Source organism: Jannaschia seosinensis (assembly GCF_001408515.1).
GTDB classification, from domain to species: Bacteria; Pseudomonadota; Alphaproteobacteria; order Rhodobacterales; family Rhodobacteraceae; genus Jannaschia; species Jannaschia seosinensis.
Genome location: NZ_CYPR01000199.1, coordinates 1 through 53,140 on the forward strand (window position 1 = coordinate 1; position 53,140 = coordinate 53,140).

General features: G+C 64.6%; 49 protein-coding genes. 21 read left to right on the forward strand and 28 right to left on the reverse strand.

The annotated features are described in order from the left end of the window. The 16 genes from JSE7799_RS14735 to JSE7799_RS14810 all read right to left on the reverse strand — a co-directional run. A partial coding sequence (locus JSE7799_RS14735; protein ID WP_503089890.1) for a transposase family protein occupies positions 1 to 364 on the reverse strand: 364 nt, incomplete at its 3' end. 93 nt (positions 365 to 457) lie between these two features. Beyond that, on the reverse strand, positions 458 to 820 hold the full coding sequence (locus JSE7799_RS14740) for a Na+/H+ antiporter subunit G (RefSeq protein ID WP_055664284.1): 363 nt from the start codon (positions 818 to 820) through the stop codon (positions 458 to 460). 9 nt (positions 821 to 829) lie between these two features. Continuing rightward, entirely contained in the window at positions 830 to 1,099 is a 270-nt protein-coding gene (locus JSE7799_RS14745; RefSeq protein WP_055664285.1) for a K+/H+ antiporter subunit F, read from the reverse strand. Beyond that, on the reverse strand, positions 1,096 to 1,587 hold the full coding sequence (locus JSE7799_RS14750) for a Na+/H+ antiporter subunit E (protein WP_055664286.1): 492 nt from the start codon (positions 1,585 to 1,587) through the stop codon (positions 1,096 to 1,098). The genes JSE7799_RS14745 and JSE7799_RS14750 overlap by 4 nt, the downstream gene beginning before the upstream one ends. A gap of 3 nt (positions 1,588 to 1,590) precedes the next feature. Beyond that, positions 1,591 to 3,138 carry a monovalent cation/H+ antiporter subunit D gene (locus JSE7799_RS14755; protein ID WP_055664287.1) on the reverse strand — a complete coding sequence of 516 codons (1,548 nt, stop codon included), beginning with the start codon at positions 3,136 to 3,138 and terminating at the stop codon, positions 1,591 to 1,593. After that, the gene (locus tag JSE7799_RS14760; protein WP_055664288.1) at positions 3,135 to 3,500 is read right to left on the reverse strand and encodes a Na+/H+ antiporter subunit C; all 366 of its coding nucleotides are present in this window, start codon (positions 3,498 to 3,500) and stop codon (positions 3,135 to 3,137) included. The genes JSE7799_RS14755 and JSE7799_RS14760 overlap by 4 nt, the downstream gene beginning before the upstream one ends. A gap of 1 nt (position 3,501) precedes the next feature. Further along, a complete protein-coding gene (locus JSE7799_RS14765; RefSeq protein WP_055664289.1) occupies positions 3,502 to 6,363 on the reverse strand; it encodes a monovalent cation/H+ antiporter subunit A in 2,862 nt (953 codons plus the stop codon). Positions 6,364 to 6,988: 625 nt separating this feature from the next. Then, the gene (locus JSE7799_RS14770; protein WP_055664290.1) at positions 6,989 to 7,672 is read right to left on the reverse strand and encodes a FadR/GntR family transcriptional regulator; all 684 of its coding nucleotides are present in this window, start codon (positions 7,670 to 7,672) and stop codon (positions 6,989 to 6,991) included. A gap of 2 nt (positions 7,673 to 7,674) precedes the next feature. Further along, positions 7,675 to 8,508: a sulfite exporter TauE/SafE family protein gene (locus JSE7799_RS14775; RefSeq protein ID WP_245624905.1), complete on the reverse strand. Its 834-nt coding sequence runs from the start codon at positions 8,506 to 8,508 to the stop codon at positions 7,675 to 7,677. A 1-nt stretch (position 8,509) separates the two neighbouring features. Next, positions 8,510 to 9,265, reverse strand: coding sequence for a DUF1028 domain-containing protein (locus JSE7799_RS14780; protein ID WP_055664291.1), 756 nt, complete (start codon positions 9,263 to 9,265; stop codon positions 8,510 to 8,512). Between the two features lie 2 nt (positions 9,266 to 9,267). Then, positions 9,268 to 11,058 carry a gamma-glutamyltransferase family protein gene (locus JSE7799_RS14785; RefSeq protein WP_055664292.1) on the reverse strand — a complete coding sequence of 597 codons (1,791 nt, stop codon included), beginning with the start codon at positions 11,056 to 11,058 and terminating at the stop codon, positions 9,268 to 9,270. A 15-nt stretch (positions 11,059 to 11,073) separates the two neighbouring features. Then, complete coding sequence (locus tag JSE7799_RS14790; RefSeq protein WP_083480613.1) at positions 11,074 to 11,973, reverse strand: ABC transporter permease; 900 nt, start codon at positions 11,971 to 11,973, stop codon at positions 11,074 to 11,076. Then, positions 11,973 to 12,917: an ABC transporter permease gene (locus JSE7799_RS14795; RefSeq protein WP_055664293.1), complete on the reverse strand. Its 945-nt coding sequence runs from the start codon at positions 12,915 to 12,917 to the stop codon at positions 11,973 to 11,975. The genes JSE7799_RS14790 and JSE7799_RS14795 overlap by 1 nt, the downstream gene beginning before the upstream one ends. Positions 12,918 to 12,976: 59 nt before the next feature. Next, positions 12,977 to 14,491 carry an ABC transporter substrate-binding protein gene (locus JSE7799_RS14800; protein ID WP_055664294.1) on the reverse strand — a complete coding sequence of 505 codons (1,515 nt, stop codon included), beginning with the start codon at positions 14,489 to 14,491 and terminating at the stop codon, positions 12,977 to 12,979. 56 nt (positions 14,492 to 14,547) lie between these two features. Beyond that, positions 14,548 to 15,651 (reverse strand): ABC transporter ATP-binding protein, encoded by a 1,104-nt coding sequence (locus JSE7799_RS14805; protein WP_055664295.1) that lies wholly within the window; start codon positions 15,649 to 15,651, stop codon positions 14,548 to 14,550. Continuing rightward, positions 15,648 to 16,613 (reverse strand): ABC transporter ATP-binding protein, encoded by a 966-nt coding sequence (locus JSE7799_RS14810; RefSeq protein WP_245624906.1) that lies wholly within the window; start codon positions 16,611 to 16,613, stop codon positions 15,648 to 15,650. The genes JSE7799_RS14805 and JSE7799_RS14810 overlap by 4 nt, the downstream gene beginning before the upstream one ends. 419 nt (positions 16,614 to 17,032) lie before the next feature. On the opposite strand from JSE7799_RS14810, the gene JSE7799_RS14815 reads away from it, so the two are divergent. From JSE7799_RS14815 to JSE7799_RS14845, 7 genes are read left to right on the forward strand one after another with little or no spacing between them, the layout of a single operon-like run. Further along, positions 17,033 to 17,761, forward strand: a complete 729-nt coding sequence (locus JSE7799_RS14815) for a FadR/GntR family transcriptional regulator (RefSeq protein WP_055664297.1) — start codon at positions 17,033 to 17,035, stop codon at positions 17,759 to 17,761. After that, positions 17,751 to 18,932 (forward strand): aminotransferase class I/II-fold pyridoxal phosphate-dependent enzyme, encoded by a 1,182-nt coding sequence (locus tag JSE7799_RS14820; RefSeq protein ID WP_055664298.1) that lies wholly within the window; start codon positions 17,751 to 17,753, stop codon positions 18,930 to 18,932. The genes JSE7799_RS14815 and JSE7799_RS14820 overlap by 11 nt, the downstream gene beginning before the upstream one ends. Before the next feature lie 37 nt (positions 18,933 to 18,969). Then, the gene (locus JSE7799_RS14825; RefSeq protein WP_083480614.1) at positions 18,970 to 20,232 is read left to right on the forward strand and encodes an ABC transporter substrate-binding protein; all 1,263 of its coding nucleotides are present in this window, start codon (positions 18,970 to 18,972) and stop codon (positions 20,230 to 20,232) included. Then, positions 20,229 to 21,158 carry a carbohydrate ABC transporter permease gene (locus JSE7799_RS14830; protein WP_055664300.1) on the forward strand — a complete coding sequence of 310 codons (930 nt, stop codon included), beginning with the start codon at positions 20,229 to 20,231 and terminating at the stop codon, positions 21,156 to 21,158. Before JSE7799_RS14825 ends, JSE7799_RS14830 begins: the two co-directional genes overlap by 4 nt. Then, complete coding sequence (locus JSE7799_RS14835; RefSeq protein WP_055664301.1) at positions 21,155 to 21,979, forward strand: carbohydrate ABC transporter permease; 825 nt, start codon at positions 21,155 to 21,157, stop codon at positions 21,977 to 21,979. The genes JSE7799_RS14830 and JSE7799_RS14835 overlap by 4 nt, the downstream gene beginning before the upstream one ends. Before the next feature lie 11 nt (positions 21,980 to 21,990). Next, positions 21,991 to 23,112: an ABC transporter ATP-binding protein gene (locus tag JSE7799_RS14840; protein ID WP_055664302.1), complete on the forward strand. Its 1,122-nt coding sequence runs from the start codon at positions 21,991 to 21,993 to the stop codon at positions 23,110 to 23,112. 10 nt (positions 23,113 to 23,122) lie between these two features. After that, positions 23,123 to 25,483: a thiamine pyrophosphate-binding protein gene (locus JSE7799_RS14845; RefSeq protein WP_055664303.1), complete on the forward strand. Its 2,361-nt coding sequence runs from the start codon at positions 23,123 to 23,125 to the stop codon at positions 25,481 to 25,483. Positions 25,484 to 25,618: 135 nt separating this feature from the next. Here JSE7799_RS14845 and JSE7799_RS14850 read toward each other — a convergent pair whose 3' ends face one another. Then, complete coding sequence (locus tag JSE7799_RS14850; RefSeq protein WP_055664327.1) at positions 25,619 to 27,268, reverse strand: chloride channel protein; 1,650 nt, start codon at positions 27,266 to 27,268, stop codon at positions 25,619 to 25,621. Positions 27,269 to 27,392: 124 nt separating this feature from the next. Between JSE7799_RS14850 and JSE7799_RS14855 the strand changes: the two genes are divergently transcribed. Then, a complete protein-coding gene (locus JSE7799_RS14855) occupies positions 27,393 to 28,766 on the forward strand; it encodes an FAD-binding oxidoreductase (protein ID WP_055664304.1) in 1,374 nt (457 codons plus the stop codon). Between the two features lie 52 nt (positions 28,767 to 28,818). Here JSE7799_RS14855 and JSE7799_RS14860 read toward each other — a convergent pair whose 3' ends face one another. The 3 genes from JSE7799_RS14860 to cobT all read right to left on the reverse strand — a co-directional run bounded on the left by JSE7799_RS14860 (position 28,819) and on the right by cobT (position 33,000). Then, positions 28,819 to 29,160 carry a DUF427 domain-containing protein gene (locus JSE7799_RS14860; protein ID WP_055664305.1) on the reverse strand — a complete coding sequence of 114 codons (342 nt, stop codon included), beginning with the start codon at positions 29,158 to 29,160 and terminating at the stop codon, positions 28,819 to 28,821. Between the two features lie 64 nt (positions 29,161 to 29,224). After that, the gene (locus tag JSE7799_RS14865) at positions 29,225 to 31,003 is read right to left on the reverse strand and encodes an aminopeptidase P family protein (RefSeq protein ID WP_055664306.1); all 1,779 of its coding nucleotides are present in this window, start codon (positions 31,001 to 31,003) and stop codon (positions 29,225 to 29,227) included. Between the two features lie 128 nt (positions 31,004 to 31,131). Then, a complete protein-coding gene (gene cobT / locus JSE7799_RS14870; protein WP_055664307.1) occupies positions 31,132 to 33,000 on the reverse strand; it encodes a cobaltochelatase subunit CobT in 1,869 nt (622 codons plus the stop codon). Positions 33,001 to 33,139: 139 nt separating this feature from the next. Here cobT and JSE7799_RS14875 point away from each other — a divergent pair, with 139 nt between their 5' ends. Continuing rightward, complete coding sequence (locus tag JSE7799_RS14875; protein WP_055664308.1) at positions 33,140 to 33,988, forward strand: hypothetical protein; 849 nt, start codon at positions 33,140 to 33,142, stop codon at positions 33,986 to 33,988. A gap of 340 nt (positions 33,989 to 34,328) precedes the next feature. Here the strand turns inward: JSE7799_RS14875 and cobS are convergent, their stop codons facing one another. Next, positions 34,329 to 35,318, reverse strand: a complete 990-nt coding sequence (cobS, locus tag JSE7799_RS14880; protein ID WP_055664309.1) for a cobaltochelatase subunit CobS — start codon at positions 35,316 to 35,318, stop codon at positions 34,329 to 34,331. Between the two features lie 103 nt (positions 35,319 to 35,421). Here cobS and JSE7799_RS14885 point away from each other — a divergent pair, with 103 nt between their 5' ends. Further along, positions 35,422 to 36,636, forward strand: a complete 1,215-nt coding sequence (locus tag JSE7799_RS14885; protein ID WP_055664310.1) for a T6SS phospholipase effector Tle1-like catalytic domain-containing protein — start codon at positions 35,422 to 35,424, stop codon at positions 36,634 to 36,636. Here JSE7799_RS14885 and JSE7799_RS14890 read toward each other — a convergent pair. Further along, on the reverse strand, positions 36,629 to 37,240 hold the full coding sequence (locus JSE7799_RS14890) for a J domain-containing protein (RefSeq protein WP_055664311.1): 612 nt from the start codon (positions 37,238 to 37,240) through the stop codon (positions 36,629 to 36,631). The genes JSE7799_RS14885 and JSE7799_RS14890 overlap by 8 nt on opposite strands. 110 nt (positions 37,241 to 37,350) lie before the next feature. Here JSE7799_RS14890 and JSE7799_RS14895 point away from each other — a divergent pair, with 110 nt between their 5' ends. Then, positions 37,351 to 37,608, forward strand: coding sequence for a BolA family protein (locus JSE7799_RS14895; RefSeq protein WP_055664312.1), 258 nt, complete (start codon positions 37,351 to 37,353; stop codon positions 37,606 to 37,608). Positions 37,609 to 37,834: 226 nt separating this feature from the next. On the opposite strand, the gene gatB is transcribed toward JSE7799_RS14895, so the two are convergent. Next, entirely contained in the window at positions 37,835 to 39,355 is a 1,521-nt protein-coding gene (gene gatB, locus JSE7799_RS14900; protein WP_055664313.1) for an Asp-tRNA(Asn)/Glu-tRNA(Gln) amidotransferase subunit GatB, read from the reverse strand. Positions 39,356 to 39,618: 263 nt separating this feature from the next. Between gatB and JSE7799_RS14905 the strand changes: the two genes are divergently transcribed. Further along, on the forward strand, positions 39,619 to 40,494 hold the full coding sequence (locus JSE7799_RS14905; RefSeq protein ID WP_083480615.1) for a transglycosylase SLT domain-containing protein: 876 nt from the start codon (positions 39,619 to 39,621) through the stop codon (positions 40,492 to 40,494). Positions 40,495 to 40,517: 23 nt separating this feature from the next. On the opposite strand, the gene JSE7799_RS14910 is transcribed toward JSE7799_RS14905, so the two are convergent. The 3 genes from JSE7799_RS14910 to JSE7799_RS14920 form a co-directional block, all read right to left on the reverse strand. Then, on the reverse strand, positions 40,518 to 41,444 hold the full coding sequence (locus JSE7799_RS14910) for an AEC family transporter (protein WP_055664314.1): 927 nt from the start codon (positions 41,442 to 41,444) through the stop codon (positions 40,518 to 40,520). A 19-nt stretch (positions 41,445 to 41,463) separates the two neighbouring features. Next, positions 41,464 to 42,261, reverse strand: coding sequence for an MBL fold metallo-hydrolase (locus JSE7799_RS14915; protein WP_055664315.1), 798 nt, complete (start codon positions 42,259 to 42,261; stop codon positions 41,464 to 41,466). A 130-nt stretch (positions 42,262 to 42,391) separates the two neighbouring features. Continuing rightward, positions 42,392 to 44,182 carry an SLC13 family permease gene (locus JSE7799_RS14920; protein ID WP_055664316.1) on the reverse strand — a complete coding sequence of 597 codons (1,791 nt, stop codon included), beginning with the start codon at positions 44,180 to 44,182 and terminating at the stop codon, positions 42,392 to 42,394. A 163-nt stretch (positions 44,183 to 44,345) separates the two neighbouring features. On the opposite strand from JSE7799_RS14920, the gene JSE7799_RS14925 reads away from it, so the two are divergent. The 5 genes from JSE7799_RS14925 to JSE7799_RS14945 all read left to right on the forward strand — a co-directional run bounded on the left by JSE7799_RS14925 (position 44,346) and on the right by JSE7799_RS14945 (position 48,116). Continuing rightward, positions 44,346 to 45,086: a YebC/PmpR family DNA-binding transcriptional regulator gene (locus JSE7799_RS14925; protein WP_055664317.1), complete on the forward strand. Its 741-nt coding sequence runs from the start codon at positions 44,346 to 44,348 to the stop codon at positions 45,084 to 45,086. A gap of 49 nt (positions 45,087 to 45,135) precedes the next feature. Beyond that, entirely contained in the window at positions 45,136 to 45,813 is a 678-nt protein-coding gene (locus tag JSE7799_RS14930) for a DUF998 domain-containing protein (protein ID WP_055664318.1), read from the forward strand. A gap of 40 nt (positions 45,814 to 45,853) precedes the next feature. Continuing rightward, positions 45,854 to 46,483 carry a LysE/ArgO family amino acid transporter gene (locus tag JSE7799_RS14935; RefSeq protein ID WP_055664319.1) on the forward strand — a complete coding sequence of 210 codons (630 nt, stop codon included), beginning with the start codon at positions 45,854 to 45,856 and terminating at the stop codon, positions 46,481 to 46,483. A gap of 10 nt (positions 46,484 to 46,493) precedes the next feature. Further along, positions 46,494 to 47,396, forward strand: coding sequence for a DMT family transporter (locus JSE7799_RS14940; RefSeq protein ID WP_055664320.1), 903 nt, complete (start codon positions 46,494 to 46,496; stop codon positions 47,394 to 47,396). 90 nt (positions 47,397 to 47,486) lie between these two features. Continuing rightward, entirely contained in the window at positions 47,487 to 48,116 is a 630-nt protein-coding gene (locus JSE7799_RS14945) for a thermonuclease family protein (RefSeq protein ID WP_245624907.1), read from the forward strand. Here JSE7799_RS14945 and JSE7799_RS14950 read toward each other — a convergent pair. Further along, positions 48,109 to 48,579 carry an SRPBCC family protein gene (locus tag JSE7799_RS14950; protein ID WP_055664322.1) on the reverse strand — a complete coding sequence of 157 codons (471 nt, stop codon included), beginning with the start codon at positions 48,577 to 48,579 and terminating at the stop codon, positions 48,109 to 48,111. The genes JSE7799_RS14945 and JSE7799_RS14950 overlap by 8 nt on opposite strands. 60 nt (positions 48,580 to 48,639) lie before the next feature. Continuing rightward, on the reverse strand, positions 48,640 to 49,860 hold the full coding sequence (locus JSE7799_RS14955; protein ID WP_055664328.1) for a multidrug effflux MFS transporter: 1,221 nt from the start codon (positions 49,858 to 49,860) through the stop codon (positions 48,640 to 48,642). Between the two features lie 149 nt (positions 49,861 to 50,009). On the opposite strand from JSE7799_RS14955, the gene JSE7799_RS14960 reads away from it, so the two are divergent. From JSE7799_RS14960 to JSE7799_RS14970, 4 genes are all read left to right on the forward strand, one after another. After that, complete coding sequence (locus JSE7799_RS14960; protein WP_055664323.1) at positions 50,010 to 51,542, forward strand: acyl-CoA carboxylase subunit beta; 1,533 nt, start codon at positions 50,010 to 50,012, stop codon at positions 51,540 to 51,542. Positions 51,543 to 51,605: 63 nt separating this feature from the next. Beyond that, positions 51,606 to 51,869 (forward strand): DUF7218 family protein, encoded by a 264-nt coding sequence (locus JSE7799_RS14965; protein ID WP_055664324.1) that lies wholly within the window; start codon positions 51,606 to 51,608, stop codon positions 51,867 to 51,869. Between the two features lie 327 nt (positions 51,870 to 52,196). Then, positions 52,197 to 52,334, forward strand: a complete 138-nt coding sequence (locus JSE7799_RS21150; protein WP_186201971.1) for a hypothetical protein — start codon at positions 52,197 to 52,199, stop codon at positions 52,332 to 52,334. A gap of 312 nt (positions 52,335 to 52,646) precedes the next feature. Beyond that, positions 52,647 to 53,140, forward strand: a 494-nt coding sequence (locus JSE7799_RS14970; RefSeq protein ID WP_503089891.1) for a transposase family protein, incomplete at its 3' end; no start/stop codon positions are given.

The following is a 53,140-nucleotide window of genomic DNA, read 5'->3' on the forward strand; positions in this document are numbered from 1 at the left end:
CCGCCTTGGCCTTCAGGTCGCGCAGGTTTCCCACGCCATGCCGGCGCAGGCAGCGATCCAGCCCCGAGCGCGAGGCGTTCGGGTTCAGGAACTCCCGCACAACCGCCAGCAGATCATCCAGCGACACCAGCAGCGCCTTTCGCAGGGCCACCGCGACGGCCTCTTGCGGTGGTGTCAGCGTCGTCTGGAGCCTGTGCGGCGTGTGGCTGCGATCCGCGACGCTGTCGCGCTTGCGCCACTTGTAAACGGTCTGCTCCGTTATGCCGAAGCGCTCGGCCAGCACCGGAGCAGGCTCCGTGCTCGCCTGGATCGCCGCCCGCACCTTCGGCGTGGTCGTGGCCTGCTTGTGAAGATGTATCAGCATGGTCGTGCCCCGTCTCGAAGGTCCCTCAGAACCGATCTTGCCATGAAGAGCGCGGATCGTCGCGGGGAAAGGTGATCATCCGGGACGGAACAATTAGGTATCTGGGCAGTCGTCATAAATTGACCAGCCGTACTTGCCATTAGTTTCAGGCAACTCTCTTTTGCTTACGTTGCGAGCCATGTAAGTTTTTGCGATGAAGCTTGCGGTGACCGGCGCTGTAAGAAAAAGAAAGAGCGTGATCAGCAACTCATGCACCGACAGGTGACCGTTCTTTGCATAGAAAAAAATCATGGATGCCACCAAGATGCCGCCAACGCCAAGCGTCGTCGCTTTGGTGGGCGCATGGAGCCTTTGCACGGTCGATGTCAGCTTTACCAGCCCGAAGGATCCGACGAATCCGAAGATGCCGCTGATGACGAGAGAAACGGCAATTAGAAGTTCTGCGACAAAATTCATTCTCTCACCTCATTCGATAATGTCGCCGCGCAGCAGGAAACGGCAATAGGCCACGGTCGAGACAAAGCCGACCATGGCGACAAGCATAGCCGCCTCGAAGTAGATGGCCGTTCCGCGCCAAATTCCATAAAGTACAAGAAGTGCGATCACGTTTATGACCATCGTGTCGAGTGCGAGGATTCGGTCGGCCGCGTCGGGCCCTGACGCAATACGCCAGAGGTTTAGCAGGAGTGCCACGCCATAGCACGTCGTGGTGAACAAGAGCGCTGCTTCGATCATTGGAATATCTCCTTTAACCGACGTTCGTAGCGCGACTTGATGGTGTCGCGCACTTCGTCCGGGTCATCGGTGTGAAGACAATGCACCAGGATGCTCGTTCCGTCCGCCGAAAGCATTGTGGACACGGTTCCAGGGGTCATCGTGATCGTTCCCGCGAGGACCGTGATTGCCTCGGCCGAGGTAAGATCAAGGGGCACAGGAATCCACTTCGAACGGATGTTCTGGGTGCGGCGAAACAGCAGGATGGCCGCGACCTGAAAATTTGCGACGACGATGTCCCAAAGAACGATCAGTACATATTCCACCACGCGCAGAGGTTTGCCGATCTTCGGTCGTTCGGGCCAATAAGCTGCCGTGAGCATCGGGACGATGAGACCGATCACGGCGCCGAGGATAACACTGCCCAATGTGAGCGTGTTCACGAGGCCCAGCCAGACCAGCAGCAAGGTGACGCTCAGCAGGGGATGCGGGATAAGTCGCGTCAGCATCGGTCAGTTCTCCTCCACCGGATTCAGAACCGCTGAAACGTAGCCGGTGCGATTGAAAAGTTGAGCCGATGTTGCATCGAGATAAGCCGAGACTGGTCCGGCAAAGATGGACAATGCGGCAAGCGTCGCCAGCGCTGCGATTGACGGCGCAACTTCGGCCGGCGTGACGCTGGTGGCGGGGCGAACGACTTCCCCGGGGACCACCACCGTACCGGAAGCGTTCGCCACCACCGCCGAAGGCTTCCAAAACAGGGTGCTGCCCGCGCGGGCAAAGCCGACGATGGTCAAGAGCGATCCCGCGAGAACCGCAGTCCAGGCCCATCCCATCAGTCCCGGCACCCGCAGGGCATCGAGTACGAGGAGCTTGCCAAGGAACCCGCTCAATGGCGGCAGCCCGGCCATGCCGATGGCGGCGGCAAAGAACAGCGCAGCGAACAATCCGTTCTGGGCGATCGGAGGCATCGTTGTCAGCCGGTCTTCCGTCCGCCTTGCGATCACGAGATCGGCGATCAGGAACAGGCATGCGGCGGCGAATGTCGAGTGGACGATGTAGTAGAGTGCTGCAGTCGTGGCATCGGGCGAAAAGACAGCGACGGCAATGAAGAGCGTACCCATGGAGCCCACGACCGAAAACGCGATGAGAGGCATCAACCGGCGCGCGCCCAGTACTCCGAAAGCCCCGATGGCGATGGTGACGATGGCCGCCGGAAAGAGCCAGGCACCTGCCATTCCTTCCGTCGCCGGAAGGCCGGGGCCGAAGGCTGTCGTGTGCAAGCGAAGGATCGCATAGGCACCCACCTTGGTCATGATCGCAAAAAGCGCCGCGACCGGGGCAGGGGCGTTCGAGTAGGTTGCGGGCAGCCAGAACTGAACCGGAAAAAGCGCGGCCTTTACCGCAAAGACGACCATCAGCAGCATTGCCGCAACCCGCACCAGCGCGGCTTCCTCAACAGGTATTTGTGAGATGCGAACGGCAAGATCGGCAATATTCAAGGTGCCGGTGCTTGCGTAGAGCGTGCCGAGCGCGAACAGGAACAGCGTTGAGCCCGCAAGGTTCATCACCACGTATTGCACGCCGGCGCGCATACGCTCGCGACCACCCGAGTGGATCATCAGCCCGTAGGACGCGATCAGGAGCACTTCGAAGAATACGAAGAGATTGAAGGCGTCCCCCGTCAGAAAGGCGCCGCAGATGCCCATGAGCTGGAATTGAAACAGTGCGTGGAAATGCCGGCCACGCGCGTCCCACCCCGTGGCAACGGCATGGATCAGCACGATCAGGGCAAGGATCGCGGTCAGCAGGACCATCAGCGCCGAGAGACGGTCGAGCACCAGCACGATGCCGAAGGGCGCCGGCCAATCCCCCAGCCGATAGACGTTCGTCTCTCCGCCGGCCGCAAGGATCGTGAGCCCGATGGCTATGGCCAGCAGAAGGACGGTGCCCAAGATCGAGGTCACCCGAGCGAGGGTGATGTCGTGGCGCATGACGAAAGCGATGATGGGTGCAAGCAGCGCCGGAAGAATGACGGGCGCGATGATCCAATGTATCATTGCGCGGCATCCTTGTTCTGGTCGCTGTCGCTTTCGCCTCGGTCCATATCAATGCGGTCGCTTTCTGCTTCGAGGAAGGCGCCGAGCCCGATCAGCACGAGAACGGCCGTCATGCCAAACGAAATCACGATTGCCGTCAGGACCAGCGCCTGGGGCAGGGGGTCCGTGTAGCTCGGATCGCCATATTTCGACAGGATCGGTGCCATGTCGATGGCCAGCCTGCCACTGGCGAACAGGAAGACGTTGACGGCATATGACAGCAGCGCGAGCCCGAGAATGACGGGGAAGGTCCGCAGCCGGAGGATGAGGTAGGTGCCGCCGGCCGTCAGGACGCCGATCGCGCTTGCGATGATGAATTCCATATCAGCTTTCCGCCCCGCTCTGGGTGCTTCGTTCGGCGGGATCGTAATCCATCGGTTCGGTATTCACCGTCTCACCACTATGCCGCGCAATTCGCGACAGGCTGTAGAGCATCAGCATGACTGCGCCCAGAACGGTCAGGAACACGCCCAGATCGAAGATCATGGCCGTTGCCAACTCGAACTCCTCGATCGGAGGCAAGTTGATGTACGTGTAGGCACTCGTGAGGAAGGGGCGCCCCGCCAGCCAGGAACCCGCGCCGGTCAGTCCCGCCACAACGATCCCCACGCCGATCATGGTGTGGTACTCGATGCGCTGTCTGGCCTCGGTCCAGGCAAAACCGGATGCCATGTATTGCATGAGGATCGCAATCGCGACCACCAGTCCCGCGACGAAGCCGCCACCCGGTTGGTTGTGCCCGCGCAGGAAGATGTAAATTCCCACCACCGCCGCAATCGGCAGCAGGACGCGCGTCGCCACTACCATCATCATCGGATGCCGGTCCCGTGAGCGGTTATGGGTATAGTCGCTGTTCTTCAGTCGCCGCGCCGCCGGCCCGTCCAGCAGGGCATGCATCAGCGCGTAGATGACCAGACCTGCGATACCGAGGACGATGATCTCACCGTACGTGTCGTAACCCCTGAAATCCACCAGGATGACGTTGACCACGTTCGTCCCGCCCCCGCCTTCATAGGCGTTGGCGAGGTGGTAATCCGAGATCGTGTCGATGTCCCGGAACAGAAACGCGTAGGCCAGCGCACCGACACCACCGCCTGCAGCGAGTGCGATGAGGCCGTCGCGGATCTTCATGCCCAACGGGCTCTCTTTGGGGGTCGTCTTGGGGAGGTAGTGCAGCGCAAGCAGCAGAAGCATGATCGTGACCGTCTCGACCGAGATTTGCGTCAAGGCGAGGTCGGGCGCGGAGAGATAAACGAAGCCTGCCGAAATCGACAGCCCGATGATACCGACCAGAACCAATGCGCGGAACCGTTGGTGGTGCATCGTGACGACCGCAACTGTGGCGACGATCAACATGAGCCAGCCCACGGCCACCACCGCAGGGACGGGCAGAAGTTGACGCGTCGGCTCCGACAGCCCGCTACCGGAAAAGGCGACGGCGCCGAGCGCCACCGATGCGGTCACGAAGATCGCGAGGTAGCGGCTGATCGCGCCATTATGTGTGCCTTCGGCGACCCGCCGCGACAGCGCCGCTGCCCCCGTCACGATCCCATCGAATATCGGTTTTGCTTCGGGCCGCGGCGCAGAGATCCAGATCCGGTCGAGCGGGCGATGAAGCAGCAGCAGGACGGCGCCACCGATCACGGCAATGATCGACATCCAGAGCGCGGGGGTGAATCCGTGCCAGATCTTGAGGTACGGCTGCAGGTCGGTGCCCGTGACCGCGCTTGCGGCAGCAGTGACGATCCCCTCGGCCAAGAATGGCATCACGCCGATCAGAACAACCAGAACGGCCAGGAGCGCGGGCGCCGCCCACATCCCGAACGGCGGATCGTGCGGCTTGTGCGGATAATCGTCGCGCACAGGTCCGAGGAATACGTGCCCGATGAAGCGAAGGGAGTACGCGACCGACAGGAGTGCGCCGAGCGTCGCCAGCACCGGGACGGCATAGGCGCTGCCGGCCCAACCGGTGTGGGATGCCTCCTCCAACATCATTTCCTTGGAGAGGAAGCCGTTGAAGAACGGAATTCCGGCCATCGACAGCGCCGCCACCGTCCCGATCGCGAACGTGACGGGCATCAGGTGGCGCAATCCGCCCAGACGCTTGATGTCACGGGTGTGGGTCTCGTGGTCGATGATGCCGGCGGTCATGAAGAGCGCGGCTTTGAAGGTCAGGTGATTGATAATGTGGAACACAGCCGCCACCGCCGCGGCCTGTGTCCCGAAGCCGAGAAGCATCGTCAGCAGACCGAGATGACTGACCGTGGAGAAGGCGAGGAGCGCCTTGAGATCGTCCTTGAACAGCGCGATCAGCGCGCCGAGAACCATGGTCACTAAGCCAGTCGTGGCCACGATGTAGAACCACGCGTCGGTCCCCGCCAGAACCGGCCACAGCCGGGCCATCAGGAAGACGCCAGCCTTCACCATCGTGGCCGAGTGCAGGTAGGCCGAAACCGGCGTCGGCGCGGCCATCGCATGCGGTAGCCAGAAGTGGAACGGGAACTGTGCGGACTTGGTGAAGGCGCCGAGCAGGATCAGGATCAGCGCAGGCAGATACCAATCCGACGCCCGGATCGCTTCGCCCTGCTGCAGGATTTCAGTCAGGCTGTAGCTACCTGCAATGTCGCCGAGGATCAGCATGCCGCCGATCAGGGCAAGCCCGCCTCCGCCCGTCACGGCAAGCGCCATGCGCGCGCCTTGCCGGCCCTCGGGCAGGTGCTTCCAATAACCTATCAGAAGGAAGGACGCGAGCGATGTCAGCTCCCAAAAAATGAGCATCAACAGGATGTTGTCCGAGATGACGATGCCCAGCATCGCGCCCTGAAACAGCAGCAGATACGTATAGAACTGCCCCATCGGGTCCGCGCTCGAGAGGTAGAACCGTGCGTAAAGCGTGATCAACAGACCGACGCCGAGGATCATGCATGCGAACAGAAGTCCTAGCCCGTCGACAAAGAACGACAGTGACAGGCCCAGCTGTGGCAACCACTCGACTTCCGCCTGGACAACTTCCCCGCGCAACACTGCCGGAGCGAGGGTCAGCAGCATGACGAGCGCCAGCGCCGTGGGCACGGCCGTGAAACTCGCACAGGCCGTGCGTCCAGCGCGAATCATCAATCCCGGTAAGAGAGCGCCGATGAAAGGGAGCAGCGCGATGAAAAAAAGGACCTGATGGCCTTCGGTCATTTAAATGTCCTTATCTTCCATCCCACACCATCACACACTTTTCGCAGGGCCGCCTTCTTTTTGGCAAGGTCGATCCTGCGCAAAGTCCCGGACGGGGATACGGATCCTGTCCCCTGTTCACAAGCACACGACACCCAACAAACTTTGTTCTGCAGTCCAAGAGCATCTTGCCGACCTGCATCTTGAGCCACGGTGCCTTTTCTGGGGGAGATCAACGGAAAGGTGACCTCGGTGCCCCGACGGCTGGCAGTAAGCGGCTGAAACGTTATTGACCGGAATATGAACGTTGGTCGGCCTTCGAGCGTCTATAATCGACGGGCTGCAGTTATTGCTTCTGTCGAAGTTCCCGATAAGGTCTCGTCGAGACTGGTGCGCCTTTAAGCCGCACTGTGATCGACCAGATTCCCACGGCGTCCAGATACTCGACGCCAAGCAGCACTTTTCATCATCCACTGACTGAGGTGCAGGTAGGTTATGTCAGACAGTCTGCTATTGCTCCTTGCGGGAGCAGCCGGTCAGAGCTCCACAAGAACTCAGACCTCAATCCGAACCTCCCGGCTGGAGTGGCGCCACGCGAACGCCAAAGGCTGCGCGTTGTGGGCGCGACGGTCACGCGCCGAAAAAGCTATGCGCCGGAATGCCTGACCCCTCGCAGAACCATATGGTTCACGTCGCGCAAATGCTCCTCCATCAGGCGCGCAGCTTTGGGGCCATCGCGGGAGGAGATCGCGGCGAAGAGGGCCCGATGTTGTTCACCGAACTTAGCCATGACCTCCGGCGTGTGGCTCTCACGGCGAATGTTTCCCCAAGCGGCAAGCTTTCGAACTGTGCGAATGGAATCGTAGATCTCGAGAAAGAGCGGGTTCCGCGCGAGCACCGCAATGTTGTAATGAAAAATGTCGTCGGCGGTCTCGTAGGTCGCCCGCTCCGCCAGATCGATGGTCGCCAGCATGAGCTGTTCAAGCCGCGCGAGATCGCCGTTCCTTGCCCGTGTGGCGGCATGGGCGGCAAGAGCGGGTTCAATCTCCAACCGAACTTCCATGACGTCCTGCGGCGTCGCTTCGCGGGCAAGGCGGCAGAGTGCCGTCGATCCGTGCGAGACAGGCGGTGCGGCGAAGGTTCCGCGGCCCTGACGCCGGTAGATCGTGCCCTCCTTCTCAAGGCGATCAAGCGCCAGCCGGAGCTTTGCGCGGCTGACGCTGAAGCGTTCGGCAAGATCGCGTTCGGCGGGCAGGCGACCGTCGACGGGCACCTCGCCGGATGCGAGCAACTCGCTCAGTCTTTCAACAAGCCCCCCCTCGTCGGCCATGATCAGATCGCCCTGTAAAGGTCGATGAACATACGGATCGACGTGGCCAGCAGGAACAGCCCGAAAGTCAGCCGCAGGGCGCGGCGTGGTATCCTATGGGCGATCGCGACGCCGACGCGGGCGAAGACCATTGTGAGCGGGATGATGATGAGTGCAGCGGCAATGTTTACGTACCCGAGCGAGAGCGGCGGTAGGTTTTCCTGCCCGAACCCGGTGAGGATGTAGGTGATCGCGCCGGGCAGGCCGATGATGAAGCCGATCGCGGCAGAAGTGCCCACAGCGCGGCGGATCTCGTAGCCGAGAAAGCTCAGGAGCGGCACGCATACAGTGCCGCCGCCAATGCCCATCATGGCCGAGATCATGCCCGCAACGACCCCGAAGAAACCCCAGACGGGTTTCGAGAAGCTGCGCGGGCTGTCGATGTCACCGCCGCCTCGCAACATCATGTCGAGCGCGACGAGAAGGGCTACGATCGCAAAGACCGCGATCAGGGCGAGGCCCGATACGACGCCGCCCAAGATGCCGCCGAGAACGACGCCCACGAGGATCGACGGGCCCCAGAGCTTCAGAAGATCGAAATCGATCGCGCCACGCTGGTAGTGGCCCCAGGAGGAGCTGAGCGAGGTGAAGATGATCGTGGCCAGCGATGTGCCGACCGAGAGCTGCATGACCTGACCCGCATCCATGCCTGTCAACGAAAGCGCAAAATAAAGAGCGGGGACGATGACGATTCCGCCGCCCACGCCGAGGAGGCCCGCGAGAATGCCGCCGAAGATCCCGGCGGCAATGGCAGGCAGGGCGATTGTCGAAACGAGAGCTCCCAGTTGGTCTTCCACGTCAGGCGCCTTGTGTGTCTGTCGCTTGCGAGCGGCTTGGGATGCCGGACTCCCTGCGTCGGTCTTCTTCGGCGGTTATGGCCGCATCGATCGGCGCACGGTCCATGCTGCCGGCGAAATTGTCCGATGTTGCAAAGACTTGCGCGACGTGCACGTAACGCTCCCGCGAGACGTCGAGAAGGCGGTCGAGTTCGGAGAGAGGATCGGCGTGGTCGTCGGCGCGCAAGTCGAGGATGGCATAGGTTTCGCCGCGGTGGATCTTCAATCCCGCCGCCTGACGCCCGCGCCTGTCGCCGCCCGCCGCTTCCCCGGCGCGCATGGCATGAAGAAGCCGTTCCGGCAGCGGCAGGTTCGGGGCCTCGGCATAGGCATCGAAGGTGGCGCGGACCACCGCCTCGCCCGTCAGCATGTTGCCCGCGACCGAATGGGTCTCACCAGTCAGGTGTCCGCACCAATCGACGCAGTCGGCTCCGGTATGGGCCGAGAATTTTCCCGCCGCGTCGAGCATGTGGCACTGGCGGATATGTTGTCCCCCGTCGCGGTCGACGAAATCGGCGAGAACGGCTTCTGCCGGCTCTCCACGCTCAAGACGGGACAGGCCTTCGGTCCCCCACATCGGGTTCACAAACGACTGCGTCGCGACGGCGGAGCGGGTGCCGATGTGCGGAACGATGGCGCCGCAGGCGAAGAACCGGGAGGCCACGGCAATGCCGATCTCACCGGTTTCCGGCAGGCGTGCGATGATCGAGTATGTCATTTTCAGCGACCCACCGCATACGCCTGCATCAACCGGGGCGTCGCGGCGGCTGTGAGGGTCCCGTCTGCACGCCGAAGTGCCGCCGTAAGCCGTCCGACCGTCCATGGTGCCGCCACGGTGACGTGATGCCCGCGTGCGCGAAGGGAGGCGATGCAGTCTTCGCCGACATTGGGCTCGATCATCATCTCGGCCGGTTTCACGGCGCGCGGAAAGAAGGATCCCTGGAAGTGCATCGTGTGGAACAGGGGGGCGTCCATCCCCTCCTGCAGGCCCAAGCCGTGATGAACGAAGCGCAGGAACCAGACAAGCTGCCACTGGTCCTGCTGATCGCCGCCGGGGGTCCCGAAGACAAGGCGGTTGCCGTTTTCGTGTTCGGCCAAGGTCGGCGTCAAGGTGGTGCGTGGACGGCGACCGGGCGCGAGGGAGGTCGGCAGGCCCTCTTCGAGCCAGAACATCTGCGCGCGCGAATTGAGCGGGAAGCCGAGGCCCGGTACCACCGGGTTCGACTGCAGCCAGCCGCCCGACGGGGTGGCGGCCACGCAATTGCCCCACCGGTCGATGACATCGAGGTGTACGGTGTCGCCCTTCTTGTCTGTCAGGTGCGCCATGGTCGGTTCCTGGGCCGAAACGCCGCTGACGCCGAAGTCACGGGCGGCGCGGGCGATATAGGCATCCGCCTGATGCTCGAGTCCCGGCACGCGGCCCGGACGCTGTTCGGCCGACGCGTCGGACCCGATCAACGCGGCACGCTCGGCGTTGTAGGCGTCGGACAGAAGATGCTCCATCGGCACCTCGCTGTGCTTCGGGTCGCCGTAATAGGCTTCGCGGTCGGCATAGGAGAGCTTCATTGCCTCGACGACCGTGTGAATGAAATCCGCGCCCATCGGATCCATCGATGCGAGGTCGAAATGTTTCAGGATCGCCAGCGTCTGGAGGAGCACGGGGCCCTGACCCCAAGGGCCGGTCTTGTGCAGCGTCCAGCCATTATACGCGTAGGCGAGCGGCGCCTCTATCTCGGCCCGCCAATCGGCCATATCCGCGGGGGCCAGAACGGCGCGGTTCTTTCGCTCCGAGACGTCGTGAACCTCCGCATCCTTCAGGTATTCGAAGATGGCGTCGGCGACAAAGCCTTCGGCCCATTCGGTCCGAGCGGCGTCGATCTGTTCCACACGGTCGTCGCCCGCCGCCTCCGCCGTCTCGACGAGACGTTCATAGGTGCGGGCGAGGTCGGGATTGCGAAACAGCGCGTGGGGCGCCGGCACTTGACCATCGGGTGTCCAGGTTTCGGCCGAGCTGGGCCATTCCGAAGCGAAATACTCGGCCAGCCCGGTAATCGTATCGGCCACGCGGGGCAGCATCGGATGGCCGTCGCGGGCATAGAAGATCGCAGGCTCCATCACCTCCCGGATCGTCATCGTGCCTTGGTCGCGCAGCATCAACATCCAGCCGTCGAAGGCGCCCGGGACCACGGTGGAAAGAAGACCCGAGCCCGGGATCAACTCGATCCCCTGCGCCTTGTAGTGCGCGATCGTGGCAGCCTTGGGCGCAGGGCCCTGAGCCGCGACGACCCCGTTGCCGGTCTGCACGCTGTGGAAGATGACCGGCAGGTCGCCCGCGGGGCCATTCAGATGCGGCTCGACCACCTGCAGGACCAGGCCCGTGGCGACGGCGGCATCGAAGGCATTGCCGCCTTTTTCGAGGATCGACATTCCTACGGCCGAAGCGATCCAATGCGTCGAAGTGACGACGCCGAAGGTGCCGCGGATGTCGGGGCGGGTGGTGAAATCGTTCATGGGGCCTCTGGTTCGTTATTGTTCCCGGGGGTCGAGCGCGTCACGCAGCCCGTCACCCAGCAGGTTGAAGCCGAGCACCACGAGAAAGATCGCGATGCCGGGCCAGAGCGCCATCCACGGCGCCTGATTGAGGAAGTTCTTCGCCGTGTTCAGCATGGAGCCCCACGAGGGCGCGGGAGGCTGCTGGCCGAGGCCCAGAAACGACAGTGACGCCTCGGCGATGATGGCGGTCGCCACGGTCAGCGTCGCCTGCACCAGAACGGGCGGCAGGATGTTGGGCAGGATGTAGCGCGCGAGGATCTTGTGTGTCGGGAGGCCGATCGCCCGCGCGCTGTCGACGTAATCCTCGGTCGCGACGGAGAGCACCTGCCCGCGGGTGAGGCGCACGAAGAGGGGCGTGGCCGAGATGCCGATGGCGATCATCGCGTTGGTGAGCGACGGCCCGAGAAAAGCCGCGAGCGCGATGGCGAGGATCAGGAACGGCGCGGCCAGAAGCGCCTCGGTGCAACGCGAGATCACCGCGTCGATCCAGCCGCCGAAATAGCCGGCGGCGATGCCAAGCGGCACGCCCATCAGGACCGCGATCAGGACCGAAACGACACCCGCGAGAAGCGAGGCCTGCGCGCCCCAGATCATGCGCGAGAGCACGTCGCGGCCGATTTCGTCGGTGCCAAACGGATGGGTGACCGAAGGAGCCTGACGCACCGCGCCCCAGTCGGTCGCGACGGGATCGGGGATCGGCAGGACGGGGGCAAGCATCGCGACGGCCACGAAGAACGTGACGAGGATGCCGCCCAGCATGGCCGAGCGGTGGGTGCGGAACTTCCTCCAGACGCGGTTCTCGGGCTTCCGATCGAGGACGGGATCGTTCGCGCTTTCGGCGTCAACCGTGATCGGGGTAGCGACCTGTGCCATCACTGCTTCCTCAGGCGCGGATTGAGAAGGACGTAGGCGACATCCGCCAGGAGGTTCATGGCGATGAAGCCCACGGCGGTGACGAGGACGATTCCCTGCACGACGGCGTAGTCGCGGTTGAAGACCGCATCGACCACCAGTTTGCCGAAGCCCGGCACGGTGAAGATCTGCTCGGTCAGGACGGCGCCGGCGATGAGTTCACCAAAGAGCAGCGCCGAGAGCGTCACAATGGGCGTCAGCGCGTTGCGGAACGCGTGCTTCAGGATCACCCGCCGCTCCGATAGACCCTTGGCGCGGGCGGTGCGGACGTAATCCGACGTCAGCACGGTCAGCATCGCGGAGCGTGTATGGCGCATCAGCGTGGCGGCGAGCGCCGTCCCGAGGACGAAGGCCGGCATGATCATCACCTTTATCGACCGCACCGGGTCCTCGTCGAACGGGACGTATCCGGAGGCAGGCAGGAGCTGCCATTTCACCGAGACCAGCAGGATCAGCATGATGCCGAGCCAGAAGTTCGGGATCGACAGGCCCGATAGCGCCACGACATTCGCGACGTAATCGGTGACGGTGCCCTTGCGGACCGCCGACAGGATGCCCGCCGGGATACCGATCGCAAGCGCGAAGATCATCGCCATCGTGGCAAGCTGGATCGTGACGGGAAGCTTCTCGCCGATCAATTCCAGCACGGGCTGGTTGGTCCGCAGCGATATGCCAAGATCACCGGTCAGCGCGTTGCCGACCCAGGTCAGGTACTGCACCGGGATCGGGTCGTTCAGCCGGTACTTCTCGCGAAGATATTCGATCGTTGCCGGGTCGCGCTCCTCGCCCGCCATCGCGAGGACAGGGTCGCCCGGCAACAGCTTCTGCAACGCGAAGACGAAGACCGAGATCAGAATGATCGTCGGGATCGCAATCAGCAGGCGGCGGAGGATGAAGGACAGCATCGGCGGCACTCTGGCTTCGGGGGCGGCCCCGCGCGCAGTGCACGGGGCCGGTGGAGGGATCAGCCCTCGGTCTTGGTGACGCCTTCGAGGCGGATCATGCCGTCCGGGTAGGGGACGAAGCCCTCGATGTCGTCGTCGAGTGCCCAGATCCAGGTCTGGTGGTAGAGATACACGATCGGCGCATCCTCGTTCAGGATGTCGCGTGCCTGATCGTAGAACTCCTTCCGCTCGGCCTCGTCGGTCGTGGTGCGGGCGTCGTCGAGAAGCCGGTCGACCTCTTCGTTCGAGTAACCGGAATCGTTGAGTCCGCCTTCGGTGGTGACGAACTGGTGGATGTTGCCATCGGGATCGACACGGCCCGACCAGCCGATCTGGCTGGCGGTGAAATCGCCTGCGGACTGGTCCTCCAGAAGCGTGGCGAACTCCTTCGATGTAATCTCGATATTGATGCCGGCTTCGGAGGCCATCGACTGGACCACCTGCATCAGCTGGAGCGGAACGGTTGTATTCGGAACCTGCACCTCGAGGGTGATGCCGTCGCCGTATCCGGCCTCCTCCAGAAGCGCCCGCGCGGCCTCAACGTCACGCTCGGGGATCGGGTGGTCCTCGTCGTACCACGGCGAGTTCGGCGGGAAGGGCTGATTGCCGGCCGCGAAAGCGCCTTCGAAGACGACCTGGTTGATGATGTCGCGGCCGACGGCGAGGCTGAGCGCGCGCCGCAGGCGAGCATCGTTGCCCCACGGATTGTCGCCGCGTTCCCCGTTGTCGACGTTGAAGGTGATGCCCTGATAGCCGAGTGAAACGGCGCTTTCGACATTGATGCCGGCATCGTTCCGCGCCTGTTCCAGGTCGGTCGCGGCCAGACGTTCGAGGATGTCGATGTCGCCGGATTGAAGGTTTGCCAGACGCACGGTCGTGTCCGGGATCGGCAGGAATGTGACGCTGTCGAAGTTGATCTCGTCGGCGTTCCAGTAGCCGTCGAACTTCGTCAGGACGATCCGATCCTGAGCCACCCGCTCATCGAAGGCGAAGGGACCCGAGCAGACGGGGTTCAGCCCGAAATCGGCGCCCGCCTCGTCGAATGCGTCGGGCGACATCATCATGCCTGCGCGGTCGGCAAGTTGAGCGAGAAGCGTTGCATCCGGACCGGCGAGGTCGATGCGGATCTCGTATTCACCAAGGACCTCGGTGCCCGTGACCGAAGTCAGTTCGGACTTGCGCCGGCTTTCTTCGAGCGTCTGGCTGCGCGCGATGTTGCGCGCGACGGCCTCGGCGTCGAACGCTGTGCCGTCGTGGAAGGTCACGTTCTCGCGCAGGGTGAAGGTGATGGAGCTGTTGTCGTCGGACCATTCCCAGCCGGTGGCGAGTTGCGGGATGATCTCGAGGTCGGGCGTGATGTCCACGAGCTTGTCGCAAAGCGATGCGTAGACGATCCGTCCGACGAAGGTGCGCGACTGGTCAGGATCGAGCACATCGGCATCCGATTGCAGCGCGATCCTGAGATCCTGCGCCTGTGCGCCGAGGGCCGTCGCCCCCAGAAGCGCGGCGGCGAGTGTCATGCGTGTAAGGGTCATTTCTGGTCTTCTCCTTGCTGAGGGTCTGCCGCCTCTTGCGGGCGGTTCTTCGTGTGTCAGGTCGTTTCCCGGGGACGGGTCCCGGTGCCGGCGATCGCCTCGGCATAGAGCGCGAAACGCGCGCGGGCGGCATCGGTGCGGTTGCTGTCTTGCGGGGCGGATGGCGGCGGGGCTTCGGCTGCGATCTCCTCGAAGAAGTGGCAGGCGGCGCGGTGGCCCGGAGCGGTGCCGGTATCGCGCAGGGGCGGGGCGGCCGTTTTGCAATCAGTGCGCGCGAAGGGGCATCGGGTGTGGAAACGGCAGCCGGATGGCGGGTCGATCGGGCTGGGCATTTCTCCGGTCAGGGGGATCCGTTGCCGGGTGTGGCCATGCTCGGCTACGGGAATCGCCGAGAGAAGCGCCATTGTGTAGGGGTGGCGCGGATTGGTGAAGATCTCGTCGGTCGGGCCTTCCTCGATAACCGCACCCAGGTACATCACTGCCACGCGATCGCTCATATGACGGATCACGGCGAGGTCGTGAGCGATGACCACCAGCGTCAGGCCGAGACGGTCGCGCAGATCGGCAAGCAGGTTGATGACCTGTGCCTGCACGCTGACATCTAGCGCCGAAACAGGCTCGTCGCCGATGATGAGCTTTGGTCCGGAGGCGAGCGCACGGGCGATGCCGATGCGCTGGCGCTGTCCGCCGGAGAATTCGTGCGGATAACGGTCGGCATGTTCGGCACGCAGCCCGACCTGCGCCAGAAGCTCTGCCACCTTCGACCTGCGGGCCTTCGCCGGAAGCTCGGGGGCATGCGTCTCAAGCGGCTCACCGACGAGGCGCCCCACACTCATGCGCGGGTTCAGCGAACTGAACGGGTCCTGAAAGATGAACTGCATGTCGCGCCGCAATTCCCGCAGGGTACGACCCTCGGCACGGTCGATCTGGCGGCCTTCGAACTCCATCTCCCCGGAGGTCGGCGCGATCAGCCGCATGAGCATTCGGGCCAGCGTGGACTTCCCGCAGCCGGATTCGCCCACGATCGCCAGCGTCTCTCCCCGCTGAACCGACAGGGAAACGTCGTCGACGGCCCGGAGGATCTTCGGCTTCGCGAACAGAGAGCCGCCGACCTTGAAGTCCCGGGTCAGGTTCGCGGCCTTCAGGATGATGTCGCTCATGCGCTTCGCTCCAGCCGGTCATCGAGCGGGGCGAAATGGCAAAGCGCGCGGTGGCCTCTGCCGAATTCGCGCTGGGGCGGGGTCTCGGCGCAGACGGGCTGCGCGAAGGGGCAGCGCGTGGAGAAGCGGCAGCCTGCGGGCATCGTCTCGACCGTCGGCACGGTGCCGGGAACGGTCGTCAGGCGTTCGCGCGGTCCGGTCAGGCGCGGCATCGAGGACATGAGCCCGATCGTGTAGGGGTGCTGCGGATCGTTGAAGATGGCGTCGGCGGGACCTGCCTCGACAATGGTGCCGGCGTACATGACCGCGACATTGTCGGCGATTTCGGCCACGACACCCAGATCGTGCGTGATCATGATGGTCCCCATTCCCGTCTCGGCCTGGAGATCGCGGATCAGGTCGAGGATCTGGGACTGGATCGTCACATCGAGCGCGGTAGTCGGTTCGTCGGCGATCAGCAGGGCCGGGTCGTTGGCGAGCGCCATGGCGATCATCACGCGCTGGCGCATGCCGCCGGAAAGTTGGTGGGGATATTCGTTCATCCGCGCCTCGGGGGCGGGAATGCGGACGCGGCGAAGCATTTCCACGGCGCGGTCCCGGGCCTGCGCCTCGGACACGTCGTTATGCGCGGTGACGGCCTCGGCGATCTGGTCACCCACCTTGAACGCGGGGTTGAGCGAGGTCATCGGCTCCTGAAATATCATCGCGATGTCGGCGCCGCGATGACGGCGCAGGGCTGCCATATCATTCAGGTCGTACCGCTCCCCGCGAAAGCGGATGTCGGCTTCGTGGATGTGCGCGGCCCCCTGAGGCAGAAGGCCCATAATGGCGAGGGAACTCACGCTCTTGCCGCAGCCGGATTCCCCGACGATGCAGAGCGTCTCGCCCGCTTCGACGGAATAGCGGACGCCATCGAGCAATCTCGTCTTGGAGGTGCCGAAGCCGAGACTCAGGGCCCGCACGTCAAGCAAAGGAGCCGCGGAAGGGGAGGGGGCGCTCTGAACCAATGTCAAAACCATTCGTTGATTGGTTGCAGCCTACAGGTCCGCTTCTGTCCGTCAACCGCGATTCTTGCGGGCCGGCACCACAGGCGCAGCACCCTTTCTCGTCAGCTTCGATCTCGGCGGTGAAACCTTTGACTGTCAGCCTTCAACCTCGCTGTGAGAACGGCTTCCGGCAGAACAGGCGCGGCGTGATCTCGGCGCCGTGTCGCAAGCGTGGCAAGAGCCGTTATGCGTCTGCTTCGCATCGACCGACACGAGCGACCAAAGGATCTGCGATGGTGCCAAATAAATAGCCGGGCCAATCCGCTCATCCCGCCTGTTGACATCACGTCACCCAGTCGAAAAGGTGAGGTGGTCAGACCAATATTAGGCAAGCCATGGCCAGCGATTCGCAGCAGTCTCAGATTTCCCTTCGTCCGCTGGAGCGGGACGGCTTTGCCACACGCATTCTCAAATCGCTTACCGCGTATATTCAGGCCGCCGAATTGAAGGCCGGGGACCGGCTGCCGACAGAACGGGCGCTGGCGGCGCAGCTTGGCGTTGGCCGTTCGACCGTCCGCGAGGCGCTGCAGACGTGGCAGGCGATGGGATTGGTGCAAATCCGCAAGGGCAGCGGCACCTATCTGGCGCAGGACATCCGCGCGACCTCGCTTCACGTGCCGGTGACGATCAATCTGGAGCGCGAGGCCGTGCTGAACTCCCTCGAGTTGCGCCGCGCGATCGAGACCGACGCCGCGCGGCTTGCCGCCCGTCGGGGGCGGGCGGAGGACGTCGAGCGGATACGCGCTGCGTTGGAGGAGATGGAAGCCGCCTATGCGGCCCATGGATTTGCCATACGGCAGGACCGGACATTCCATGAGGCGATGTTCACGGCCAGCGGCAACCCGCTTTACCTGCAGATCTTCCAGCAAATTATCACCCGTATCTCCGACGCCTTCAACGGCTCGCGCGAAAATCCCTTCGTGACCGAACCCTACGCGGATGAGAGCCAGCCGGATCACCGCCGGCTCTACGAAGCCGTGGCAGAGGGGGACGAGGCCGGGGCCGTCGCCGCCGTGATGCGCATCATCGACTTCGTGGAGGCCGCCCTGCGCCATGACCAGTGACCCCGATATTCCCGCCGATTTCGCCACGATCCTGACGGAGGACAGCGACACCGGCGGCGCCGCCGTCCCCCCGATCACGCAGACGAGCCTCTTCACCTTCGACAGCGTCGACGCGATGGAGGCCGCCTTTCGCGCCCCCGAGCGCAACCCGATCTACACCCGCGGCATGAACCCGACGGTGCGGGCGTTCGAGAAGAAGCTCGCAGCGATCGAGCGGGCCGAGGATGCGCGCGGCTTCGCCAGCGGCATGGGCGCGATTTCGGCGACGTTGCTGGGCCTTCTGCATGCTGGCGATCGGGTGGTTTGCGTGAACAACGTCTACCCGGATGCTTACCGGCTGATGACCGGGCTCATGGCGCGGATGGGGGTCGAGACGGTGTTCGTCGACGGCACGGACATCGCCGCCGTGCAGGGGGCGGTGAAAGGCGCGAAACTGCTCTACCTCGAAAGCCCGACGAGCATGACGTTCGACGTGCTCGACCTGCCTTCGCTGGCCGCAATCGCGCGTGCCGCCGGGGCGATCAGCGTGATCGACAATTCCTGGGCGAGCCCAGCCTTCCAGCGGCCAATCGAGCACGGCGTGGACCTCGTACTGCACTCGGCGTCGAAATACCTCTCGGGGCATTCGGACACGGTCGCGGGCGTGGTTTGCGGGCGAGCGGACCTGATCGCGCAGATCAATCGCGTCGCCTATCCCAGCCTCGGGGCGAAATTGTCGCCGTTCGATGCGTGGCTTTTGATCCGGGGCATGCGCACGCTTCCGCTCAGGATGCGGCAGCACCACTGCTCAGGGCTGGAGGTCGCGACGCGGCTGGCCGGGCACCCGGCGGTGAGCGAGATGCGGCATCCGGGGGTCGGCGGCACGCTCGACGGCTCGACCCTGTCGGGATGGTCGAGCCTGTTTGCCTTCAGGATGCAGAGCCCGAAGGCGGCACGGCGGTTTTGCGATGCGCTGCGGCTGGTCCGGCTGGGCGTCAGCTGGGGCGGCCACGAGAGTCTGGCCTTCCCGACGCAGCTCGGCCTGATCCAGCCCGGCCTGACGAATTCCTTCCACGCCTTCGGTGTCTCCGACGACATGGTTCGCCTGCATGTCGGGCTCGAGGACGTGGAGGATATCTGGCGTGACATCGAGCACGCGCTGGAGATCAGCGAAGCGCCCGGAGAGGCGTGAGCGAAGCTGGAACGCAACTCAACAAGGGAGAGAGTGAATGAGACTGAGAACCACTTTGGCGGCTGCGGCGCTCGCCACCGCAGGGGGCAGTATCGTATCGGCCGAAACGCTCCGTGTGGTGGAGGTGCTCACCACGAACGAACGTACCGGCCTGATGAACGAAATCGTCGCCGCGTTCGAAGCGGACCATCCGGATGTGGATGTCGAGCTGATCTCGGTTCCCTGGGACTCGGCCTTCGAGCGCATCCTGACCATGACCATGTCGGGGCAGCCGATCGACGTGATCGAGATGCCGGAGCGCTGGATCTCGACGCTGGCGATCAACGATGTCGTGCGCGACCTCGAGCCTTGGCTGAACGAGTGGGAGGGCGCGGAGCAGCTGACCGACGCCACGATGGACTTCACCAAGATCTATGACGATACGTCGTATTTCGTACCCTACGGCTACTTCGTGCGCGCGCTTTACTACAACAAGCCGCTTCTGGCCGAGGCCGGATACGACGCTCCGCCCGAGACGTGGGAGGAGTTCAACGAGATGTCGCGGGCCATCTCCGAAATCGACGGAAAATACGGCTACTGCCTGCGCGGCTCTTCCGGAGGGTTCGTCGGCTGGTGGCTTGCCGTCTCGGCGATGACCGGCGCCGACAGCTGGTTCGAGGAGGACGGCACGTCGATCTTCGACAGCCCCGAGGCCATCAAGGGCATCCAGATGATGCTCGACCTCTACAACGACGGCGCGGCGCCGGAAGATTCGGTCAACTGGGGCTTTAACGAACAGGTCTCGGGGTTCTATTCGGGAACCTGCGCCTTCATGGATCAGGATCCCGACGCGCTGATCCAGGTGCGCGAGCGTATGGGCCGCGACGACTTTGCGGTGGCGCCGGTGCCGATCGGTCCGGCCGGACAGATCTCGCCGCCGATCGGGATGATCGGATGGGCGGTGACCAACACGTCCGAAAACCCCGAACTCGCCGAGGACTTCATCGGGCGGCTGCTCGCGCCGGAGGTGAATCTGGAATGGGCGAAGTTCATGGGCATCGTCCCGGCGGTCGAGATCCCCGCGGATGACGCGTATTACAACGATCCGCAATTCGCCGGCTTCTTCACCGAACTCGAGGACGACCGCTGGGACCTCATGACCTGGCCCGCGCACCTGCCCGAGCTTGGCGAGTTCTTCGACGTGATCGCGGTCGAAACCAGCCAAGCCGCCCTTCTGGGCCAGATGACGGCCGAGGAACTGGGGCAGGAATGGGACACCTTCCTGACCGCGGCCCAGCAGCGCTGGATGTCCGAGCAATGAGCGTGGCTGCGGACAGCCCGGCGACTTCCGGGCGTTCGCCGTCAAGACCTCGGCGGCGGTTTGCCGCCGCCGAGGCGTGGTTTTATCTTGCCCCGGGCATTTCGATCGTGGCGCTCGTGATGCTGGTGCCGCTGGCGGTGGGCATCTCGTTCAGCTTCCAGAACTACGTCATCTTCCGGCCGATGTCGCGCGGGTGGAACGGGGTTGAGAACTACATCGACCTCTGGACCGACCGCACCTTCTGGCTGGCGCTGGCGAACACGGCGCGGTGGACCTTCTGGTCGGTTGCATTCCAGCTTGGCCTTGGCCTCGGTCTCGCCCTGATCCTCAACAAGCCGTTCCCGGGCCGGGCGGTGTTCCAGTCGCTCGTCTTCTTGCCATGGGCGGTGCCGACCTTTCTGTCGGGCCTGAACTGGCAGTGGCTCTTCAACCCGATCGTCAGCCCCTTGCCCGCATGGCTGACCGCGGTGGGCGTGCTGGACGCGCCACGCAACATTCTTTCCGACCCCGATCTGGCGCTTTACGGCCCGATCACAGCGATGATCTGGTGGGGCGTGCCGTTTTTCGCGATCACGCTGCTGGCCGCGCTGCGCTCGATCCCGCAGGATCTCTACGAGGCCGCCTCCATCGACGGCGCCTCCGCATGGCAGTCGTTTCGCCATATCACCGTGCCGTTCCTGATGCCGATGATCACCATCACGATCCTGTTGCGCACGGTGTGGGTCGCGAATTCACCCGACCTGATCTTCGTGATGACCGAGGGCGGGCCGGCGAACTCGTCGCAGACCCTGCCCAACTACGTGTTTACCAGCGCCTATAAATCGATGGATTTTGGCTATGCCTCGGCGCTGGCCACCGTCCTGATGGTGCTGCTGGTGATGTATTCCGTCCTTCTTCTCTTTATCCGCGGGAGGCTTGGCCAATGAAGACGATGACCGGGGCCGCGCTGTGGCTGGTGCGGCTGGCCTATCTGACCTTTGCGCTATTCCCGTTGTTCTGGCTGATCCGAATCTCGCTGACGCCGGACAACCTGCTCTATTCCGAGGGGACGACGATCTGGCCGTCGAGCATCACGCTCGCCAACTTCACCTACGTCATCGAAGAGAGCCCGTTTCCCGTATTCTTCGGGAACACCGTCATCGTTTCGATGGGAACGGCGGTGGCCGTCACGTTGCTTGCGGCCGGGATCGGCTATGCCTTCTCGCGGTTCGAATTCGCGGGCAAGCGCGCGCTGATGGTCTTCCTGGTGATCACGCAGCTCTTCCCGCTGGTGATGGTGATCACGCCGCTTTACCAATTGCTGGCTCCGATCGGTCTGGTGAACACCCGGATCGGGCTGATCGTCGTCTTCACCGCCTTCAACCTGCCGTTCGCGGCCTTCCTGATGCACTCGTTCTACGAAGGCATCCCACGCGAGTTGGAGCAGGCGGCGATGATCGACGGGTGCACCCGCTTTCAGGCGCTGATCCTGATCATCCTGCCGCTGATGCTGCCGGGCATCGGCGCGACGCTCGGCTTCGTCTTCACGGCCGCCTGGTCGGAGCTTTTGTTCTCGCTCATGCTCATCACCTCCGAGACGAAGAAGACCTTCGCGGTGGGGCTGCTCAGCTTCGTCGGCAAGTCCGGCGTGGATTGGGGGCAGATGATGGCGGCCGCCACGCTGGCGCTGATCCCGCCCGCGATTTTCTTCACACTCATTCAGAAATACCTCGTCGGCGGCCTCACGGCCGGCGCGGTCAAGGCATAGGGAGGGTCGCCATGGCCGAAGTTTTACTCAGACAGGTGGTCAAGCGCTACGGCGCCTTCCAGGCCGTCCATGATTTCGACCTCGACATCGCGCATGAGGAATTCGTCGTCTTCGTCGGCCCCTCGGGCTGCGGCAAGTCCACCACGCTGCGCATGATCGCGGGGCTCGAGGAGATCTCGGGCGGCGAGATTCAGATCGGCAGCCGGGTGGTCAACGACCTGCCGCCGCGCGCGCGCAACATCTCGATGGTCTTCCAGAACTACGCGCTCTACCCGCACATGACCGTTCGCCAGAACCAGGGCTTCGGGTTGCGCATGGCCAAGCGTCCGAAGGAGGAGATCGAGGAAAAGGTGAACCGGGCGTCCAAGCTCCTCGGGCTTCGGGAGTTCCTGTCGCGCCTTCCTGCCGCCCTGTCGGGTGGTCAGCGTCAGCGGGTGGCCATGGGGCGGGCCATCGTGCGCAATCCCGACGTGTTCCTCTTCGACGAACCGCTGTCGAACCTTGATGCGAAGCTGCGCGGGCAGATGCGGACGGAGATCAAGAAGCTGCACGACAAGGTCCGGACGACCGTGATCTACGTCACCCACGATCAGGTGGAGGCGATGACGCTCGCCGACCGGATCGTGGTGATGCGTGACGGGCGGATCGAGCAGGTGGACACGCCCTACGAGGTCTTTCACGCTCCCGCCTCCCGTTTCGTCGCAGGCTTTATCGGCAGTCCGCCAATGAACCTGATCGAAGCCCGCACCGTTGCGGATGGCGACGGCATTTCGGTCTCGGCGCCGGGTTGGCCCGCGCTTCCGCTCGACCCCGCGATCTTCGGCCAGGTCGGCCCCGACAGGGCGGTGACGCTGGGGCTGCGTCCGGAGGCCATCGCGCCGGAGCGGATGGCGGGGTCGATGGCGAGACCGCTCGCCTTCAATGCCGACATCACGCTGGTCGAGCCGTTGGGCGGCGAAGCCCTGCTGTTTCTGAAAATGGGCAAGGACGAGATCACCGCGCGCATCTTCCGGCCAAGCACCCGGCTCGCCCCCGAGCGGGATGTTCGCTTTGTCGTTGATCTGGCCGAGATGCACCTGTTCGATGCCGGGACCGGCGCGCGTCTCAACGCCCCGAGAACCGCCATCAGCTGAAGGAGCCGAGATGACGACCCCTCGCGACCTTGACCAACTGGCCATCATCGAGCGCCGGCTACTCTGGCTGGCTTGCTGGATGGTGCACAACGCCAACCATGTGCGCGACAATCCCGAGGGGCTGAAGGTGGGCGGGCATCAGGCAAGTTCCGCGTCCATCGTCTCGATCGTGACCGCGCTCTACTTTACCGCGCTCAAGCCTGAGGACAGGGTGGCGGTAAAACCGCACGCTTCGCCCGTCTTTCACGCGATGCAGTATCTGATGGGCAAACAAACCCAGGAGAAGCTGGAGGCGTTTCGCGCCTTTGGCGGAGCGCAGTCCTATCCCTCCCGCACCAAGGATACCGACGACGTGGACTTCTCGACCGGATCGGTGGGTCTGGGCGTCGGTATCACCGCCTTCGCGTCATTGGTGCAGGACTACATCGCTGCGAAAAAGTGGAACTCCAGGTCGATCGGCCGGATGGTCGCGCTTGTCGGCGATGCGGAGCTGGACGAGGGGAATGTCTACGAGTGCCTGCAGGAGGGGTGGAAGCACGACCTGCGCAATGTCTGGTGGATCATCGACTATAATCGCCAGAGCCTCGACGGGATCGTCCGCGAGGGGCTATGGCAGCGGGTGGAGCGGGTTTTCGGAACCTTCGGCTGGGATGTCGTGCGCCTCAAGCACGGTGCGCTCCAGCGGGCGGCGTTCGACGAACCCGGCGGTGCGGCGCTGCGCGACTGGATCGACGACTGCCCGAACGACCTCTACTCGGTGCTGACCTACAAGGGCGGCGCGGCGTGGCGCGAGCGGCTGATGGACGACATCGGCGATCAGGGCGATGTCAGCGCACTTCTGGAGCGGCGCAGCGACGGCGAACTCGGGGCCCTGATGTCGAACCTCGGAGGGCACTGCCTCTCGACGCTGACCGAAGCCTTCGCCGCCGTGGACCATGACCGGCCGGTGTGCTTCCTCGCCTATACGGTCAAGGGCTGGGGCACGCCGCTTGCCGGGCACAAGGACAACCACGGCGGCTTCATGACGCGCGCCCAGATGCAGGAGTTTCAGAAGACGGCCGGCGTGCCCGCGGGTGCGGAGTGGGACCCGATGGCGACGGTGGAGGAGCCGGCGGCCCTCCAGGCCTTTCTCGAAGAGGTCCCGTTCTTCAGGCACGGACCGCGGCGGTTCGCGGCGCCGCGCCTCGACGTGCCGGAAATCGCGCCCCCCGCGGGCGAGGCGCTATCGACCCAGGCCGCTTTCGGCCGCATTCTCGATGACCTCGCCAAGTCGGATTCGGATCTCGCCGGGCGGATCGTCACGACATCTCCGGACGTGACGGTCTCCACCGGCTTGTCGAGCTGGGTCAACCGCCGGCACCTCTTCGCGCGCGAGGCGGTGGCCGATACGTTTCGGTCCGAGAGCGTTCCCTCTACGCAGAAATGGCAGTTCCGGCCGGACGGGCAGCATATCGAACTGGGCATTGCCGAGATGAACCTGTTTCTTCTCCTCGGCGCGGCGGGCCTGTCGCACGAGCTTTTTGGAGAGAGGCTGCTGCCCATCGGCACCGTCTACGATCCGTTCGTGGCGCGCGGTCTCGATGCGCTCAACTACGCCTGCTACCAAGATGCGCGGTTCATGATCGTCGGGACGCCGGCGGGCGTCACCCTCGCGCCCGAGGGCGGTGCGCATCAATCTATCGGCACGCCGCTCATCGGCCTGGCACAGGATGGGCTCGCGGCGTTCGAGCCCGCTTTCGCCGACGAACTTGCTCAGATCATGGATTGGGCCCTCGATTACATTCAACGCGACGGGGCAGGTGATCCGGACGAGCGGACATGGCTGCGCGACGAGACGGGTGGCTCGGTCTATCTGCGCCTCTCGACCCATGTGATCGATCAACCGGGCCGCCGCCGCGACGAGGCGTTCCGTCAGGGCGCGATCGATGGCGGATACTGGATGCGCCCGCCGGGACCGAATTGCGAAATCGTGGTCGCCTATCAAGGCGTCGTCGCGCCTGAGGCCATCGCCGCCGCCGGAATGCTTGGAGAGCAGCACCGCGATGTCGGCGTTCTCGCCGTCACGTCGGCCGACCGCCTGAACGCAGGATGGACAGCGGCGCAGCGTATGCGCCGGCGCGGCAAGCCCGGCGCGCGATCCCATGTGGAGCGCCTTCTGGGGACGCTGCCGCCGCATTGCACGATCGTCAGCGTCATTGACGGCCATCCCGCGACCCTCGGATGGTTGGGTAGCGTGGCCGGCCATCGGACGGTCCCGCTCGGCGTCGAGCATTTCGGGCAGTCGGGGCGAATATCCGATCTCTATCGACATTTCGGAGTGGATCGTGCGACGATCGTGGGGGCCGTTCTTGGGACGTCGGCCATCGATTGACGCGCGGCGCCGGACCGGCATCCCAGGACATCACTTGCGCGAGTAAATCCGTCAGATATGCGTGAGGTGCAGGTGCCGCTTTCGCTTCGGGAGCTGTTGGGCCCCAAGCGGTTCCGCCCGCAGCCTGAGGTCACGTCACGAATGTTCTTCCGCCGCCGTCGCGGCGAGGGCGCGGTTGAACACGCGCAGCGCATCGACATGGAGGAGGACGCCCAGCACCTCCGGACCGTCAGCTCCGTCGCCCAGGCGAACGACGGCCAGAAAGTCGCCGTTCGATCGTTCGAATAACGGCATTGCCTTCTCAAGCGTATCGCCCGGAGCCACAAAAAGGGCCTCGTTGACTGCTCGGCGCACGCGATCCTCGGACGGGGCTTTGGGATGGTCCGGCGACTTCATGACGCTCGAAACCTTGAACATGGCCAGAAGATAGGCTTGCGGTCCGGCGGCGAGATGAATGCCCCGCCGCTCGAGTTGCGTCAGGAAGAAGGAGCGGTCGACGAGTCGGGACGACAGGGAGGTTGAGATCGACACGGCCACCATGACGGCGAGACCGGTTTGCCAGTCGCCCGTCAATTCGAAAACGATCAACGTGGTCGATATCGGAGCGCCGAGCACCCCGGCCGCCACTGCGCCCATTCCCGCCAGTGCATAGAGGGTCTCCGAGCCCGACATCTCCGGGAAGACGCCGGTCGCGATGGAGCCGAACGCCAGCCCGGTGAGCGCCCCCACCATCAGCGCAGGCGAAAAGATACCCCCGCCCATGCGTCCGCCCATCGTTATCGACACCGCGATGACCTTGAGAACCGCGAAGACGACCGCCTCGTGAAGGACGAGGTCCCCCGACAGCGCCGCCGATGTCGTCTCGTAGCCCACGCCGATGATATGCGGAAAGCCAAGCGCCAGCGCGCCGAGCAGCAGGCCCGAGACCGCCGGACGCAGGACCGGGGGCAGCGACAGGCGGGCCTGCATGGCGGTCGCGGCATCCTCGGCCAGAAAGACGGACCGCATGAGCGTTACCGCGACCAGCCCCGAGACGAGGCCCAGAAGCACGAAAGCCGGAAGCTCTGCGTAAAAGCCGAGCGTGTTCGTTTCCCGCAGCGCGAATTCGGTGACGTCGCCGAAGGAGGTGCGGCTGATGACCGATCCGGAGGCTGCGGCGATGGCGATCGGCGCGAAGGCGTGGACCGAGAAGTGGCGCAGCACCACCTCCATCGCGAAGAGCGCACCCGCCAGCGGAGCGTTGAAGCTCGCCGCGACGCCCGCGGCAACGGCACAGCCCAGAAGGTCGCGCCCCGTCACGCCGTCGGCGTTCAGCCGGTTCGAGACCCAGCCCGCGATCATGCCGGTCATGTGCACCACCGGCCCCTCCCGACCCGAAGAGCCGCCCGAGGACAGGGTGATGAGAGAGGCGGCGATAGAGGCGAGACCGGCGCGACGCTCGACCCGGCCTTCCTTCATGGCCGAAGCCTCGATCACTTCGGCCGGCCCCCGCACGCGCGCATCGGGAGTGAAACGCGTCAGCAGGATCCCCACGATCAGCCCGCCGATGGCGGGCAACACGAGGACCCAGAACCACGGCAGCGTCTCGACGAAGCTGTGCAGGCGGCGCGGGTCGTCGGTGCCGTAGAGCGCCGTCTGCAGCAGTTCGATCCCGGTCATGAAGGCGACGGCGGCGTATCCGGACGCGACCCCTACCGCGAGCGCGATGAACCAGAACTGGAACTTCGAAGGGCCCCGCCTGCGGATCAGCGACCAGCTCTCCGCCAAGGCATTTCGCAGCCGCACCGATGCGCCACCGCGTGACTCGTTTGCGGGCGACGCGGTTGCGGAGGAGGAGGGGTCGCGCACCCTTGTCCTTTCGGCCAACCCCCTTCACGCTTGGCCACACGACGAGGAGGGGGAGGGGCCGATGATCCCGGACGACGCGAGGCATGAATTGTCGAAGATGCTAGGCGAACGCCTCGCACTCGGAAAGAGCGATCTGGCGCTGCATGGCCGATCGGAGACGTGGCATCCCGAGATGCCGCCCGATGCCGTGGCCTATCCCGAGACGACGGAGGAGGTCGCCGATATCGTCCGGATCTGCGCGCGCCACCGCGTCCCGGTGATCGGCTGGGGCACCGGGACGGCGCTGGAGGGACACGGCTCGGCACCGCGCGGCGGCGTCACGGTGGATTTCCGGCGCATGGATGCGGTGCTCGAGGTGACGGCCGACGACATGCTGGTGCGCGTCCAGCCCGGTTGCACCCGCAGCCGTTTGGCCGAGGAATTGCGGGCGACCGGATTGATGTTCCCCGTCGATCCCGGCGCCGATGCCAGTCTGGGCGGCATGGCCTCCACGCGGGCAAGCGGAACCACGGCGGTCCGTTACGGCACGATGCGTGACCATGTGCGTGCGCTGGAGGTGGTGCTGGCCGACGGGCGGGTGATCCGGACCGGCAGCCGCGCGCGCAAGTCCTCGGCGGGCTATGACCTGACCAGCCTGTTCGTCGGTGCGGAGGGAACGCTGGGCCTGATCACGGAGCTGACGCTGAAGCTTCACGGACAGCCGGAGGCGGTGGCGTCGGCGGTCTGCGGGTTCGAGACGACGGAGGGCGCCATCACGGCGGTGATCGAAGCGATGCAGCTCGGCCTGACGCCGGCGCGCATCGAATATGTCGATGTGGCGACGGTGCGTATTCTCAATGCGGCGGACGGGGCCGACCTGCCCGAGATGCCGCATCTGCTGCTGGAGTTCCACGGCACGGACGATGCCGTCGCCGCAGAGGCCGCGCGAATGGGCGAGGTGGCGGCGGAAAACGGCGGTGGCGACTACCGCTGGGCGATCAGGGCAGAGGAGCGGACGGCGCTCTGGTCCATGCGCCATCGCGCCTACCACACGATCCTCGCCAGCCGGCCGGGAGCGACGGCCATCGTCACGGATGTCTGTGTGCCCGTGTCACGGTTGGGCGAAGCCATCGCGCGGGCCGAGGCGGAAATCGCGGATTCCGTGCTCGACGGACCGATCTTGGGCCATGTGGGGGACGGCAACTATCATGCGATCCTGATGGTGGACCGCGGATCGCAGACGGAGATTGATGAGGCGAAGCGGCTGTCGGACGCTATGGTCGCTCATGCGCTGGAATTCGGGGGAACGGCGACCGGAGAGCATGGTGTGGGCCTTGGCAAGCTGCACCTGATGGAGGCGGAGCATGGCGAGGCCTGGGACGTGATGGGTGCGCTGAAACGCGCGCTCGATCCCGAGGGGCTGATGAATCCCGGCAAGGTCGTGCGGCCGGAATGAACGACGGGCGGGGCCGGTGGATGAACGTCAACCGGCCCTCGCGACAACCGCCTCAGATATGCTCGACCGTCACCTTCGTGTCGTAGAAGGCAAGGTAGCCTTCGATCGGCTTGGCATCGGCTTTCATGACGTGCTCGTAGCTCCAGGCCGCGTCGTCGATCCGGTCGGATTGTCCGACATAGGTGAAGTAGCTTGCCTCGCCCTTGTGCGGACACTGGGTATGTGTCTGCGAAGGCTCGAGCAGTGCCATCGCCACGTCTTCGCGCGGGAAGTAGATGACAGCCGGTCCGCCATCCTCGACGAGAGCCAAGGCGTTGCGGCTCTCGACGAGGACGCCGTCGGTCGTGCGAACACTCCAGATGCCCGTGGCGGGCGCAATCTCGATATTGGCCATGAACGATCTCCTCTTCGATCTGAAGCGCGACCCTATGGGGTGCATCATCGGGCGGCAAGCCGCGTCAGAGCGGTGCGCAGGCGGCCACAAGCCAGTCGCGGTCGGCCGTATCGAGACGCGGGGCGAGGCGGGCGAGAACCTCCGCATGATACGTATCGATCCAGAAGCGTTCGTCGGGGCCGAGCAGGTCGGGCAGGATCAGGCGGCGGTCGATCGGCACCCATGTCAGCGTCTCGAAATCGAGCATGGCGCGGTCGTCGCCGCCTTCAATCCGCGCAGCCTCGCGCACGACGATCAGGTTCTCGAGCCGGATTCCGTAGCTGCCCTCGCGGTAATAGCCCGGCTCGTTCGACAGGATCATGCCCGGCGCGAGCGGGATCTGCGACGGGCGGGAGATTCGCATCGGGCCCTCGTGGACGCCAAGATAGACGCCGACGCCATGGCCGGTGCCGTGGTCGTAATCCCTGTGCTCGGCCCATAAGGGCGCGCGGGCCAGCGCGTCGAGATGCGCCCCGGCGACGCCCACAGGAAAGCGTGCGCGGCTCACGGCGATCATGCCCTGCAGGACGCGGGTGAAGGCGTGCGCAATCTCTCCCGGCGGCTGCTGCAGCGCGATCGTGCGCGTGATGTCGGTCGTCCCGTCGAGATACTGGCCGCCGGAATCCACGAGGATCGTCGGATCGTCGCCTAGGGGACGATTCGTCTCCTCGTTGACGCGGTAATGGATGATGGCGCCGTTCGGGCCGGACCCTGCGATCGTCTCGAACGCGATGTCGCGCAGCGCCCCGGTTTTGCGCCGGAAGTCTTCGAGCGCGCGGACCACGTCGATTTCGGCCGCGTCGCCGGGCCGGTCCTGGTCGAGCCAGCGAAGAAAGCGCACCATCGCCGCACCGTCGCGCAGATGTGCCTCGCGCGTGGCGGCGATCTCGGCGTCGCTCTTGCAGGCCTTGGGCAGCGCGATCGGGTCGGTCATGTGGACCGGATGGGCCAGCGCCCCGGCCAGTGCCACCGGACAGGTTGCGGGATCGAGCCCGACGCGTCCTTCCTGTGCGGCGAGATGATCCGTCAGGTGCGCCGGTTCGATCACCCGGACATCCGGCCCCAGATGATCGCGGACCGGATCGGCCTTGGTCGGGTCGCAGATGAGATCGACCTTCCCGTCCGCATGGATCAGGGCGAAGGCCTGCGCGATAGGCGTGCGGGCGATGTCGCCGCCGCGGATGTTCAGCAGCCACGCAATCGCGTCGGGCTGGTTCGTGAGAAAGGCGGCGACATTGTCGCGGGGCAGCACGTCCGCGATCATGGCCCGCTTCTGCGCCGCGCTGTGCCCGGCAAGTTCCTCTGGATAGGCGGTCATCGGCGCTGCGGGCGCATCGGGGCGGTTGGACCAGATCGCATCGACGCCATTGTCGGAGGCGATCAATTCGACCGCCTCAAGTTTCTGCAGGCCTTCGATTTCACGCACATTGTGCAGCATCGGGTCAAATCCGAGGCGCCCGCCATCGGCCATCGCTTCGGAAAGCCAGTCGGCGAGGGTCGTGGCCGGCCAGTCCACCCGCTCGAACGTCTCCGCGTCGGTCTGCACCCGGACCTGCGCGCGGTAGCGACCGTCGGTGAAAACCGCGGCCCTGTCCCGCAGGATGACGGCGAATCCCGCCGATCCGGTGAACCCCGTGATCCAGGCAAGGCGCTCGTCCCGGGGCGCGACATATTCGCCCTGATGCGCGTCGGCGCGGGGAACAAGGAAGGCGTCGAGGTCCGTCGACCGCATCCAGTCGCGCAGGGCGGCGACGCGGGGCGGGGCGGCATCGGGGCGGGCGGTGACGGCGAAGGTCTGGAACATCGGCGGCTCTCCGGCAAGGTTTCCCGCCCTTTGAGCACCCGGCGGCCCGAGGGGCCAGCCCCTCGGGCGCCTCAAGGTGTTTTTGCAGAGGCACCGCACCGGCAACCTCTACGGGAACGGCTGATGGCTCAAGCCACCCGGCGCATGCCCATCACCCTCGCGCGCTTGCGCGGATCGGTGTCAAACAGGCCCGCGAGTTGTTCGGTCATCGCGCCGGCGAGTTGCTCCACATCGGTGATCGTGACGGCCCGGTCGTAGTACCGGGTGACGTCATGGCCGATTCCGATGGCGAGAAGTTCGACCGCGCGGCGCTTCTGCACCATGGCGATGACATCGCGCAGATGCTTTTCGAGGAAGTTGGCGGGATTGACCGACAGCGTGGAATCATCGACGGGCGCCCCGTCGGAGATCACCATCAGGATCTTGCGGGCTTCGGGGCGGCCGATCATGCGCCGATGTGCCCATTCCAGCGCCTCGCCGTCGATATTCTCCTTCAGAAGCCCTTCCTTCATCATCAGCCCGAGATTGGGCCGCACCCGCCGCCACGGCGCATCCGCGGATTTGTAGATGATATGGCGCAGGTCGTTCAGGCGGCCGGGCGCGGCGGGGCGGCCGTCCTTCAGCCATTCCTCGCGCGAAAGCCCGCCTTTCCAGGCACGGGTCGTGAAGCCGAGGATCTCGACCTTGACGCCACACCGCTCCAAAGTCCGGGCGAGTACATCGGCACAGATCGCGGCAATCGAGATCGGTCGTCCGCGCATCGAGCCGGAATTGTCGAGAAGCAGCGTGACCACGGTGTCGCGGAACTCCATGTCCCGCTCCATCTTGAAGGAAAGCGGCGTCGTCGGATTCGCCACGACGCGGGCCAGACGCCCGGCATCGAGGATGCCTTCTTCCAGATCGAACTCCCACGACCGGTTCTGCTGTGCCTGCAATCGACGCTGCAACTTGTTGGCAAGCCGCGATACCGCGCCCTTCAGGGGGTCGAGCTGCTGATCGAGATATGCGCGCAAACGCTCCAGTTCGGCCGGCTCGGCGAGGTCTTCGGCGCCGACGACCTCGTCATGCGCATCGGTGTAGACGGTGTAATTTGGATCGGCATCGGAGACGGAGGGCGGGGGCGCGGGGTCCGTCGCCTCGTCCGACTCGGGCGTCTCGGCTTCCTCGCCGGCCTCGTCCTCGGCCATGTCGTCCATCGAGACCTGCGCCTGAGAGGGGTCGTCCTCGCTCTCCTGGCTCTGCTCGGGACTGGCTTCGTCTTCCTGGTCGTCGTCGTTCTCGCCGGTCGAGTCGGGCTCCTGTTCCTCCTCGTCGGCGGTACCCTCGTCCTCCTCCTCGTCGTCCATGTCGGGATCGTCGCCGAGCTGGTCGCCGTATCCGAGATCGTCGATCAACTGGCGGGCGAAGCGTGCGAAGGCCTGCTGATCGCCCAGCACCTCCTGAAGTTTGTCGGGGCGGTCGCCGGTCGCCTCCTCAATGAAGCCGCGCCAGAGCTCCAGGACGTTGTCGGCGCCCTTCGGCAGGTTGCGGCCGGTGGCAAGTTGCCGGATCCAGTAACCGGCCGCGGTCGCTAACGGCGCCTGCGCCTTGTCGGTGATGTCGCCGTAGCCCTTGCGCGCGGCCTCGACGCCGATCTTGGCGTCGATATTTCCCGCTGTGCCCGGCATTTGGCGCGCGCCGACGGCCTCGCAGCGGGCCGTTTCCATCGCGTCGTAAAGGTCCCGCGCCATATTGCCCTGCGGCATGTAACGGGCGTTGACTGCGGCATCGTGATGCCGGTGTCGCAGCGCGTAGGCATCCGCCGTACCCCGCGCCAGCAACACCTCGTCACGCGTCATCCGCCGCGACACCTGCGGCAAACGCATGGTCTCGTTCGTGCGGCCCGGCGGATCGACGGAATAACTGACGGACAGGTCCGGGTCATCGGCCATCGTCTTCGTGGCCTCGGCCAGCGCCTTCTTGAACGGATCGGCGGGATTGTCTGGGGGCATGCTCATGGTGTGCAATCTAGTGGAGCGACGGCGAAGCGCAATGCGGGGCGAAGACGCGAGGAAACCTCCTGCGCGTCAGCGGGTTGGAACAGGGACCATCGATCCCATGCGAAATCCGGTCGGTGGACGACATTGGGAGAACGACATGAAAACCTGCAAGACGAAGATTTTCGCCACCGTCGCAACGCTGGCGCTGGCAAGTGGACCTGCCCTCGCGCAGCAGAACGACATGCCCCTGCGCGACGGCGAACGCATGATCGAGCGGATTGATCCCATCTCGGGCGCGACGATTCGCATCATAACGCGTCAGCCCGCGCCGATGACGCAGGAAGGCGCCGAGGCATCCGGGCAGGACACGGCAAGCGAAGAAACTGGTTCGGCGAAGCAGATGCCTGCGGATGACGGCCAGTCCGACGTCGGCCGCACCGCGGAAAGCTACAGCCAGAGCCAGAGGCGTGACGAGCTCGCCTTTGGTGAGAACGAGCGCTTGGACGGCACGACGACTGGCGCGATCCGGTCGGCCGACGCGCCAACGATCGGCGTTACCGACCCGATGGGGGAGACGGAGGCCGCCAGCGGCGACATGGACGAGACCAATTTCGAGTTCGACGCTGCCGGGTTCGACATGAACGAGTTCGCTCGCGAACTTTATGAACTGGGCTACCGTCAGGGTTACGTCTCGGCGCTGACCGACCTTCGCATGCGCGCCGCGCGGCAGCAACAGATGCGGCGCGACAGCTCCATGCGCAGCCGCGACAATCGCGGCCAGATGCAAGGCGGGATGCAACAGCGCAACATGCCTCAGGGAAACATGATGCAGAGGGGCGACATGCAGCCCGGCAACATGCAGCGCGGCAACATGATGCCTCAGGGCGACATGTCGAACCGCATCCAGATCGGCCAGGATGCGAACGGCGACACAGTTGTTGTCCTGCCGCCGGGAATGACGCCGCAGATGTTCCTGCAACATATGTCGCGTATGCAGGCTGACTGAGCCGGCCTTAACAGACGGGAAAGGGCGGTCTCAGGCCGCCTTTTTTCATCTCCGACCGAGTGGGCGTGGCGCGACATCCGGTTGTACATGCCTCGTCTCACGATGAAGGCATCGTCCCTTACTTAAGGGCCTGCAGGATGCGGTCGCGCTATCTCCGGCGGTGGGCGGTGGTGGTCACTTAACGGCAGGTGTCCTGAAGCAGAAGCGGCGTTAAGGCTCCAGTGACGGACCAATAGAATACATGCCGCTGCGCCCGCACAAGCATCTGGTGCGGGCGCAACGCGAAGGGACGGGTCGTGCCGCGCGCTCGCTTGTGAGAAAGCGGCGCGGACAGAGCGGGTCAGCCGAGCGACATGCTCGCCGCGCTCTCCGGCAGTTCCTCGTCAAAGCAACGCTGGTAGAACTCGGCCACAGTCTGCCGCTCCAATTCGTCGCACTTGTTGAGGAAGGTCAGGCGGAAGGCATAACCCACGTCGCGGAAAATCTCCGCATTTTGCGCCCAGGCAAGGACCGTGCGCGGCGACATGACCGTCGACAGATCGCCGTTCATGAAGGCCGTGCGGGTCAGATCGGCGACCGTCACCATGCGCGAAATCGTTTGCCGGCCATCCTTGGTGTCGTAATCAGGATTCTTGGCCACGACGATCTCAACTTCGGCATCATGCTCGAGATAGTTGAGGGTCGCCACAAGCGACCACCGATCCATCTGCGCCTGATTGATCTGCTGTGTGCCGTGATAGAGGCCCGTCGTGTCGCCCAAGCCGACCGTGTTTGCCGTTGCAAAGAGACGGAACGACGGGTGCGGCGTCAGGATCGTGTTCTGGTCCATCAGCGTCAGCTTGCCGTCGGTTTCCAGTACGCGCTGGATCACGAACATCACGTCGGCGCGTCCGGCATCGTATTCGTCGAACACGATCGCCACCGGATTGCGCAGCGCCCAAGGCAGGATGCCTTCATGGAATTCCGTGACTTGCACGCCGTCCTTCAGACGGATCGCGTCCTTGCCGATCAGGTCGATCCGCGAGATGTGGCTGTCGAGATTGACGCGGACGCAGGGCCAGTTGAGCCGTGCGGCGACTTGCTCGATATGGGTGGATTTGCCCGTGCCGTGATAGCCCTGGATCATCACGCGCCGGTTCCAGCCGAAGCCCGCCAGGATCGCGAGGGTCGTATCGGGATCGAAGCGGTAGGTCGGATCGATCGGCGGCGTGCGATCCGACGGCGCCTCGAAGCCGAGCACCGTCATGTCGGTATCGATACCAAACGCCTCGCGGACGGAGATTTCCTTCGTCGGGGTCGCATCCATCATGTCCATCGCGCCGTCAGCCATGCGTGTCTCCTGTCTGGATCGGGGGTTCGCTTGCCCTATCGCCGATCCGCGCGCAAGGGTGCGGCGGCTTACCGATCGGCCGGTTCTGCGATAGGGTAGCGTCATGAAGCGTATCGTCATCCTCTGCGACGGCACTTGGGGTCACGTGGCTGCCCGCTATCCCACCAATGTCGTGCTGCTCGCGCGTGCGCTCATGCCGGTGGACAGCGACGATGTGATGCAGGTGCCTGTCTATGTGCCCGGCGTCGGCTCGGGGCGGCGGGGGGTTACACCGGTCGGGCGCGTTGCGGACCGCCTCTTGGGCGGGGCAATGGGTCTCGGGCTGATGGAGAACGTTGCCGAGGCCTATCTGCACTTGGTCTTCCTTTACGAGCCCGGCGATGAAATTTTCATCTTCGGCTTCTCGCGCGGGGCTTTTACGGCTCGGTCGCTGACGGGGCTGATCCGTTCGACAGGCATCCTCGACCGGATGCAGCTGGCGCGCCTGCCCGAGGTGCTGGCCCGCTACCGCAGTCGCGATCCCGACACGCACCCCGATAGTGACGCGAGCCGTCGATTTCGCATGGCGGTCTCGCCCCACCTCATGACCAGCGAAGCAGACAGGGATGCCTATGAGGAAAACGCCCGCGATCTGCGCCTGACGCCGCCGTTGCTGTTGCGACTGGCTTATCTCGGGGTGTGGGACACGGTGGGTGCACTGGGCGTGCCGAACCGTTTTCTTGGTCTGTCGAAGCTCTGGAACCGCCGCTATGCCTTTCACGACGCGAAGCTTTCGGGTCTGGTGCGCGCCGCACGGCACGCCGTTGCCCTCGATGAGCGCCGGCGCGAGTTCGAGCCGACCTTGTGGACGAACATCGATGCGCTGAACGCGGCTGGCGCGTCTGACGATCCGCTTTACCGGCAGCGCTATTTCGCCGGCGATCATAGCTCCGTCGGCGGCGGCGGGAAGATACGCTGTCTGTCGTCGATCGCACTGGACTGGATCATGGACGGTGCGGCGGTGCAGGGGCTAGCTTTCGATCCGGCCATTGCCGCGGAAATTGCTGCCGATCGCAATCCTTTCGGAGCGTTGACCAGCACGTCGCTTGTGGAGCGGGGGCTTGTTGCCGCGCTTGTGGAGCGTTTTGGGCGCGACCGGCGCGGGCCGAAGCATCTTATTGACCTCCATCCCGCAGTTCTGGAACGCTGGGCGTTCGAGACTGATGCGGGCGGTTGGCCACCTTACCGCCCCGGCAGTCTCCGCGCCTTGCAGTCCGAGCTTAGTGCTTGGCGCAAGGCGCGGCTGTCCGAGCCAAATAGCGAAACCCGGATCACTTGAAGTTGCGACTGTCTTTCAGCTGATCCCAAGCCCAGACGACCTCCCCGAGTTGCTCCTCTTGGCTGCGGTCGCCCCCGTTCATGTCGGGGTGCAGAACCTTGATGAGCGATTTGTAGGCCTTGCGGATCGCCGCCTTGTCCCAGTCGTCCCGCCCGTCGAGGATCTCCAGCGCCTTGCGCTCGGTCGGCGGCAATTTGCGCCCGACCGTTCCGCGGCCGGGGTTCCGCGTGGCGTTGCCGCCGAGAACCTGATGCGCATCCTCGATCCCCAGACGCGCCCAAGCGCGCTCCTCCACACTGCGGCGGAAGGGACGGGTTGCGTTGTCCTTCGCATCCTGCTGCGAAAGCTCCGCCTCGGTCGCGCCGTCGAAGAAGTTCCACTTCAGGTTGTATTCACGGACGTGGTCCTTGCAGAACCAGTAGAAGTCATCGCGCGAATCCCGGCTTTTCGGCGCGCGAAACTTGCCGCCCTCTTCGCATCCCTCGTGATCGCAGACGCGCGTCGACGTTTCGACCGCGCCCGTCATGCCGCGACGCCCGCGCGGATTGCGCTTCTTCGCAGTGGAGACACGCATGTCGAAGTTGAATGGATCGTTGCCTGCCATGCGACACCCCCTTTCGGCCCGAGGCACCGGAGTTTAATCATCGGTGCGGCGGAGGGAAGGCCCTTCGGACGGAAAATTGGTGCGGCATCCGCGCCGGGGAGGATGAATCCATGGCAGTGCAGGACGAGATCGAGGAACGGCTACGGCAGGCACTGGATCCGTCGCGCCTGGAGGTGATCAACGAGAGCCATCGCCATGCCGGTCACGCAGGCGATGACGGGTCAGGGGAGAGCCATTGGCACGTGGTCATCGTGTCGCCGGCCTTCGCAGATAAGCCGCGGATCGCGCAGCACCGCATGGTGCATTCAGCGCTGGGGGGGCTGATGGACCGAATCCACGCCCTGTCGATGGACCTCTCCGCAGGTTGACGAGCGGCGGCGTAAGGGGCTGAATTAGCTTTGCCTGTGCGCGCTCGCGACCTCCGGCTTCTAGCTGCGGCAAGACCGGGAATATCACGCAAATCGCGTGATCAGACCTCGCCACGTGGCGTTGGAGACCCCGAAGCCGCTTTGGCCCGTGACAGGCGCACGTGGGGCGACGGCGCAACAGGTGTGCTTGCGCCGTCGCACGATCGCGGAGGGATGAGTCGGACCGTCAGAGGCCGAGCTTCGCGCTTACCACCTCGTTGACCGCCTTCGGGTTCGCTTTTCCGCCCGTCGCCTTCATCACCTGACCCACGAACCAGCCCGCCAGCTTGGGATTGGCCTTGGCCTTTTCGACCTGCGCGGGATTGGCGGCGATGATCTTGTCGACGGCGGTCTCGATCGCGCCGGTATCAGTGACCTGGCGCATGCCGCGCGCCTCCACGATCTCCGCCGGATCGCCGCCTTCGGTATAGACGATCTCGAACAGGTCCTTCGCGATCTTACCGGAGATGTCGCCCGCCTCGATCAGGCGGATGATCCCGCCGAGTTGGTCGGGCGAAACCGGACTGTCCTCGATCTCGCGCTCGTCCTTTTTCAGACGCCCGAACAGGTCGTTGATGACCCAGTTGGCGGAAACCTTGCCGTTGCCGGATTTGGCGACGACCGCCTCGAAAAAGGTGGCGGATGCGGTGTCAGCGGTCAGGACGCTCGCGTCATAATCCGACAGGCCGAAGCTCTCGATAAACCGGGCTTTCTTGACGTCGGGCAGTTCCGGTAGGGCGGAGGCAATATCGTCCACCCATTCCTGCTCGATTTCCAGCGGAAGCAGATCGGGATCGGGGAAGTAGCGGTAATCATGCGCTTCTTCCTTGGAGCGCATGGACCGCGTCTCGCCCTTGTCGGGGTCGTAGAGCCGCGTTTCCTGAATCACGCTTTCGCCACGCTCCAGCAGGGCGATCTGGCGGCGGGCTTCGTAGTCGATTGCGGCCTGGATGAAGCGCAGGGAGTTCATATTCTTGATTTCGCAGCGGGTGCCCAGATGCGAGAAATCCTGCGTTTCCTGATACCGCTCGTAGGAGCCGGCGCGGCAGACCGAGACATTGACGTCCGCGCGCAAATTGCCGTTCTGCATGTTGCCGTCGCAGGTGCCCAAGTAGCGCATGATCTGACGCAGCTTGGTGACGTAGGCGGCGGCCTCCTCGGGACCCCGGATGTCGGGGCGCGAGACGATCTCCATCAGCGCGACGCCGGTGCGGTTGAGATCCACGAAAGACATCGCCGGGTCCATGTCGTGGATCGACTTGCCTGCATCCTGCTCGAGGTGGATGCGCTCGATCCGGACCTGTCGGGCCGTACCGTCGGGCATCTCGACCAGCACCTCGCCCTCACCGACGATGGGGTGGTAAAGCTGGCTGATCTGATAGCCCTGCGGCAGGTCCGGATAGAAGTAATTCTTGCGGTCGAACGCCGATTTCAGGTGGATCTCCGCCTTCAGGCCCAGCCCCGTGCGCACCGTCTGCGCGACGCAGATCTCGTTGATCACCGGCAGCATGCCCGGCATGCCGGCATCCACGAATGCGACGTTGGCGTTCGGCTCGGCACCGAAGCGCGTCGAGGCGCCGGAGAACAGCTTGGCGTTCGAGGCGACCTGAGCATGCACCTCCATCCCGATCACGAGCTCCCAGTCGTGTTTTTCGCCGGCGATGACGCGCGGTTCGGGGGCGGGCTTTTCGGCGGCGAGGTCGAGCATGATCGGGTCTCCGGTGCTGGATCGGGGCGGGTTTACGGCGCGGAGGTCGCGGCGACAAGCGGCGGAGACACGCCTGTTCGAGCGAGTCTGCGCTCCGGCGCTTTGCCGGACCACCGGGCGGATGTTACGTGCCGCGGCGTCAGGGGGCTTTTTTGTAACCAGCCTCGGGACGAGTGACCCGCGATATTGGGTTGCCGAAGGGAAGTACCGCCAGATGCGGTGACTTTGGGCATAACTTTAGACGACGCCGGGAGTTTTCGAAGATGACGAATCGGATTGGATTCAAGCTGCGCGGATTGGCCAGACGGGCGGCGGTGGCCGCGGTTATTGGTCTCGCGGGCGCACCGGTGGCGGCGGACGAAGCCGCGGATCTCGCGCCCGGGGGCCTTGTGACGGTGCCCAGCACGATGTCGACCGTGACGCCATCCTCTCGTTTGGCTCCGGACGGCTCGCTGCGCCCCGCGAACCGGCCGCGCGTGACGGAACTGCCGGATCTGCGCTGGGACCATATCCGCGGCTCATCGCGCTGGACTGCGGCCGCCATGAGCGCCCTCGACAGCCATGGACAGCGTTTGGTCGATACGGTGCCGAGCGACATCGCCCAATGGTGCCCGGCCTATCCCGAGGCCGGCGAATGGGAGCGCAAGGCGTTCTGGGCCGGGCTTCTGTCGACGCTTGCCAAGCACGAGAGCACGTGGCGTCCGAAAGCGGTTGGCGGCGGCGGGTTGTGGTACGGGCTGGTGCAAATCCTTCCCGCGACCGCGCGCGGCTATGGATGTGCGGCCAAGACGGGTGAGGATCTGAAGGACGGGGCGCTCAATATGTCCTGTGCTGTACGTATCCTGAACCGCACCGTGCCGCGCGACGGCGTCGTCGCCCGCGGGATGCGGGGCGTCGCGGCCGACTGGGGGCCGTTCCACTCCTCCGCCAAGCGTGAGGATATGCGCAATTGGCTGACGCGCCAGCCCTTCTGCAACGGTCTGACCGCATCGGCCCGCCCGGTGCCGCGTCCGGACTGGCTGGGCGCGCCGGCGGGCGAGGCGGATGTCGTGCCGCTTTTCGTGACGTGGCAAATGGACAAGCACCTGCAGGTGGACGGACCGGATTGGTCCGATTTCGAAATGGCGTCGGACGGGTAGAGCGCGGCTCCTGCGCTCCTCGCCTACAACACCAGAAGCCATCCCGAGATCGTGAGCACTGAGGCCGCCGTTCCGATTAGCACCGAAGAGGCGCAAATGCGGACGGCGCGGCCATGCATTGCGGCAAACAGATACGAGTTCACGCCCGGCGCCATTGCCGCCGTCAATACGGCGGCGCGGAACGGGCCGGGGGCGAGGCCCAGGATCGTACCCGCCAGATAGACCCATGTCGGATGCAGGACCAAGGCACAGCCGACGCAGAGCGCGATGCCGCGTGCATCCCCTTCGGGTCGATATTGCACGAGCACACCTCCCAAGCCGAACAGCGCCGCCGGAAGGGCCGCGCGGGCGATGAGGTCGGTCGCCTCTTCGACCGGGCCGGGCAGGGGAAGGCCCGACAGATTCACCATCAGACCGAGCGCCACGCCGATCATCAGAGAATTGCGTGACATCGACCATGATACGGCCCGTACGCCACCAATGAATCCGCCGCCGCCCGCGCGAACGATCTCCATCGCCGTGATCCCGGTGAGGTAGCAGAAGGCCGCGTGCAGCGCGATGATGGCATAGTTCGGCTCCAGCGATTGGGCGCCGTAGGCCCGCTCCGCAATCGGCAGGCCGAGCAGGACGGTGTTGGCGAACATGGCCGCGAAGCCGACGGCGACCGCATCTTCGCGCCCGCGCTTCAGCCACAAGAGCATACCCGCAATCGCCGAGCCGAACACCACGAGAGAGCCGGAATAATAGGCCGCGAGCAACCGCCAATCAAAGCCTGCGGAGAGGTCGAACCGGACCATCGCGAGAAACAGCAGGCACGGGATCGCGAATCGCTGCGTGAAAACCATGAGGCCGTCGACCTGCCCTTGGCTGAACAGGCCGCGCCAGGTGGCGACATAGCCCGCCCCGATGATGAGAAAGACGGGGATGGTGACGGCGAAAACGTCGAGCATCGATCAGATCGCTGGACCGTCACGCATCGGCCAACTCGATCACCATGCCGTCATGCGCCGGGGTCACGTTGAGCGGCGTCTCCGCGTCGATTCGCGCCCAGTCGAGGTCGATATGCATGTTCGTGAGCACCCCGCGCTTGGGCGTCATCCTCTCGAACCACGCAAGCGTCTCGGAGAGCGAGAGGTGGGAAGGGTGGCCCGTGCGACGCAGCGCGTCGAGAACCCAGACATCGAGTCCCGTCAGCGCCTGTTCGGCCTCGGCCGGGATCGTGTTGACGTCGGGCATGTAGCACAGGCCCCCGATGCGGAAGCCGAGCGCATCGATGTCGCCATGCCCGACCGGCACCGGCCAGAGCGTGACCGCCCCCCCCGCGCCGTCGACGGTAACCGGGCCGTCGATCGTGTTGTGCCGCAGGATGGGAGGGTAATTCGAGCCCGGCGGCGTCTCGTAGACATACCCGAAACGGGCGCTGAGCGCGGCATAGGTCGGATCGTCGGCCCAAGTGTCTAGGATGCGACGCTGATTGAAGACGATCATCCGCAGGTCGTCGATGCCGTGGGTATGGTCGGCGTGGGCGTGGGTCCAGACGACGCCGTCGAGATTGCCAACGCCCGCGTCCAGCAGTTGTTCGCGCAGATCGGGCGACGTGTCGATCAGCACGCGGGTGGTGCCGTCGGGCCCTGTCCGCTCCACCAGCATCGAGCAGCGCCGACGGCGGTTGCGCGGATCGTTCGGATCGCACGCGCCCCAATGGCCGCCGAGGCGCGGCACGCCGCCGGACGAGCCGCAGCCGAGAATTGTAAAGCGTAGCGTCATGGCGCCTTCATGCGCGCCCGCGTTGCGAGGGGCAAGCGGCCGCAGGCATGCGATTTCGAAACCGTCATCATGAATATTCGGACCTCATGTTCGTCTGGCTGAAAAACTCTCGGAGGCAGGCGCGTCGGGCTCACAATGGCCAGAAAAACAGTGTTGCCGGCAGCGAGACCACGAGGATCAGGACCGTCAGCGGCAGGCCCATCTGCCAGTAATCGCCGAAGCGGTACCCGCCCGGGCCGAGGATCAGCGTGTTGTTCTTGTGCCCGATCGGCGTGAGAAACGCACAGGACGCGGAGATGGCGACGGCGATCAGGAACGTGTCCGGGTTCACGCCGAGCGTGCGGGCCATGTCGATGCCGACCGGGGCGGCGACGATCGCGGTTGCCGTGTTGTTCAGCACCGCCGACATGACCATCGTCACGACCATCAGAAGACCCATGGCGACCCAGACCGGGCGCCCGAAAGTTATCGCCCCCAGCCATTCGGCGATGAGTTCCGTCCCGCCAGAGGTCTCCAGCGCGGCCCCGAGAGGGATCATTGAACCCAGCAGGACAACCACGGGCCATTCCACCTGATCGTAGAGTTCGTGCAGCGGCACGATCCGGCCGACTGCGTACGCGACGACCACGACACCGAGCGCGACAGTCAGGTCGATCAGCCCAAAGCTCGCCCCGAGGACGGCGGCGGCGAAGAGGCCGACGGCGGGCCAGACCTTCTTGTTCTCGGTGACGGCGAGGCCCCGATTGGCCAGAGGCAGCGCGCCGAGCCACTCGACGACCTCCTCGACCGATTCCGTCGGCACGAGCAGCAGCAGGATGTCGCCCGCCTGAACTTTTTCGCGCCGCAGCCGCTCCGTGATGCGGCGACCGCGCCGGGAGATTCCCATGAGGATCGTCCGCTGGCGCCACGCCAGACCGATGGCCTGCGCGGAGCGGCCGTTGATGCGGCTGTCGTCGCGCACGACCACCTCCACAAGGCTGAGCCCCTGATCGGCCGCATCGAGCAACGTCATGCGGCGGTTGTCGGAAAATTCAAGCTTCTCTCCGGCGCGAAACTCATCGAGCTCCTCCGGCTTTGCCTCGAGGATCAGCGCATCGCCCGCCTCGATCGTGGCGTTGCGGGCCGATCCGAACATGCGCCGCCCGCCACGCAGCAGGCCGATGATATGCACGCCCGTCTCGTCGCAGGCGTCGTAGAGGGCGGACACCTTGTCGCCGACGCGAGAGTTGCCTTCGGGCACCGTCAACTCGGCTACGTAACGCGCGCTATCGTCGGTGCCGCGCCCGCCCTGTGCGTCGGTGTCGGGATTGTTCATGCCCGGCAGAAGACGCCAGCCCACCAGCGCCACGAAGAGCAGGCCCGCAAGTGCGGTGACGAGGCCGACCGGCGCGAAGTCGAACATCCGGAAGCTTTCGCCGAATTGATCCTGACGAATGCCGGCGATCACGATGTTGGGCGGCGTCCCGATCAGCGTGATCGTGCCGCCAAGGATCGTCGCGAAACTCAGCGGCATCAGGGTCTTCCCGGGCAGCCGGCCCGCCTTGCGCGCGGTTGCGATATCCACCGGCATCAGCAGGGCCAGGGCGGCGACGTTGTTCATGAAGGCCGACAGGATCGCGCCAATCCCGCCCATGGTCGTGATGTGAGACGCGATCCCGCGCTTGGCATCGACGAGGTTGCGTGTGATGAGCAGGACCGCCCCCGACCGCACGAGGCCCGCCGAGACGATCAGCACGAGCGCCACGATCAGCGTCGCAGGGTGGCCGAAGCCGTAGAACGCCTCCTCCTTCGGGACGACCCCGAGGATGATGCCGAGCAGCAACGCCGTGAACGCCACGATGTCATAGCGAAACCGCCCCCAGAGCAGCATGATGAAGACGCCGCCGAACAGGGCGAAGAGGATGATCTGATCGTTCGTCATGATTGGGTGGTGTCCCTTTGCTCCGGCGGATGTAGCGCGCGACGCGGGGGACACGCAAACGGGCACCGCAACGACGCGCGGTATGCCCGCCCTGGGATTGCGGAGGTCGCGGACCCGGCGCTATAGGGCGGGTCGAACCATCGACATGACCGGAGAGAGTCCTATGGCGGGCCACAGCAAATGGGCGAATATCCAGCATCGCAAGGGCCGGCAGGACAAGCTGCGCGCCAAGCTGTTCTCACGGCTGTCAAAGGAGATCACGGTCGCCGCCAAGATGGGTGACCCCGATCCCGACAAGAACCCCCGCCTGCGCCTTGCGGTGAAGGAGGCGAAGTCGCAGTCGATGCCCAAGGACAATATCGAGCGCGCGATTGCCAAGGCGTCCGGCGGCGAAGGCGAGAATTACGACGAAATCCGCTACGAGGGGTACGGCCCGAACGGCGTGGCGATCATCGTCGAGGCGATGACCGACAACCGCAACCGCACGGCATCCTCGGTACGCTCCACCTTCGCGAAGAATGGCGGCAATCTGGGTGAGACGGGATCGGTCGGCTTCATGTTCGATCGCAAGGGGCAGATCGTGTACCCTGCGGCGGTCGGCGACGAGGACACCGTCATGATGGCCGCGATCGAGGCCGGTGCGGAAGATGTCGAATCGGATGCGGAGACGCATGTGATCTGGTGCGCCGATACCGATCTCGCCGCCGTTTCCGGCGCGCTTGAGGCGAGCTTGGGCGAGGCGGAGTCGACGAAGCTGGTCTGGCGCCCGCAGACGACGACGGAACTCGATCTCGAAGGGATGCAGCAGCTGATGAAGCTGATCGAGGCGCTGGAGGACGACGACGACGTTCAGAACGTCACCGCCAATTTCGAGGCCAGCGACGAGGTCATGGCGCAGATCTGAGGCGGTAGCGCCCCGGACGCGGCCAGACCCCTGCGGAGGGAGAGCAGTCATGTCGAACGACGATCTGGGCATGACCTACGAACGCCCGTATCTGTTGATCCTCAGCGCTTGTATCGCGATACTTGGATGCGCGGTTCTGGTGGTGTCGATCCTTGTGGCGGACGTCGTCGTTCCGGACCATGACTGGGTCGCCGACACGATCAGCGACCTTGGCGCGGGAGAATACGAGTTGATCGTCGATGCCGGGCTGTACTCCTATGCGGCGGGTCTGATTGCGCTCGCCATCGGGGCCGCGCATTGCCATCTGGGCGAGCGCGGCTGGACGGCGGGGATTTTCTCGCTGTTGATGCTCGGCGTGATCGTCCTGCTGATCGGCGCGCGCAACGAATACGGCGATGACGATAATGCGGGGCCGGTGCTTCATGTCTATTTCGTCTATATCTTCGGTGCGCTTGTGGCGCTCGCGCCGTGGGCGATGTCGGCGGGCGCCTGCACCGTGTCCAAGTTGTCCGAGCGGGTCCTCAAGGGCGTGACGATCGTCTGGGTTCCGCTGGCTCCCGTCTTCTTCTTCATGCCGACGGGCTATGACGGCATCTACGAGCGGTTCCTTGGCCTGATCGCGTCCGTTTTCATGATCGGGCTGGCCCTTGTCTTCCTCAAGCGGGCGCGTGTGCTGCGCGGCCGGGGGGACAGGGGCTATGAGCCGGGGGTGCGAGACACGACCTGACGCGCTTTACGGCGCCGCTTCGGCACGCCAAGGGCAACGGATGCTCGCCACCTTCCTCTCCGGTTTCGGCCTCGGTCTGTCGCTGATCCTCGCGATCGGAGCGCAGAACGCGTTCGTGCTGCGGCAAGGGTTACGCGGGGAGTATGTCCTGCCCGTGGTGCTGACTTGCGCCTTCTCGGATGCGGTGCTGATCAGTGCGGGTATCGCAGGTTTCGGTGCGGTGATCGGGACAGTCCCGTGGGTGCTGCCGGTGTTCCGGTGGGGCGGCGCGGTTTTCCTCATCGTCTATGGGGCTCGGGCGGCTTGGTCGGCTTGGTGCGGTGGCGCGGTGATGCGGCCGGACGGAGAGGCCGGCGGCCTTCGTCGCGCCGTTCTGACCTGCCTCGCGCTGACTTGGCTGAACCCTCATGTCTACCTCGACACGGTGATCCTGCTCGGGGCCATCGGTGCGCAATCGCCGGCGCCGAGCGTGTTCGGTGCGGGCGCCGTGGCCGCATCCTTCGTCTTCTTCGCGTCATTGGGCTACGGCGCGGCCTCGTTGCGTCCGATGTTCGCGCGGCCCGGTTCTTGGCGGGCGCTGGATGTCGGAGTTGCACTGGTGATGTGGGCGATCGCCGCAAAGCTGCTTTTAAGCTGCCCCGCGGCTTGCAGCCGCGGGGCAGGGGGGTAAAGCCTGCGGGATGGATCGCGCCGCCCCTTCCCGCCCTGCCCAAGGTATCCTCTGGATGGTGGCGACGGGTGCGCTCTTTATCGCGGTCACGGCGGTGGTGAAACATGCGGCCCAGGACCTGCCTGCGGCGGAGGCGGCGTTCCTGCGCTATCTTCTGGGCATCTTCCTGCTGCTCCCCCTCGGGAGGAGCTTGATAGGGGCGCGAATGCCCGCGCGTGATGTGGCGCTGTTCGCTGGTCGGGGCGTGGCGCATACCCTAGCGGTGATCTTGTGGTTCTACGCAATGACGCAGATCCCGATCGCCGAGGTCACCGCGATGAACTACCTCAATCCTGTCTATGTGACGCTGGGGGCGGCGCTCTTCCTCGGGGAGCGGCTGGCACTTCCGCGCATCATGGCCGTCGTGATGGCCCTTTTGGGGGTCGTGGTCATCCTTCGGCCTGGTTTTCGGGAGGTCGAGACGGGGCATGTGGCGATGCTGGCGACGGCGGTCCTGTTCGGCGTCTCCTACCTGATGGCCAAGCCCCTGTCGGGCCGCCATTCGGCGCAGATGGTGGTGGCGATGCTATCGATCTGGGTCACCTTGGGGCTCGCGCCCTTTGCCATCGCGGTCTGGGTGACACCGAGCATCGCGGATCTGGGTTGGATGTTGCTCGTCGCGATCTTTGCCACGGCGGGCCATTACACGATGACGCGCGCGTTCGAGGCGGCTCCCGTATCGGTGACGCAGCCGGTGACGTTCCTTCAGATGGTCTGGGCGGTGCTTCTGGGATGGGCGCTGTTCAACGAGCCGCCAGACGGGTTCGTGATTTTTGGTGCGGCAATCATTATCGCCTCGGTCAGCTTCATCGCTTGGCGCGAGGCGCGGCTGAAGCGGCAGGTGACGCCGCCATCACCGGCAGCGAAGTACTGAACGTCGAATTAACGCACGTTCGGTTTCGGGATTGTCTTCGGGGGCTTTCGACGTCAGTTCGAGAGTATGTTAAGGCTTTGTTCTATTCTGGTGCTCCTTGCCGCTCCGCTCGCGGCCGAGACGCTGAGCGGTACGGTTCGGGTCGTCGATGCCGACACGATCGACATCGGGGCATCCGCGAATGTGCGCCTGCTGGGGATCGATGCGGCGGAAGCGGACCAGACCTGTCGCGATGACAACGGCGTGGTTCTGCCTTGCGGGCGCTTTGCGAGCGATGCTGCTCGGTCGCTCTATGAAGGGGAGGTTGCGCGTTGCGAGGTGAGCGAGCGTGACCGGTATGGCCGGTACCTTGCCACCTGTACCGTGGCGGGCCGGAACATGAATTCCGAGCTTGTCCGCCTCGGCATTGCCCGGCGCTATCGCGACAATCCCCGCTACTTCGAGGAAGAGAAGGAGGCACGACTTCTGGCGCGCGGCCTCTGGGCATACGAGATGGAGAATCCCGCCCTGTGGCGCGCGGAGCAGCGGGAGTTGCGGATCGAAGATAACGCGCCGGAAGGCCGGTGCGCGATCAAGGGCAACATTTCCGATAACGGGCGGATCTACCACCTGCCGGGATCCCGATTTTATGGACCGACACGCATCGATGAGCGGCGGGGCGAACGCTGGTTCTGCTCCGAGGCGGAGGCGCGCGCGGCGGGGTGGCGGAGGGCTAGGTGACCGGATCCTGCGGGCTGACGCCGGCTCCCTCGACCCGCGCCTTGAAGTTCTCGAAGAACGTGTCCGCCATCTTGGCCGCGAAGCTGTCCACGACGCGCGATCCGAGTTGTGCGATCTTGCCGCCGACCTTGGCATCGACCGAATAGGCCAACTCCGTACCCTCGGGCACCTCGAGAAGCCGCACATCCGCGCCGCCCTTTGCAAAACCCGCAACGCCGCCCTTGCCTTCGCCCGCGATGCGGTAGCTCTCCGGCGGGTTGGCGTCCGACACGGTCACCACGCCTTTGAACGTCGCTTTTACCGGGCCGACCTTCTGTTTGACGGTGGCCTCAAACCCTTCCTCGGCCGACCCCGACAATTCTTCGCAGCCGGGGATGCAGGCGCGCAGGGTTTCCGGATCGTTGAGGTGGCCCCAGACAGTTTCGCGCGGTGCTGCGATGATGCGGCTTCCTGTCAGTTCCATTCGGGCCTCCCTCCGTTTCGTTGTGCGCAGCTTGTCCGAAATGCGCGCGGCGTCAATCGTTCAGATCGTGGCGAGGCGGCGGTTGCGGCGGATCGTCAGCAGAACCGCGCCGATCGAAGCCGTGCCGGAACACACCATCAGCAGGATCAGGGGCAGGGCACCGCCGCCAAATCCAAGAAGCCAACCCGCAAGCGCCGACAGGGCCGCGCCGCCCCCGATCATGATCGAACCGCCAAGGCCCGAAGCCGTACCCGCAAGGTGCGGGCGGACCGACAGCATCCCCGCCGTGGCGTTCGGAATCACCATGCCGTTGCCGAGGCCAACGAATGTCATGAAGCCGAAAAACGTCCAGGGTGACGTGAAGCCGATCAGCGTCAGGAGGAGGAGGAGCCCGAGCCCCGAGGCCTGTCCAATAGCGCCGAACAGGATCATCCGGTCGATGCCGAGTGCGGTCGAATAGCGGCCCGAGATGCCGTTACCCACGAAATAGCCGAGCGCGGGCGCACCGAAGAACAGGCCCAGTTCGGCCGGCTCCATCCCGAAGACCTGCGCCCCGACGAAGGGGGCGCCGCCGAGATAGGCGAAGAACGCGCCTGATGCGAAGGCCGAGGCGAGGCAGTAACCCCAGAAGCGCGGCGACGTCAGAAGTTCGGGATATTGCCGGACCTGATCACGGAGGCTGCCGCCGGAGCGGGGTGCCGTTTCGCCGAGGTCGATCCAGGTGAGCATCCACAAGGCCGCGCCCGTCCCGAGCAGGAGCCAGAAGTTCGCCTGCCACCCGAAGGCCCCCTGAAGCAGGCCGCCAATGGCGGGGCCGACCATGGGAACGACCGACATTCCCATCGTCACCCAGCCCAGCATTGAGGCGGCCTTGTCTTGGGGGTAGAGGTCTCGCACGATGGCGCGGCTGAGCACCATGGCGACGACGACTGCCGCCTGCGCCATCCGGAAGGCCAGGAATATTTCGATTGTCGGCGCCCAGAGGCAGCCGATCGTCGCCAGCAGGAACAGGACGATCCCGGTCAGGATCACCGGGCGGCGACCATACCGGTCCGAGATGGGGCCGACGAAGAGCTGCAGGACCGCATTGACGCCGAGATAGAGCCCGACCGACAGCTGGATCAGGCTGTAATCCGCCGCGAACCATTCGGCCATTGCCGGCAGCGACGGCAAGAAGACGTTCATCGCCAAAGTGGACGTGCCAACGAGCGCCACGAGCGTCAGGATATGAGGCGGAGTGCGCGTAGGCCGCGTTCCGGGGGAGGCGGGATGATCGGTCATTATGGCCATCATAGTGCGCTACGCCCCTTCCGCCTGCCTGTCCAATCGCGCCCACGCACAGGCGGGTGTGCGCGAACGGCGAGCCGCACAAGCCCCCTTTCCGGCGGCGACACCGGCGACTAGGCTCCGCTCCAAGAGGGAGGAAGCGCATGAAGGATATACTCGAACAGCTTGAGGCGCGGCGCGCCGAAGCGCGCGCGGGCGGGGGCGAACGCCGGATCGACGCGCAGCATGCGAAGGGCAAGCTGACGGCGCGGGAACGGATCGAACTGCTGCTCGATCCCGGCAGCTTCGAGGAGTTCGACATGTTCGTCGCACACCGTGCCACGGATTTCGGGATGGCGGAGGAGCGCCCGGCGGGCGACGGCGTTGTCACGGGCTGGGGCACGGTAAACGGGCGCCTCGTTTATCTGTTCAGCCAGGATTTCACCGTATTCGGAGGCTCGCTCAGCGAGACCCACGCCCAGAAGATCTGCAAGATTCAGGACATGGCGCTGCAAAACGGTGCTCCCGTGATCGGTCTCAACGATTCCGGGGGCGCGCGTATTCAGGAGGGGGTGGCGAGCCTCGCGGGCTATGCCGAGGTCTTCCAGCGCAACATCGACGCATCCGGTGTCATTCCGCAGATCAGCGTCATCATGGGGCCATGTGCGGGTGGCGCGGTTTATTCGCCCGCCATGACCGACTTCATCTTCATGGTCCGCGATTCCAGCTACATGTTCGTGACCGGCCCCGACGTGGTAAAGACCGTCACCAATGAAGTCGTCACCGCCGAAGAATTGGGCGGCGCGGGTACACATACAAAACGTTCGGGCGTCGCCGATCTGGCCTTCGAAAATGATGTGGAAGCGTTGGCCGAGACGCGGCGGCTGATCGACTTTCTACCGCTGTCGAATCGGGAGGGGGCACCGATACGACCGTTCTTCGACAAGCCCGACCGGGACGAGCCGAGCCTCGACACCCTGATCCCCGACAACCCCAACAGCCCCTACGACATGGCGGAACTGATCGAAAAGCTCGCGGACGAGGGGGACTTCTTCGAGTTGGCCTCCGATTTCGCACGCAACATCCTGACCGGGTTCATCCGGATCGAGGGGCGGACGATCGGTGTGGTGGCGAACCAGCCGCTGGTGCTGGCCGGCTGTCTCGACATCGATTCGAGCCGGAAGGCTGCGAAGTTCGTGCGGTTCTGCGACGCGTTCGAAATTCCGCTGCTGACGCTGGTGGACGTGCCGGGTTTCCTGCCGGGGACGAGTCAGGAATATGGTGGCGTGATCAAGCACGGGGCGAAGCTGCTTTATGCTTATGGAGAGGCGACGGTGCCGAAGGTCACGCTGATCACCCGAAAAGCTTATGGCGGGGCCTATGACGTGATGTCGTCCAAGCATCTGCGTGCCGACTTCAACTACGCTTGGCCGACGGCGGAAATTGCGGTGATGGGCGCCAAGGGCGCGGTCGAAATCCTCTACCGCTCGGAGCGTGGCGACCCGGAGAAGATCGCCGCACGCACGAAGGATTATGAGGACCGGTTCGCCAATCCCTTCGTGGCCGCCGAAAAAGGCTTCGTCGACGAGGTGATCATGCCGAGGAACTCACGAAAGCGGATCGCCCGCGCGTTTGCCAGTCTCCGCACCAAGCGCCAGGAGCGGCCGTGGCGCAAGCATGGGACGATCCCTCTGTAACGGTGTCGGGAACGTAGCGCACAGCATGAGGGTTTGTCCGGCGAAACCGTTGGGAGCCCCGTCATGACCAAGGACCATGGACCGCAAATCAAGGACGACGATGCCTACGAATCGCTGCGCGAGAAGGGGGCGTCGAAGGAGAAGGCCGCTCGCATCGCCAATGCGCGGGCGAACAAGGACATGCATCCATCCGAAAAGGGCGGTCATGCGGAGCGTTATGAGGACCGCACGAAGGATGAGCTAATGGACCGCGCCCGCGAGATCGGCATCGAGGGACGATCCAAGATGAATAAAGACGAGCTGATCGACGCGTTGCGCAACCACTGACTCTGACTGCGCAGGCGCTGGGCGCTCGGGAGCGTCTTTCCGGATGATTCGAGATTATGCGGGAATTTTGGTGAAGTTGCGTATGGTGGATGATCGTCTTGCGACAACGCTCTGAGAGAGGCGTCCGTCTGGAGCGGTTCGTCCTTGGCGGAATGGATAAATCCGACCTCGCGATTGGGCGATGCGGAAGGTTGCGTGGCCGATGCGCCGCAATCGGTACGAATGGTTTTTGGCGCACTGGAACCTTTCTCGAGATCACTGCATTGTGACGGCATGGGCCTGCGCCGCACCGGCAACCGTGCCCGAGACCAAGACAGGAGTTTCCTAATGTCCACGATCACCAAAGCCGCCACCGTTCTCGGCCTCACCGTTCTTGTCGCCGCTTGTGGCGGCCGTAACGACGCCGTTCAGGACGACGCCGTATTCGTTCCCGTCACGCCGGAGCCGGTGTCGACGAAGTACTGATCTTCGGGCGAAATCAACTGTTGCCCGGCCAACGGGTACAGAGAAGAGCCGGCGCTGCGGGAAACTGCGGAGCCGGCTCTCTTCGTGAAGAACGGCGTTTGCGGGTTGCCCGCTGCTCGATCGCCGCTTGCCGGTTTCCTGACTTTGTCCGGCAAGTTTATCTGGCGAGACGCACACATCTGTTTTGGCCAAATGGAGTTTGCGCAAAGATTGGTGAAGCGCCAGACTACACGACACAGCCGTTTTTGGGGTGGCCGAGACCGGCAAGAGAGATTCTTCTGGTGGACTCGACCTCGCCAAAGGAACGGTCCCTTGAATATCCGTGCTCTCGCCGATCTCCAGAAAACGCTAACTCCGCATGTGCCGTTGGGCAAGTCACGGCTCGAGACGCTCTGCATGATCCTGCTTGGCATGATCAGCGCCCGAACGGTGAACCTGACGCATATCGCGAGCGAGCGGCCAAGTCGCGCCATGGTTGCATCGACCTATCGCCGTCTGCAACGCTTCTTCCAACACGTGTGCCTGCCCGAGGATTGGAGCGTGGGCATCGTGATCTCGCTGCTCGGCAATCCTCGCCCTTGGCATCTCTGTCTCGACCGCACCAACTGGAAGATCGGCAAGACCGACGTTAACGTCCTCGTGTTGGCCGTCATCACGGTCAAGTTCCGCGTCCCGCTGATGTGGACCATGCTCCCGCATTCCGGCAACAGCACGACCGCGCAGCGCATCGCGCTGATGAAGCGGTATCTCGCGTATTTCGACGCCTCAACCGTTCGGGTGCTGCTGGCGGATCGTGAGTTCATCGG

What these genes read in the sequence shown, in the direction of transcription:
- JSE7799_RS14740 (WP_055664284.1), bottom strand. Translation starts at nt 820, where the DNA reads ATGAATTTTGTCGCAGAACTTCTAATTGCCGTTTCTCTCGTCATCAGC.
- JSE7799_RS14745 (WP_055664285.1), bottom strand. Translation starts at nt 1,099, where the DNA reads ATGATCGAAGCAGCGCTCTTGTTCACCACGACGTGCTATGGCGTGGCA.
- JSE7799_RS14750 (WP_055664286.1), bottom strand. Translation starts at nt 1,587, where the DNA reads ATGCTGACGCGACTTATCCCGCATCCCCTGCTGAGCGTCACCTTGCTG.
- JSE7799_RS14755 (WP_055664287.1), bottom strand. Translation starts at nt 3,138, where the DNA reads ATGATACATTGGATCATCGCGCCCGTCATTCTTCCGGCGCTGCTTGCA.
- JSE7799_RS14760 (WP_055664288.1), bottom strand. Translation starts at nt 3,500, where the DNA reads ATGGAATTCATCATCGCAAGCGCGATCGGCGTCCTGACGGCCGGCGGC.
- JSE7799_RS14765 (WP_055664289.1), bottom strand. Translation starts at nt 6,363, where the DNA reads ATGACCGAAGGCCATCAGGTCCTTTTTTTCATCGCGCTGCTCCCTTTC.
- JSE7799_RS14770 (WP_055664290.1), bottom strand. Translation starts at nt 7,672, where the DNA reads ATGGCCGACGAGGGGGGGCTTGTTGAAAGACTGAGCGAGTTGCTCGCA.
- JSE7799_RS14780 (WP_055664291.1), bottom strand. Translation starts at nt 9,265, where the DNA reads ATGACATACTCGATCATCGCACGCCTGCCGGAAACCGGTGAGATCGGC.
- JSE7799_RS14785 (WP_055664292.1), bottom strand. Translation starts at nt 11,058, where the DNA reads ATGAACGATTTCACCACCCGCCCCGACATCCGCGGCACCTTCGGCGTC.
- JSE7799_RS14790 (WP_083480613.1), bottom strand. Translation starts at nt 11,973, where the DNA reads ATGGCACAGGTCGCTACCCCGATCACGGTTGACGCCGAAAGCGCGAAC.
- JSE7799_RS14795 (WP_055664293.1), bottom strand. Translation starts at nt 12,917, where the DNA reads ATGCTGTCCTTCATCCTCCGCCGCCTGCTGATTGCGATCCCGACGATC.
- JSE7799_RS14800 (WP_055664294.1), bottom strand. Translation starts at nt 14,491, where the DNA reads ATGACCCTTACACGCATGACACTCGCCGCCGCGCTTCTGGGGGCGACG.
- JSE7799_RS14805 (WP_055664295.1), bottom strand. Translation starts at nt 15,651, where the DNA reads ATGAGCGACATCATCCTGAAGGCCGCGAACCTGACCCGGGACTTCAAG.
- JSE7799_RS14815 (WP_055664297.1), top strand. Translation starts at nt 17,033, where the DNA reads ATGGCCAGCGATTCGCAGCAGTCTCAGATTTCCCTTCGTCCGCTGGAG.
- JSE7799_RS14820 (WP_055664298.1), top strand. Translation starts at nt 17,751, where the DNA reads ATGACCAGTGACCCCGATATTCCCGCCGATTTCGCCACGATCCTGACG.
- JSE7799_RS14825 (WP_083480614.1), top strand. Translation starts at nt 18,970, where the DNA reads ATGAGACTGAGAACCACTTTGGCGGCTGCGGCGCTCGCCACCGCAGGG.
- JSE7799_RS14830 (WP_055664300.1), top strand. Translation starts at nt 20,229, where the DNA reads ATGAGCGTGGCTGCGGACAGCCCGGCGACTTCCGGGCGTTCGCCGTCA.
- JSE7799_RS14835 (WP_055664301.1), top strand. Translation starts at nt 21,155, where the DNA reads ATGAAGACGATGACCGGGGCCGCGCTGTGGCTGGTGCGGCTGGCCTAT.
- JSE7799_RS14840 (WP_055664302.1), top strand. Translation starts at nt 21,991, where the DNA reads ATGGCCGAAGTTTTACTCAGACAGGTGGTCAAGCGCTACGGCGCCTTC.
- JSE7799_RS14845 (WP_055664303.1), top strand. Translation starts at nt 23,123, where the DNA reads ATGACGACCCCTCGCGACCTTGACCAACTGGCCATCATCGAGCGCCGG.
- JSE7799_RS14855 (WP_055664304.1), top strand. Translation starts at nt 27,393, where the DNA reads ATGATCCCGGACGACGCGAGGCATGAATTGTCGAAGATGCTAGGCGAA.
- JSE7799_RS14860 (WP_055664305.1), bottom strand. Translation starts at nt 29,160, where the DNA reads ATGGCCAATATCGAGATTGCGCCCGCCACGGGCATCTGGAGTGTTCGC.
- JSE7799_RS14865 (WP_055664306.1), bottom strand. Translation starts at nt 31,003, where the DNA reads ATGTTCCAGACCTTCGCCGTCACCGCCCGCCCCGATGCCGCCCCGCCC.
- cobT (WP_055664307.1), bottom strand. Translation starts at nt 33,000, where the DNA reads ATGAGCATGCCCCCAGACAATCCCGCCGATCCGTTCAAGAAGGCGCTG.
- JSE7799_RS14875 (WP_055664308.1), top strand. Translation starts at nt 33,140, where the DNA reads ATGAAAACCTGCAAGACGAAGATTTTCGCCACCGTCGCAACGCTGGCG.
- cobS (WP_055664309.1), bottom strand. Translation starts at nt 35,318, where the DNA reads ATGGCTGACGGCGCGATGGACATGATGGATGCGACCCCGACGAAGGAA.
- JSE7799_RS14885 (WP_055664310.1), top strand. Translation starts at nt 35,422, where the DNA reads ATGAAGCGTATCGTCATCCTCTGCGACGGCACTTGGGGTCACGTGGCT.
- JSE7799_RS14890 (WP_055664311.1), bottom strand. Translation starts at nt 37,240, where the DNA reads ATGGCAGGCAACGATCCATTCAACTTCGACATGCGTGTCTCCACTGCG.
- JSE7799_RS14895 (WP_055664312.1), top strand. Translation starts at nt 37,351, where the DNA reads ATGGCAGTGCAGGACGAGATCGAGGAACGGCTACGGCAGGCACTGGAT.
- gatB (WP_055664313.1), bottom strand. Translation starts at nt 39,355, where the DNA reads ATGCTCGACCTCGCCGCCGAAAAGCCCGCCCCCGAACCGCGCGTCATC.
- JSE7799_RS14905 (WP_083480615.1), top strand. Translation starts at nt 39,619, where the DNA reads ATGACGAATCGGATTGGATTCAAGCTGCGCGGATTGGCCAGACGGGCG.
- JSE7799_RS14910 (WP_055664314.1), bottom strand. Translation starts at nt 41,444, where the DNA reads ATGCTCGACGTTTTCGCCGTCACCATCCCCGTCTTTCTCATCATCGGG.
- JSE7799_RS14915 (WP_055664315.1), bottom strand. Translation starts at nt 42,261, where the DNA reads ATGACGCTACGCTTTACAATTCTCGGCTGCGGCTCGTCCGGCGGCGTG.
- JSE7799_RS14920 (WP_055664316.1), bottom strand. Translation starts at nt 44,182, where the DNA reads ATGACGAACGATCAGATCATCCTCTTCGCCCTGTTCGGCGGCGTCTTC.
- JSE7799_RS14925 (WP_055664317.1), top strand. Translation starts at nt 44,346, where the DNA reads ATGGCGGGCCACAGCAAATGGGCGAATATCCAGCATCGCAAGGGCCGG.
- JSE7799_RS14930 (WP_055664318.1), top strand. Translation starts at nt 45,136, where the DNA reads ATGTCGAACGACGATCTGGGCATGACCTACGAACGCCCGTATCTGTTG.
- JSE7799_RS14935 (WP_055664319.1), top strand. Translation starts at nt 45,854, where the DNA reads ATGCTCGCCACCTTCCTCTCCGGTTTCGGCCTCGGTCTGTCGCTGATC.
- JSE7799_RS14940 (WP_055664320.1), top strand. Translation starts at nt 46,494, where the DNA reads ATGGATCGCGCCGCCCCTTCCCGCCCTGCCCAAGGTATCCTCTGGATG.
- JSE7799_RS14950 (WP_055664322.1), bottom strand. Translation starts at nt 48,579, where the DNA reads ATGGAACTGACAGGAAGCCGCATCATCGCAGCACCGCGCGAAACTGTC.
- JSE7799_RS14955 (WP_055664328.1), bottom strand. Translation starts at nt 49,860, where the DNA reads ATGACCGATCATCCCGCCTCCCCCGGAACGCGGCCTACGCGCACTCCG.
- JSE7799_RS14960 (WP_055664323.1), top strand. Translation starts at nt 50,010, where the DNA reads ATGAAGGATATACTCGAACAGCTTGAGGCGCGGCGCGCCGAAGCGCGC.
- JSE7799_RS14965 (WP_055664324.1), top strand. Translation starts at nt 51,606, where the DNA reads ATGACCAAGGACCATGGACCGCAAATCAAGGACGACGATGCCTACGAA.
- JSE7799_RS21150 (WP_186201971.1), top strand. Translation starts at nt 52,197, where the DNA reads ATGTCCACGATCACCAAAGCCGCCACCGTTCTCGGCCTCACCGTTCTT.